Source organism: Proteus sp. fly-1013 (assembly GCF_040140245.1).
GTDB classification, from domain to species: Bacteria; Pseudomonadota; Gammaproteobacteria; order Enterobacterales; family Enterobacteriaceae; genus Proteus; species Proteus mirabilis_B.
In genome coordinates this window covers 1-57,671 of sequence record NZ_JBEEWD010000001.1, presented here as the reverse complement: position 1 = coordinate 57,671, position 57,671 = coordinate 1, and the positions used below count along the sequence as shown (strand labels likewise).

At 38.7% G+C, this 57,671-nt stretch carries 53 protein-coding genes (1 of these 53 running past the window's edge); 44 read left to right on the top strand and 9 right to left on the bottom strand.

From position 1 onward, the window contains the following. From miaB to ABN236_RS00240, 6 genes are all read left to right on the top strand, one after another. Positions 1–914, top strand: the 3' portion of a protein-coding gene (gene miaB, locus ABN236_RS00265; RefSeq protein ID WP_088493439.1) for a tRNA (N6-isopentenyl adenosine(37)-C2)-methylthiotransferase MiaB. It extends 517 nt beyond the left edge of the window; the window shows 914 of its 1,431 coding nt (coding positions 518–1,431); the start codon falls outside the window, past its left edge; the stop codon is at positions 912–914. A gap of 28 nt (positions 915–942) precedes the next feature. After that, positions 943–2,004 carry a PhoH family protein gene (locus ABN236_RS00260; protein WP_036912056.1) on the top strand — a complete coding sequence of 354 codons (1,062 nt, stop codon included), beginning with the start codon at positions 943–945 and terminating at the stop codon, positions 2,002–2,004. Then, the gene (ybeY, locus tag ABN236_RS00255) at positions 1,997–2,464 is read left to right on the top strand and encodes an rRNA maturation RNase YbeY (RefSeq protein WP_349473136.1); all 468 of its coding nucleotides are present in this window, start codon (positions 1,997–1,999) and stop codon (positions 2,462–2,464) included. Before ABN236_RS00260 ends, ybeY begins: the two co-directional genes overlap by 8 nt. Positions 2,465–2,535: 71 nt before the next feature. Beyond that, the gene (corC, locus tag ABN236_RS00250; protein WP_023581153.1) at positions 2,536–3,417 is read left to right on the top strand and encodes a CNNM family magnesium/cobalt transport protein CorC; all 882 of its coding nucleotides are present in this window, start codon (positions 2,536–2,538) and stop codon (positions 3,415–3,417) included. Positions 3,418–3,424: 7 nt separating this feature from the next. Next, positions 3,425–4,948 (top strand): apolipoprotein N-acyltransferase, encoded by a 1,524-nt coding sequence (gene lnt / locus ABN236_RS00245; RefSeq protein WP_088493441.1) that lies wholly within the window; start codon positions 3,425–3,427, stop codon positions 4,946–4,948. Between the two features lie 71 nt (positions 4,949–5,019). Then, the gene (locus ABN236_RS00240; protein ID WP_349473135.1) at positions 5,020–5,706 is read left to right on the top strand and encodes a hypothetical protein; all 687 of its coding nucleotides are present in this window, start codon (positions 5,020–5,022) and stop codon (positions 5,704–5,706) included. Positions 5,707–5,714: 8 nt separating this feature from the next. Here ABN236_RS00240 and ABN236_RS00235 read toward each other — a convergent pair whose 3' ends face one another. From ABN236_RS00235 to ABN236_RS00220, 4 genes are all read right to left on the bottom strand, one after another. After that, entirely contained in the window at positions 5,715–6,218 is a 504-nt protein-coding gene (locus tag ABN236_RS00235) for a protein disulfide oxidoreductase (RefSeq protein WP_270756655.1), read from the bottom strand. After that, a complete protein-coding gene (locus ABN236_RS00230) occupies positions 6,218–6,949 on the bottom strand; it encodes a DsbA family protein (protein ID WP_023581150.1) in 732 nt (243 codons plus the stop codon). Before ABN236_RS00230 ends, ABN236_RS00235 begins: the two co-directional genes overlap by 1 nt. After that, entirely contained in the window at positions 6,949–8,988 is a 2,040-nt protein-coding gene (locus ABN236_RS00225; protein ID WP_349473134.1) for a protein-disulfide reductase DsbD family protein, read from the bottom strand. The genes ABN236_RS00230 and ABN236_RS00225 overlap by 1 nt, the downstream gene beginning before the upstream one ends. 84 nt (positions 8,989–9,072) lie before the next feature. Next, complete coding sequence (locus ABN236_RS00220) at positions 9,073–9,462, bottom strand: metal resistance protein (protein WP_088493445.1); 390 nt, start codon at positions 9,460–9,462, stop codon at positions 9,073–9,075. 365 nt (positions 9,463–9,827) lie between these two features. Between ABN236_RS00220 and ABN236_RS00215 the strand changes: the two genes are divergently transcribed. From ABN236_RS00215 to nadD, 8 genes are all read left to right on the top strand, one after another. Then, on the top strand, positions 9,828–10,721 hold the full coding sequence (locus tag ABN236_RS00215) for an amino acid ABC transporter substrate-binding protein (protein ID WP_165125263.1): 894 nt from the start codon (positions 9,828–9,830) through the stop codon (positions 10,719–10,721). A 115-nt stretch (positions 10,722–10,836) separates the two neighbouring features. Next, on the top strand, positions 10,837–11,577 hold the full coding sequence (locus ABN236_RS00210) for an amino acid ABC transporter permease (RefSeq protein WP_069370058.1): 741 nt from the start codon (positions 10,837–10,839) through the stop codon (positions 11,575–11,577). Next, positions 11,577–12,251 (top strand): glutamate/aspartate ABC transporter permease GltK, encoded by a 675-nt coding sequence (gene gltK / locus ABN236_RS00205; protein ID WP_006537724.1) that lies wholly within the window; start codon positions 11,577–11,579, stop codon positions 12,249–12,251. Before ABN236_RS00210 ends, gltK begins: the two co-directional genes overlap by 1 nt. Continuing rightward, positions 12,252–12,977, top strand: coding sequence for an amino acid ABC transporter ATP-binding protein (locus ABN236_RS00200; RefSeq protein WP_088493447.1), 726 nt, complete (start codon positions 12,252–12,254; stop codon positions 12,975–12,977). Between the two features lie 327 nt (positions 12,978–13,304). Continuing rightward, positions 13,305–15,887 carry a leucine--tRNA ligase gene (gene leuS, locus ABN236_RS00195; protein ID WP_194952036.1) on the top strand — a complete coding sequence of 861 codons (2,583 nt, stop codon included), beginning with the start codon at positions 13,305–13,307 and terminating at the stop codon, positions 15,885–15,887. 12 nt (positions 15,888–15,899) lie between these two features. Then, positions 15,900–16,448 carry an LPS assembly lipoprotein LptE gene (gene lptE / locus ABN236_RS00190; RefSeq protein ID WP_088493449.1) on the top strand — a complete coding sequence of 183 codons (549 nt, stop codon included), beginning with the start codon at positions 15,900–15,902 and terminating at the stop codon, positions 16,446–16,448. Then, positions 16,445–17,479 (top strand): DNA polymerase III subunit delta, encoded by a 1,035-nt coding sequence (gene holA, locus ABN236_RS00185; RefSeq protein ID WP_349473133.1) that lies wholly within the window; start codon positions 16,445–16,447, stop codon positions 17,477–17,479. Before lptE ends, holA begins: the two co-directional genes overlap by 4 nt. Beyond that, a complete protein-coding gene (gene nadD / locus ABN236_RS00180) occupies positions 17,472–18,143 on the top strand; it encodes a nicotinate-nucleotide adenylyltransferase (RefSeq protein WP_349473132.1) in 672 nt (223 codons plus the stop codon). The genes holA and nadD overlap by 8 nt, the downstream gene beginning before the upstream one ends. Positions 18,144–18,149: 6 nt before the next feature. Here the strand turns inward: nadD and ABN236_RS00175 are convergent, their stop codons facing one another. Continuing rightward, positions 18,150–18,896: a YbgA family protein gene (locus tag ABN236_RS00175; protein ID WP_349473131.1), complete on the bottom strand. Its 747-nt coding sequence runs from the start codon at positions 18,894–18,896 to the stop codon at positions 18,150–18,152. A gap of 390 nt (positions 18,897–19,286) precedes the next feature. Here ABN236_RS00175 and rsfS point away from each other — a divergent pair, with 390 nt between their 5' ends. The 10 genes from rsfS to crcB all read left to right on the top strand — a co-directional run bounded on the left by rsfS (position 19,287) and on the right by crcB (position 28,201). Then, positions 19,287–19,613, top strand: coding sequence for a ribosome silencing factor (rsfS, locus tag ABN236_RS00170; RefSeq protein WP_006537732.1), 327 nt, complete (start codon positions 19,287–19,289; stop codon positions 19,611–19,613). A gap of 2 nt (positions 19,614–19,615) precedes the next feature. Then, a complete protein-coding gene (rlmH, locus tag ABN236_RS00165; protein ID WP_004246050.1) occupies positions 19,616–20,086 on the top strand; it encodes a 23S rRNA (pseudouridine(1915)-N(3))-methyltransferase RlmH in 471 nt (156 codons plus the stop codon). Between the two features lie 38 nt (positions 20,087–20,124). Next, positions 20,125–22,020 (top strand): peptidoglycan DD-transpeptidase MrdA, encoded by a 1,896-nt coding sequence (gene mrdA / locus ABN236_RS00160; RefSeq protein WP_088493454.1) that lies wholly within the window; start codon positions 20,125–20,127, stop codon positions 22,018–22,020. 5 nt (positions 22,021–22,025) lie between these two features. Beyond that, entirely contained in the window at positions 22,026–23,138 is a 1,113-nt protein-coding gene (gene mrdB / locus ABN236_RS00155; RefSeq protein WP_349473130.1) for a peptidoglycan glycosyltransferase MrdB, read from the top strand. Between the two features lie 10 nt (positions 23,139–23,148). Beyond that, a complete protein-coding gene (rlpA, locus tag ABN236_RS00150) occupies positions 23,149–24,144 on the top strand; it encodes an endolytic peptidoglycan transglycosylase RlpA (RefSeq protein ID WP_349473129.1) in 996 nt (331 codons plus the stop codon). 121 nt (positions 24,145–24,265) lie between these two features. After that, the gene (gene dacA / locus ABN236_RS00145; protein ID WP_349473128.1) at positions 24,266–25,477 is read left to right on the top strand and encodes a D-alanyl-D-alanine carboxypeptidase DacA; all 1,212 of its coding nucleotides are present in this window, start codon (positions 24,266–24,268) and stop codon (positions 25,475–25,477) included. A 200-nt stretch (positions 25,478–25,677) separates the two neighbouring features. Continuing rightward, a complete protein-coding gene (ybeD, locus tag ABN236_RS00140) occupies positions 25,678–25,941 on the top strand; it encodes a DUF493 family protein YbeD (RefSeq protein WP_036912266.1) in 264 nt (87 codons plus the stop codon). Positions 25,942–26,101: 160 nt separating this feature from the next. Continuing rightward, positions 26,102–26,746 (top strand): lipoyl(octanoyl) transferase LipB, encoded by a 645-nt coding sequence (lipB, locus tag ABN236_RS00135; protein ID WP_088493458.1) that lies wholly within the window; start codon positions 26,102–26,104, stop codon positions 26,744–26,746. A 101-nt stretch (positions 26,747–26,847) separates the two neighbouring features. After that, positions 26,848–27,813, top strand: a complete 966-nt coding sequence (lipA, locus tag ABN236_RS00130) for a lipoyl synthase (protein ID WP_075671558.1) — start codon at positions 26,848–26,850, stop codon at positions 27,811–27,813. 13 nt (positions 27,814–27,826) lie between these two features. Next, positions 27,827–28,201 (top strand): fluoride efflux transporter CrcB, encoded by a 375-nt coding sequence (gene crcB, locus ABN236_RS00125; RefSeq protein ID WP_023581134.1) that lies wholly within the window; start codon positions 27,827–27,829, stop codon positions 28,199–28,201. 213 nt (positions 28,202–28,414) lie between these two features. On the opposite strand, the gene cspE is transcribed toward crcB, so the two are convergent. Next, the gene (gene cspE / locus ABN236_RS00120) at positions 28,415–28,624 is read right to left on the bottom strand and encodes a transcription antiterminator/RNA stability regulator CspE (protein WP_023581133.1); all 210 of its coding nucleotides are present in this window, start codon (positions 28,622–28,624) and stop codon (positions 28,415–28,417) included. A 197-nt stretch (positions 28,625–28,821) separates the two neighbouring features. Next, positions 28,822–29,295, bottom strand: coding sequence for a methylated-DNA--[protein]-cysteine S-methyltransferase (locus tag ABN236_RS00115; protein ID WP_088493460.1), 474 nt, complete (start codon positions 29,293–29,295; stop codon positions 28,822–28,824). 283 nt (positions 29,296–29,578) lie between these two features. Between ABN236_RS00115 and ABN236_RS00110 the strand changes: the two genes are divergently transcribed. The 8 genes from ABN236_RS00110 (at position 29,579) to ABN236_RS00075 (ending at position 38,127) form a co-directional block, all read left to right on the top strand. Beyond that, on the top strand, positions 29,579–29,803 hold the full coding sequence (locus ABN236_RS00110; RefSeq protein WP_075671554.1) for a glutaredoxin family protein: 225 nt from the start codon (positions 29,579–29,581) through the stop codon (positions 29,801–29,803). 11 nt (positions 29,804–29,814) lie between these two features. Then, positions 29,815–30,234 (top strand): class Ib ribonucleoside-diphosphate reductase assembly flavoprotein NrdI, encoded by a 420-nt coding sequence (gene nrdI / locus ABN236_RS00105; RefSeq protein WP_088493461.1) that lies wholly within the window; start codon positions 29,815–29,817, stop codon positions 30,232–30,234. A gap of 5 nt (positions 30,235–30,239) precedes the next feature. Continuing rightward, positions 30,240–32,366: a class 1b ribonucleoside-diphosphate reductase subunit alpha gene (nrdE, locus tag ABN236_RS00100; RefSeq protein ID WP_349473127.1), complete on the top strand. Its 2,127-nt coding sequence runs from the start codon at positions 30,240–30,242 to the stop codon at positions 32,364–32,366. Positions 32,367–32,390: 24 nt separating this feature from the next. Continuing rightward, positions 32,391–33,359: a class 1b ribonucleoside-diphosphate reductase subunit beta gene (nrdF, locus tag ABN236_RS00095; protein WP_088493463.1), complete on the top strand. Its 969-nt coding sequence runs from the start codon at positions 32,391–32,393 to the stop codon at positions 33,357–33,359. 623 nt (positions 33,360–33,982) lie between these two features. Continuing rightward, complete coding sequence (gene proV, locus ABN236_RS00090; RefSeq protein ID WP_349473126.1) at positions 33,983–35,182, top strand: glycine betaine/L-proline ABC transporter ATP-binding protein ProV; 1,200 nt, start codon at positions 33,983–33,985, stop codon at positions 35,180–35,182. Then, positions 35,175–36,374, top strand: coding sequence for a glycine betaine/L-proline ABC transporter permease ProW (proW, locus tag ABN236_RS00085; RefSeq protein WP_349473125.1), 1,200 nt, complete (start codon positions 35,175–35,177; stop codon positions 36,372–36,374). The genes proV and proW overlap by 8 nt, the downstream gene beginning before the upstream one ends. A gap of 121 nt (positions 36,375–36,495) precedes the next feature. Further along, a complete protein-coding gene (gene proX, locus ABN236_RS00080; RefSeq protein WP_088493466.1) occupies positions 36,496–37,491 on the top strand; it encodes a glycine betaine/L-proline ABC transporter substrate-binding protein ProX in 996 nt (331 codons plus the stop codon). Positions 37,492–37,776: 285 nt separating this feature from the next. After that, a complete protein-coding gene (locus tag ABN236_RS00075) occupies positions 37,777–38,127 on the top strand; it encodes a ribonuclease G (RefSeq protein ID WP_088493467.1) in 351 nt (116 codons plus the stop codon). An 83-nt stretch (positions 38,128–38,210) separates the two neighbouring features. On the opposite strand, the gene ABN236_RS00070 is transcribed toward ABN236_RS00075, so the two are convergent. Next, positions 38,211–40,544 carry a TonB-dependent hemoglobin/transferrin/lactoferrin family receptor gene (locus tag ABN236_RS00070; RefSeq protein WP_349473124.1) on the bottom strand — a complete coding sequence of 778 codons (2,334 nt, stop codon included), beginning with the start codon at positions 40,542–40,544 and terminating at the stop codon, positions 38,211–38,213. Between the two features lie 549 nt (positions 40,545–41,093). Here ABN236_RS00070 and ABN236_RS00065 point away from each other — a divergent pair. The 8 genes from ABN236_RS00065 to emrB all read left to right on the top strand — a co-directional run bounded on the left by ABN236_RS00065 (position 41,094) and on the right by emrB (position 50,648). Then, entirely contained in the window at positions 41,094–41,729 is a 636-nt protein-coding gene (locus tag ABN236_RS00065) for a CDP-alcohol phosphatidyltransferase family protein (RefSeq protein WP_088493468.1), read from the top strand. Further along, positions 41,726–43,495: a bifunctional alpha/beta hydrolase/class I SAM-dependent methyltransferase gene (locus tag ABN236_RS00060; RefSeq protein WP_349473123.1), complete on the top strand. Its 1,770-nt coding sequence runs from the start codon at positions 41,726–41,728 to the stop codon at positions 43,493–43,495. The genes ABN236_RS00065 and ABN236_RS00060 overlap by 4 nt, the downstream gene beginning before the upstream one ends. 104 nt (positions 43,496–43,599) lie before the next feature. Further along, on the top strand, positions 43,600–44,931 hold the full coding sequence (locus ABN236_RS00055) for a phosphatase PAP2/dual specificity phosphatase family protein (RefSeq protein ID WP_349473122.1): 1,332 nt from the start codon (positions 43,600–43,602) through the stop codon (positions 44,929–44,931). A gap of 10 nt (positions 44,932–44,941) precedes the next feature. Then, entirely contained in the window at positions 44,942–45,349 is a 408-nt protein-coding gene (locus tag ABN236_RS00050; protein WP_349473121.1) for a hypothetical protein, read from the top strand. Between the two features lie 166 nt (positions 45,350–45,515). After that, complete coding sequence (locus tag ABN236_RS00045) at positions 45,516–46,724, top strand: MFS transporter (protein WP_311755091.1); 1,209 nt, start codon at positions 45,516–45,518, stop codon at positions 46,722–46,724. 492 nt (positions 46,725–47,216) lie between these two features. Continuing rightward, positions 47,217–47,744 (top strand): transcriptional repressor MprA, encoded by a 528-nt coding sequence (gene mprA, locus ABN236_RS00040; protein ID WP_023581117.1) that lies wholly within the window; start codon positions 47,217–47,219, stop codon positions 47,742–47,744. 192 nt (positions 47,745–47,936) lie between these two features. Next, positions 47,937–49,115, top strand: coding sequence for a multidrug efflux MFS transporter periplasmic adaptor subunit EmrA (emrA, locus tag ABN236_RS00035; protein WP_102949398.1), 1,179 nt, complete (start codon positions 47,937–47,939; stop codon positions 49,113–49,115). A 15-nt stretch (positions 49,116–49,130) separates the two neighbouring features. Beyond that, the gene (gene emrB, locus ABN236_RS00030) at positions 49,131–50,648 is read left to right on the top strand and encodes a multidrug efflux MFS transporter permease subunit EmrB (protein ID WP_088493474.1); all 1,518 of its coding nucleotides are present in this window, start codon (positions 49,131–49,133) and stop codon (positions 50,646–50,648) included. 103 nt (positions 50,649–50,751) lie between these two features. Here emrB and ABN236_RS00025 read toward each other — a convergent pair whose 3' ends face one another. After that, positions 50,752–51,915 (bottom strand): tRNA/rRNA methyltransferase, encoded by a 1,164-nt coding sequence (locus ABN236_RS00025; RefSeq protein WP_088493475.1) that lies wholly within the window; start codon positions 51,913–51,915, stop codon positions 50,752–50,754. A 231-nt stretch (positions 51,916–52,146) separates the two neighbouring features. Here ABN236_RS00025 and ABN236_RS00020 point away from each other — a divergent pair, with 231 nt between their 5' ends. The 4 genes from ABN236_RS00020 to ABN236_RS00005 all read left to right on the top strand — a co-directional run bounded on the left by ABN236_RS00020 (position 52,147) and on the right by ABN236_RS00005 (position 57,570). Further along, entirely contained in the window at positions 52,147–52,848 is a 702-nt protein-coding gene (locus ABN236_RS00020) for a tRNA-uridine aminocarboxypropyltransferase (RefSeq protein ID WP_088495955.1), read from the top strand. Positions 52,849–52,876: 28 nt separating this feature from the next. Next, the gene (locus ABN236_RS00015) at positions 52,877–55,546 is read left to right on the top strand and encodes a bifunctional acetate--CoA ligase family protein/GNAT family N-acetyltransferase (protein ID WP_349473120.1); all 2,670 of its coding nucleotides are present in this window, start codon (positions 52,877–52,879) and stop codon (positions 55,544–55,546) included. Positions 55,547–55,724: 178 nt separating this feature from the next. Beyond that, entirely contained in the window at positions 55,725–57,083 is a 1,359-nt protein-coding gene (pssA, locus tag ABN236_RS00010; RefSeq protein WP_088493477.1) for a CDP-diacylglycerol--serine O-phosphatidyltransferase, read from the top strand. Positions 57,084–57,222: 139 nt separating this feature from the next. After that, the gene (locus ABN236_RS00005) at positions 57,223–57,570 is read left to right on the top strand and encodes a YfiM family lipoprotein (protein WP_349473119.1); all 348 of its coding nucleotides are present in this window, start codon (positions 57,223–57,225) and stop codon (positions 57,568–57,570) included. Positions 57,571–57,671 lie beyond the last annotated feature (101 nt).

The following is a 57,671-nucleotide window of genomic DNA, read 5'->3' as shown; positions in this document are numbered from 1 at the left end:
GTGAAGAAGTTAGCCGTCCTTGTGATGATGTGCTATTTGAAATTGCTCAATTAGCGGCACAAGGTGTGCGCGAAGTAAACTTGTTAGGTCAAAACGTTAACGCCTATCGTGGTGCCACTTTTGATGGTCAAATCTGTAGTTTTGCTGAATTAATTCGCTTAGTCGCTGCAATTGATGGCATTGACCGCGTTCGCTTTACGACCAGCCACCCTATCGAATTTACTGACGATATTGTTGCCGTTTATGAAGATACACCAGAATTAGTCAGCTATTTACACTTGCCAGTGCAAAGTGGTTCTGACCGTATTCTAACATTAATGAAGCGTAACCATACTGCACTTGAATATAAGAGCATCATTCGCAAACTACGCAAAGCACGTCCTGGTATTCTGATAAGTTCAGACTTTATCATTGGTTTCCCGGGGGAAACTCAAGACGACTTTGAAAAAACCATGCAATTAATTGCAGATGTTAATTTCGATATGAGCTTTAGTTTCATCTATTCAGCACGTCCGGGCACACCAGCTGCTGATTTACCGGATGATGTCAGTGAAGATGAGAAGAAACAGCGTTTATATCTGCTACAACAGCGCATCAATCAGCAAGCGATGAACTTTAGCCGTGCAATGTTAAACACTGTACAGCGTATTCTAGTAGAAGGTCCTTCACGTAAAAATGTGATGGAGCTTTCTGGCCGTACTGAGAATAACCGTGTGGTTAACTTTGAAGGTACACCGGATATGATTGGTAAATTCGTTGATGTTGAGATTGTTGACGTTTATGCCAACTCACTACGTGGTAAAGTCATTAGAACGGAAGATCAAATGGATTTACGTATTCACGAATCTCCAGAATCCGTCATTGCACGTACACGTAAAGAAGATGAATTAGGGGTAGGTGTTTACCAACCTTAATTGATCAGATTTAATAAAAGGATAATCAGTGACAGTAATAGCACATGCACAGGTAGCGACCCAAGAAATCTTCTTAGAGCCAGCTGACAATGCCCGTTTAATGAGCCTATGTGGTCCATTTGACGATAATATTAAGCAACTTGAGCGCCGTTTAGGTATCGAGATTAATCATCGTGATAACCGTTTTAAACTCACGGGAAAATCATTGTGTGTCAATGCAGCCGCAGGTATTTTACGTCGCCTGTATGTGGAAACCTCGCCAATTAAAGGCGTGATCCCCGATATCGACCCTGAACAAATTCACCTAGCAATCAAAGAAAGCCGTGTGCTTGAGCAAAGTGATGAGCATGTTCCTGAATTTGGGAAATCGACCAATATTCGAACTAAGCGAGGTGTGATAAAACCTCGTACACCAAATCAGGCACAATATATTGCCAATATCCAGACCCATGATATTACTTTTGGTATTGGTCCTGCCGGTACAGGGAAAACTTATCTGGCTGTTGCTGCCGCTGTTGATGCTCTAGAACGTCAAGAAGTACGTCGTATTTTATTAACGCGTCCTGCGGTTGAAGCCGGTGAAAAACTGGGCTTTTTACCGGGCGATTTAAGTCAAAAAGTCGATCCCTATTTACGACCACTTTATGATGCGTTATTTGAGATGTTAGGTTTTGAAAAAGTTGAGAAACTAATAGAGCGTAATGTCATTGAAGTCGCGCCTCTCGCCTATATGCGTGGGCGCACATTAAATGACGCCTTTATCATTCTTGATGAAAGCCAAAACACCACCATCGAACAGATGAAAATGTTCTTAACGCGTATTGGCTTTAACTCTAAAGCGGTTGTTACTGGGGATATTACCCAGATTGACCTGCCAAGAGGCAATAAATCAGGCTTACGTCATGCCATTGAAGTTTTATCTGATGTCAATGACTTAAGTTTTAACTTTTTCCACAGTGAAGACGTTGTTCGCCATCCTGTGGTTGCCAAAATTGTTATCGCCTATGAAGCTTGGGAAACGGAAGATCAAAAACGCCGCCAAGCTATCAAAGCAGAAAAAGAGAAGCTTCAGAGAGAAAATCATGAGTGAAGTTATCCTTGATTTACAAGTAGCAAGTGAAGATACGCAAGGGCTTCCTACTGAAGCCCAATTTATGACATGGTTAGAAGCGGTATTACCGCAGTTTCAACCTGTAAGTGAAGTGACTATTCGCGTTGTTGATGAAGCAGAAAGTCACGAACTGAATCTCACTTATCGTGGAAAAGACAGACCGACTAACGTGCTTTCTTTTCCCTTTGAGGCGCCGCCTGAAATTGAATTGCCTCTATTAGGTGATTTGATTATTTGCCGTCAAGTAGTAGAAAAAGAGGCGGTTGAACAGAGTAAGACTGTTGAAGAGCATTGGGCACACATGGTTATTCATGGATGTCTGCATCTTTTGGGCTATGATCATATTGAAGATGATGAAGCCGAAGAAATGGAAGGTTTAGAGACAGAAATCTTACAAAATTTAGGTTATGCAGATCCCTATTTGATTGAAAAAGAGTAACAGTTCTCTTATTTTTATGATAAATACTATATCTAATTAACCATTCAATGAGGAAAAATAGTTAAAACGCCATGAGCGACGACCAATCTTCGAGTAACGATAACCCTGGTCCTAAGAAAGGGTTTCTCACACTGCTTAATCAGTGGTTCCACGGTGAACCTAAAAACCGTGATGATCTGATGGAGCTTATCCGCGATTCTGAACAGAAAGAATTAATTGATCCTGACACCCGCGACATGCTTGAAGGGGTAATGGATATTGCTGAACAACGCGTTCGGGACATTATGATCCCTCGCTCTCAAATCGTCACACTAAAACGCAATCAAACTCTTGATGAATGTTTAGATGTGATTATTGACTCAGCACATTCCCGTTTCCCAGTCATTAGCGAAGACAAAGATCATATTGAAGGCTTATTAATGGCGAAAGATCTACTGCCATTTATGCGTACTGACGCAGAGCCATTTAGTATGGATAAAGTCTTACGCTCTGCTGTCGTTGTGCCTGAAAGCAAACGGGTTGATCGCCTATTAAAAGAGTTCCGCTCTCAACGCTATCATATGGCGATAGTGATCGATGAATTCGGAGGCGTATCTGGGCTCGTCACAATTGAGGATATTCTTGAGCTTATCGTAGGCGAAATTGAAGATGAGTATGATGATGAGGATGACATTGATATTCGTCCGTTAAGTCGTCACGCTTACTCAGTTCGAGCTTTAACCCAGATAGAAGATTTCAATGAAGCGTTCGGTACACATTTCAGCGATGAAGAAGTTGATACAATTGGCGGTTTAGTTATGCAAGCCTTTGGTCACCTTCCTGCTCGTGGTGAAACTATTACCATTGATAATTACCAATTTAAAGTTGTTATGGCAGATAGCCGTAAGATCATTCAGGTTTATGTGCATATCCCCGATGATGCGCCAATTCCTGAACTAGGTAATGATGCATAGGATATCAATGAATAAGATCTCTTTCTTAAACCGCCAGTGGGTTCGCGCCCTTCTGGCGGTTTTTTTCGGTGCCATTGGCACATTAGCATTTTCCCCATTTGATTTTTGGCCTGCGGCGTTAATTTCACTACTCGGCTTATTACTGATAATCACTCACCGCACAACTCGCCAAGGTGCATTCCTTGGTTTTGCTTGGGGATTTGGGTTATTTGGTAGCGGTGTAAATTGGGTTTACGTCAGTATCGCTGATTTTGGTGGTATGCCGTTTGCGATAAATATCTTTTTAGTGATTTTATTAGCACTCTATTTATCACTCTACACACTCTTATTTGCAGGATCACTGAATAAGTTTTTTCCAAAACCAACACTCTGGCGGTTTGTATTTGCAGCCCCTGCACTATGGCAAATTACCGAATTTTTAAGAGGTTGGGTATTATCAGGCTTTCCATGGTTACAGTTTGGTTATAGCCAGATTGATGGCCCATTAAAAGGTATTGCACCTATTTTTGGTGTCACCATGATAACGCTGCTTTTAACCGTTATTAGTGGATTAATTGCATTTACAATCTATCGTAAATCAATTTACAGCCTTGTGGTTGCACTGCTTTTATTAATATTACCTATTAGCTTTAAATCCTATCAGTGGTATCAACCTTTGCCTGATGAAACGCAAGAAATTGCATTAATCCAAGGTAATATCGCACAATCTTTAAAATGGGAACCGGGTACATTAGAAAGCACATTAAAAACCTATCTCACCTTGAGTCGCCCTTTTATTGGTAATGCAAATCTCATTATTTGGCCTGAATCTGCGATCCCTGATGTTGAAATTCAACAGCAAAACTTTTTAGCAGAATTAGATAAACAATTAAGAGAGCAAGATACCCATTTAATGACAGGGATTATTGATGCTCGACCGACATTAGAAGGTTATCGTTTCTATAATAGTGTTATCACATTAGGTGAACACTATGCTTATCAATATCCAGCAACAGATCGCTATAATAAGCATCACCTTGTTCCTTTTGGCGAATATGTACCATTAGAATCACTCTTACGCCCACTTGCGCCTTTCTTTAATTTGCCGATGTCATCATTAAGCCAAGGTGAATATGTACAACCTCAGCTTACTGTTAATGATGCTAAAATAACCGCGGCTATTTGCTACGAAATTATTTTAGGTGAGCAAGTTCGCGCTAATTTCAAACCTGATACACGGTTCTTATTAACGATTTCTAATGATGCGTGGTTTGGTAATTCAATTGGCCCTTGGCAACATTTCCAAATGGCAAGAATGCGTTCTCTAGAGTTAGGAAGACCATTATTACGCTCGACAAATAACGGTATCACCGCATTTATTGCTGCCAATGGTGATGTAATCTCTCAACTTCCTCAATTTGAAGAAGGCGCTTTAGCGGAAAAAATCACACCAACAACTGGGTTAACCCCTTATTACAAATGGGGCAATACACCATTGTGGATATTGGTTGGATTATTTTTTACCATCGCATTTATTAAACGCCGTAATTAAGATGAATAAAGCCCAACCCTATTAAGTTAATATTAATTAGGTTGGGCTTTTTCTAATAAGAGAGCTTTTTTATGGAAAATTATCCTGAACATATTCTTGATGTCATTTGGCAAAGAGCTAAAGAAATATCAGCAGATAATGAAACAAAGGGCTTTCGTACGGATAAAGAAAATAAATGGCTCCAACGCCAAATGTTCAATCAACAAGAACATGAATTTGGCTGGGTATTATCAAAACAACCAGAGTCAATTAGCCAACTTATTGAAGATAAAACCATTGTACCTGTGCATTGGAAAACAGCGGTTACCGATCAACAAAAACAAGAGGCCGAGTCTAAACGCGTTAATGTCACTCCACTTGAACCACCAGCTCTATCCCAATTAATTCAGTCATCTGTAAATATTCAATCTTATTGGCAATATGCACATAAAATTTCCAGCGATAACGAAGAAAAAGGTTTTCGTAAAGATCATTATGGTTATGTTATTCAGCAAAATGCGTTTGGGGATAAACAGCATCAATATGGCTGGACATTAGCTCAATTAACCTCCGCTAATAGGAATAACCAAACCGTTATTCCTATTAATATTGTGCCAATACATATTAATACTGCAAAACGCATTGCCAATGAAAAGGCATTAATTGCCCAAAATACCGAAGAAGCAAAAATTGAACGCAGACGTAAAAATATTATTTATGAAATAATCTATTTTATTGTCAGCTTACCCGGTACCCTTTTTTCTTTACTAAAATTCTGATGGCTGATTTAGATAGAAGCCCACCATAAACGTAGTTTTAATCCCCACGAAGATGACCAACCACTGGTAAAACCGACCATTTCACCTTTATAAACAATAACAAATGAAGGTGTTGCACTAATTTCCCACTGTTGAGAAATATCCCCTCGACTATCATTTATTACAGGAAAAACCAGTCCTTTAGATTGAATACCGCGCTCTAACTTCGCGTTATCACCAGAACGGATCGCAACAGATGTCACGTTATAACCATCTTGCGCTAACGAATTTACTGCGGGTGTTGTTAGTTTACAAACTCCACACCAAGTTGCCCAAAAATAGATTAACAAGGGCTTTTCAGCACTCAATTCAGCCAATGAAACAACTTTATTATCAACAGTATAAAGTTCAGGTAAATTCGTTAAGGAGGGTGGCGTAGGTTGTCGCCACCAATCCATTGCAAAAGAAGCTATAACGAAAATGACAACCAGAACAATCAGTTCTTTACTCCACTTTCGTAAGCGACTACGCATTATTTTTTCACTTTAGCCAGTTGCTCTTTTACAATCACTTCTAACTGAGCGTAATCAACGGCACCCGGGATAACCATATCGCCAACAACAGTTGCAGGTGTACCTTGAATACCTAATTTACGAGAAAGATCTAAGTTATTTTGTAACGCTTTTAAGCTTTCATCCGTTAATTTCACTTTGCTTGTATTGGTTGTTTTCATTGCATCATCAATACTTGCATTATCTAGCATTGTTTTCTTCTGCATTAAACGTTGGTGTAATGCTAAGAATGCTTTTGGATCTTCTTTCCAAACTGAAAGTACAGCTTGAGAAGCTTTTGCAGAACTTTCACCTTTAAATGGCAAAGGCTTAATCACCACGGCAACTTCAGGATAATCTTTTGTGATTTGTTCTAATAATGGATCGAAGCGTTTGCAGTAAGGGCAGTTATAATCAGTAAAAGAAACCAACACTAACTTAGCGTCTTTTGCACCAATTCGAGGACTTGCTGCATCGTTATATAATGCGTCGTGCTCTGCATTTAATGCAGTACGGAATTGAGCTTGTTGCTCATCTGCTTTTTGTGCTTGTAATGCAGTGATAGCTTCTTCCAGAATTTCTGGATTTTTGATCAACGTATCACGAACCAGCGCGCGAACTTCTTTTTCCTGATCAGCACTTAATGCCGCAGCTTGCACATTTGCACCAAAAAGTAACGAAGAGATAACCAGTGCAGAAAGTGTTTTTTTCATTATTGGGCTCCTTTAGCCTCTGAAAGAACTGTCAATGTTGAATCTTTATTTAAAATAGGAGGTAAAACCACGCCATCTTTATGGCAAGGTCCATAAACTTGGTTAAAAGGTACTGCAACTTGACCACGTTGTTTTAAAAACTGAGTGATTTTATCAGAGGGTTTAGTCCAATCCCCTCTTAATGCGACAACATCTGGCGCTGAAAGTGCAGCCTGGATCTCTTCTCGCAATAATACATTGTATTTGTTTGCTTTGCAGGTTACACACCAATCTGCTGTTACATCAACAAATACGCGTTTATTGTCTGCTAATGCTTGGTGTATCGCTTCTTCTGATAAAGGTTGCCAATTTATCGAATCTTGACCTGCGAGTGTTTGGCTTGCTGGTTGTTCCACAAATAAGTAAGTACCCGTACCTAAAAAGAGAGCAATAACGGCTGAAATAAATACCGTTTTTTTGCCATAATGCCGCGCTATCGCAAACAATAACAGCAGAGTAATGGCAATAAAAATAGCCATAACGATTGGCAATCCTAGATGCGGAATAAGTAATGTAATTAGCCAAATACTGGACAATAACATCATAAAACCTAAAACCACTCTTAGGCGATTCATCCATTTGCCCGGTTTTGGTAGCGCTTTAGCGATAGATGGGAATATAGCCACTAAGATCCAAGGCAAACTCATTCCAATCCCTAGAGCGGTAAAAATAAGCCAGAGTTCATTTAGTGGCGCAATAAGTGCATAAGCAACCGCTGTTCCTAAAAATGGTGCTGAGCAAGGTGTTGCGAGTAACGTCGCAAATGCACCTTCCCAAAAGTGTCGGCTATATCCTTGTCCACCTGCTGTTGCCATTTTAGTATTTATATTGCTACTTAAACGCAGTTCAAATAATCCAAAGAGATTCGCAGTAAAAATAGCAGTAACTAACACCATAAAACCAATAAACCAAGGACTTTGGAATTGAATTCCCCAGCCTAAGGCTTCTTGGCTATAACGTAAGCCTGTCATAAACAGAGCTAGCGCCCAAAATGAAACTAAGATGCCTAGAACAGAAACAGAAAATTGCTTGCGAATAACCCCTTTATCGCGATTTTCAAGATGTAGAATTGATCCCATTTTCATCGCAAGTACAGGTAATACACAAGGCATCAAATTCAGAATTAAGCCACCTAATAGCGCAAAAGCAAGAATACTCCAAAGCCCAACACCTGAATTGGAAGTAGGAGCAATCTCCGCTCCGCCATGCCCTATCGTGTCATTAACTTGGCGAGAAAAATCTTGGTCAGTAATAACAAAAGAAAGCACCTTACCTGAGATATCGCCAGCAGCATCTCCCCAATCATCAGTCACATCAACGGTGACAAATAAGTTTTTATCTTGATGGTTTAATTTTGGAATACCATAAAGCATACCTTCAGGGGGATCGAGGTAAATATTAGGTTTAACCCAAGCACCTTGCTCTTTTTGTAAAGAGATAGTGAGTTGGCTATTGTTATAACCAGAAGAAACTGATGATACTAATCCTGTTCCAACAGGAATTTTTGCCATTGCCTGATTATATTGCCATTCAAAATCAGCAGGCACAGGTTCAGTAAGATCCAAATCTAAAGTGTAGTCAGTCAAAATACAGACATTACTACATGTCGATAAAGTTAAAACTCCCGTTAAACGATCAGACTGAACAGAGGATAGTTCAATAGGAAAAACAACTTGTTTGTCATAGCCTTGAGTGTGAATACCCGCCACATCAAAAGCTGAAGGTGATGGCCAATGCCAAGTTATTGCACTTACATCTTGCGACCAATTAATTTCAGGGGCAACACCGCCTTCTCCAGGAGAACGCCAATACGTTTTCCATCCAGACTCAAGCTGTACCTCAAGTAAAACTTTCACGTCACCTGCTGGGGACTTTTGTGCTGTCGCCCTAACTTGTGCATGAGAATTATCAGGCATGGTTAGCCAGCCTGTATCTGCTGCTTGAGAGGTAGATAAAGTAAATAGCGTTAATATCAACGCCATAACAAAAGAACGAAACATAACAACTCCCTAAAAATTCCTACAACGCTACACATAGAGCCACGCCCAAAATAGACGCGCAATCTTTTAGCTAAAAGGAAATTTCTAATCCCTCAAAATACAATAATGAAGGTGAAGTCTGATTGGAGGAGGTGGATGATGATGTTTTTTCTGATTACGCTGACGCGACACATAGATGGCAGCCATGCTTAACAATAGCAATACTGCCCATGAATGGAAAAATGGCTCTATTGTTAATGGAGGAACAGATAATAATGATTTGGCGCTCAATTCACAGGTAGACAGTGAATAAGTGTGCTCTGTTGCGCTATTCTCATCGGCAATCGGTGTTGATAGTGGGTATTGTGTTTGAGAGACAGCCGTTGCTAAGCGCTCACTAATGATGTGGGCACCTAATGAACGCTGAACAATACAACACAAGATCAGCAAAACTGTTATCACCACTAGCCAGCGACCTGACCGCCAATTACTCATAGATGTTCCTCATCAATATGACCCGCTATCTTAACGGTAATCCACAGACAAACAACTCCTTAAGACAAACTTTACAAATCCCTACTGAGTTTATTTTTCGTATTATCTCCATTTTTCATCTTTAACCTTTATTTCTATAAGGTTTCTACTACAATAATTTTAAATATTGAAAACAACTTCCAAAAAAATAATCAACTACATTTGATTTCATTCTTTTATTGGGAGATACCTCTCGTATTTCACAAATTGCACTTCCCAACAGTATGTTATTTGTTCTATCTATTAACATTATCAAAACAAATTAAAACAAAAAAGCAACACAAAGCAAAACATAAATATCACTTATCACCACGACAGGAGTTATTATGCGCATGCGTAAACTAGCATTATCATTAATGATCTTAGGGGCTGCAGGAGCTGTGCAGGCAGAAGAACTCACTGGAACCTTAAAGAAAATCAATGACAACGATATTATCATCGTTGGACACAGAGAATCCTCTGTTCCTTTCTCTTACTATGATAATCAACAAAAAGTGGTTGGCTATTCTCAAGACTATTCCAACCTCATTGTACAGGCTGTGAAAGACAAAATAGGCAAACCAAACTTACAAGTTCGCCTCATTCCTATTACTTCTCAGAATCGTATTCCATTATTACAAAATGGCACATTTGATTTTGAGTGTGGCTCAACAACCAACAATGAAGCTCGTCAGCAACAAGCTAGTTTCTCTAATACTATTTTCATCGTAGGTACACGTTTACTGGCGAAAAAAGACAGTGGAATTAAAGATTTCGCTGACCTGTCCGGTAAAAACGTTGTTGTAACATCAGGAACAACATCTGAAATGTTACTCAACAAGTTAAATGATGAGAAAAAGATGAATATGCGCATTATCAGCGCAAAAGATCATGGAGACTCATTCCGTACACTTGAATCAGGTCGTGCTGTTGCCTTTATGATGGATGATGCATTACTGGCTGGTGAACGTGCGAAAGCGAAAAAACCGGGTGAGTGGGAAATTGTAGGAACCCCACAATCTGAAGAAGCATATGGTTGTATGTTGCGTAAAGATGACGCTCAATTCAAAGCGTTAATTGATGAAACTATCGCTAAAGCACAAAAATCAGGTGAAGCAGAAAAATCGTTCAGTCGCTGGTTTAATGCACCAATCCCACCTAAAAATCTTAACTTAGAATTCACCATCTCTGATGAAATGAAAGCATTATTTGCATCACCAAATGATAAAGCATTGAACTAAAAACACATAAGCAGTTGATGCAAAATAAATAATTATAAAGTATCTGTTGGACAGACAGATCAGTGAAGTTTGGGGCAGTCGTTCCCTGCCCCTCTTTTTCACCGGAGGTGAAATCATGTCGATTGATTGGGATTGGGGGATATTCTTCCAAGAAGCCCCATTCGGAAACACCACATACTTAGGATGGCTGATTTCTGGCTTCCAAGTCACCATTGCCTTATCTCTATGCGCTTGGGTTATCGCTTTTCTTGTCGGTTCTTTATTCGGAATTTTACGCACAGTACCTAATCGGTGGCTTTCAAGCTTAGGCACTGTTTATGTTGAGTTATTCCGTAACGTACCACTTATTGTTCAATTCTTTACGTGGTATCTCGTCATTCCTGAATTATTGCCCCAATCTATTGGCGACTGGTTTAAAATGGACTTAGCGCCAAATGTGCAATTTTTTGTCTCATCAGCACTCTGCTTAGGTTTGTTTACCGCAGCGCGTATGTGTGAGCAAGTTAGAGCCGCAATAAACTCATTACCTCGTGGTCAAAAAGCCGCAGGCTTAGCATTGGGCTTAACTTTACCCCAAACCTATCGTTATGTTTTATTACCTAATGCATACCGCGTCATTATTCCACCAATGACATCCGAAATGCTCAATCTCGTAAAAAACTCAGCGATTGCTTCTACTATCGGACTTATTGATATGGCGGCACAAGCGAATAAACTGCTCGACTATTCAGCAAAAGCGTATGAATCATTCACAGCAATCACACTTGCCTATGTATTTATCAATGTCATCATTATGCTAATAATGCATTGGCTTGAAAAACGCGTTCGCTTACCCGGCACAACGGGAGGTCAATAATGTACGAATTTGACTGGAGTTCTGTTGTTCCAAGCCTACCATTTTTAGTCGATGGAATGGCAATCACGCTAAAAATTACTATTACCGCTATTGTAGTCGGTATTTTATGGGGAACGGTGCTTGCTGTTATGCGCCTATCTACCTTTAAACCTATTAGCTGGTTTGCAGCCGCTTATGTTAATACCTTCCGTTCTATCCCATTAGTCATGGTATTACTGTGGTTTTATTTAATTGTGCCTAACATATTACAAAATGTTCTAGGACTTTCACCGAAAAGTGATATCCGTTTAATTTCAGCAATGATAGCGTTCTCTTTATTTGAAGCGGCTTATTACTCTGAAATTATAAGAGCAGGCATTCAAAGTGTTAGCAAAGGGCAATTTTCAGCCTCACTCGCGTTAGGTATGACCAAGTCACAAACAATGCGTTTAGTGATCTTACCTCAAGCCTTTCGAGCCATGATCCCGCTTTTACTGACTCAAGGAATTGTATTATTCCAAGATACCTCCTTAGTTTACGTTTTAAGTCTTACTGACTTTTTCAGAACAGCGGCAAATATTGGAGAGCGAGATGGTACACAAGTTGAGATGATCCTCTTTGCTGGTTTTGTTTATTTTGTCATTAGCTTCGCCGCTTCGATGTTAGTGAACTTTCTTAAAAAAAGGACTACCTAGATGATTTCCCTAAAAGACGTATCCAAATGGTATGGTCAGTTCCAAGTACTGACTGAATGTTCCACTGAAGTTAAAAAGGGGGAAGTTGTTGTTGTCTGTGGGCCTTCTGGATCAGGTAAATCAACACTGATCAAAACAGTGAATGGCTTAGAGCCTATACAACAAGGCGAGATCCTTGTTAATGAAATCAAAGTAAATGATAAACATACTGATCTTGCTAAATTACGAGCAAAAGTGGGTATGGTATTCCAACATTTTGAACTCTTCCCTCACCTCTCTATTATTGAAAATCTTACCTTGGCACAAGTTAAAGTGCTTAATAGAGAGAAAGCTACCGCAAAAGAGAAAGGATTAAAGCTATTAGAACGAGTGGGATTAGCAAGTCATGCTAACAAATACCCTGCTCAACTTTCAGGTGGTCAACAACAACGAGTCGCCATTGCTCGCGCATTATGTATGGACCCGATTGCAATGTTGTTTGATGAACCCACATCAGCACTTGATCCTGAAATGATTAATGAAGTACTTGATGTAATGGTAGAACTGGCAAATGAGGGTATGACGATGATGGTAGTAACCCATGAAATGGGTTTTGCTAAAAAAGTTGCCGACCGTATTATTTTTATGGATGAAGGTCGAATTGTAGAAGATAGACCTAAAAATGACTTTTTTGATAATCCAAAATCAGCGCGAGCAAAAGATTTCCTCGCTAAAATTCTGCACTAATCCCCACATCCCTTCTGCTGACGTGCTTTTTTTAGCACGTCAGCCCAAAATAATAATTTCGATTAACCTCGCAATTAAATATCAAGCAATCTTCTTTTCTCGCAACATCACTATTATTTTTTCACAAAATACGCATTTATTGTCTTTTTGCTTTAACTCTTTCCAAGATATCTCGCAATTGTCTTGAAAAAGTTATGCAAACAGTGGCTTTCATTGAGATCAATAGTTGTGGCTATTAGACAAAATCAGCTATGCTATGCAAGTCTTAATTTCATAATAGCGGTTACCCTCCGGTAGCCATTAATTCACCATAGGATTATCGGTGCCATGCAAGAACAATATCGTCCCGAAGATATAGAGCAAACTATCCAGGAACACTGGGAAAAGAACAATACATTTAAAGTGACAGAAGATAATAACAAAGAAAAATATTACTGCCTGTCAATGCTACCTTATCCTTCTGGCCGACTTCACATGGGACACGTCCGTAACTACACCATTGGTGACGTGATTTCCCGTTATCAACGTATGCTAGGTAAAAACGTCTTACAACCTATTGGTTGGGATGCGTTCGGTTTACCAGCAGAAGGTGCCGCAGTAAAAAATAAAACAGCTCCAGCACCATGGACTTACGAAAACATCAATTACATGAAAAACCAGTTAAAAAAACTGGGTTTTGGTTACGATTGGGATCGTGAAGTCACTACTTGTACTCCAGAATATTATCGCTGGGAACAGTGGTTCTTTACTAAGTTATATGAAAAAGGCTTAGTTTATAAAAAGACCTCTGCTGTTAACTGGTGCCCACACGACTTAACCGTTTTAGCCAACGAACAAGTTATTGATGGCTGTTGCTGGCGTTGTGATACCCCTGTTGAACGTAAAGAAATTCCACAGTGGTTTATCAAAATTACCGAGTATGCTGAAGAGCTGTTAAACGATTTAGATACGTTAGATGAGTGGCCTGAACAAGTTAAGACCATGCAACGTAACTGGATTGGTCGCTCAGAAGGTGTCGAAATTAAATTTGATGTTGCTGACAGCGACGACACCATGACTGTTTATACAACGCGTCCAGATACATTTATGGGAGTCACTTATGTTGCAGTTGCAGCAGGTCACCCATTAGCGCAAAAAGCTGCTCAAAATAACCCTGAAGTTCAACACTTCATTGATGAATGCCGTAATATGAAAATGGCAGAAGCCGATATGGCAACAATGGAGAAAAAAGGGATTGCAACAGGTCTTTATGCTATTCATCCATTAACTAAAGAGAAAGTCGCTATTTGGGTGGCTAACTTTGTATTAATGGAATACGGCACAGGTGCTGTAATGGCAGTTCCAGGTCACGATGAACGTGACTGGGAATTTGCAACCAAATACAACTTACCAATCAAGGCTGTTATTGCAGATGCTGAAGGTAATCAACCTGACTTATCTGAAGGTGCATTAACCGAGAAAAATAGCCTGATTAACTCTGGTGAATTCTCTGGGTTAGACAACCAAGCTGGCTTTAACGCAATTGCAGATAAACTGGCGCAAATGGGTGTTGGTGAGCGTAAAGTTAACTACCGTTTACGTGACTGGGGTGTTTCTCGTCAACGTTACTGGGGTGCGCCAATTCCAATGGCAACCTTAGAAGATGGTACTGTTGTTCCTGTTCCTGAAGATCAACTACCCGTGATCCTGCCAGAAGATGTAACAATGGATGGGATCACTAGCCCAATCAAAGCAGATCCTGAGTGGGCAAAAACTACGATCAATGGCCAGCCAGCGCTGCGTGAAACGGATACTTTTGACACCTTTATGGAATCTTCTTGGTATTACGCTCGTTATACCTGCCCAGATTACGATAAAGGCATGTTAGATCCGAAAGCAGCTAACTATTGGTTACCTGTTGACTGGTATATTGGTGGTATTGAACACGCCATCATGCACTTAATGTATTTCCGCTTCTTCCATAAACTGATGCGTGATGCAGGTTTAGTGAACTCTGATGAACCGGCAAAACGCTTACTGTGCCAAGGCATGGTATTAGCTGATGCGTTCTATCACACGGGTGAAGATGGTGCTCGTCATTGGGTATCTCCTGCTGAAGCTATCGTTGAACGTGATGAGAAAAACCGCATCATAAAAGCGACTGACAGTGAAGGTCATGAACTGACTTATGCTGGCATGAGCAAAATGTCTAAATCTAAAAATAACGGTATCGACCCACAAACGATGGTTGAACGTTATGGTGCAGATACCGTTCGTTTATTTATGATGTTTGCTGCTCCACCAGAGTTAACACTGGAATGGCAGGAATCTAGCGTCGAAGGTGCAAACCGCTTCTTACGTCGTTTATGGCGTTTAGTCCACGAACATTCTCAAAAAGGAGCGACACAGTCTCTTGATCTTTCTGCACTGACAGAAGAACAAAAAGATTTACGTCGTGACTTACATAAAACGATCGCGAAAGTATCTGATGACGTAGGTCGTCGTTTAGCCTTTAACACAGCGATTGCAGCCATTATGGAGTTAATGAATAAATTAACTCGTGCAACACAAGAAACAGAACAAGATCGCGCTTTAATGCAAGAAGCATTAGAAGCCATTGTTCGTATGCTTTCTCCAATCATCCCTCATGCTTGTTTTGTTATGTGGCAAGCATTAGGTGGAAAAGAGGACGTTGATGTTGCACCATGGCCTGTTGCTGATGAAGAAGCAATGGTCGATGACACCAAACTGATCATCGTTCAAGTGAATGGTAAAGTGCGTGGTCGAGTCACTGTTCCGGCTAATTCAGAAAAAGAATATGTTCAGGAAATGGCGACAAAAGAGTACAGTGTTGCTAAATACTTGGAAGATGTGACTGTTCGTAAAGTCATCTATGTTCCAGGAAAATTACTGAACATCGTTGTTGGCTGATAAGGAGGCCTAGTGCGATATCTACTTTCGCTATTTTTCGGTTTAGCGGTGTTAATCACCGCTGGCTGTGGTTTTCACCTTCAAGGTAAAACTCAGGTTCCAGCAGAATTAAAAACGCTTTATCTTAGCTCTGGTGACCCTTATGGCCCATTATCTCGTGTAATGCGTCAGCAACTTAGATTGAGTGGTGTTCAGCTTGTTGAAAATCCAACAGCAAATATCCCTATTCTTAAAATTGTCGGCTCATCTGAAAGTAAAGAGACCGTTTCTGTGTATCAAGACGGTAAATCAGCAGAACGTCAGTTAACATTTGTGCTTGATGCACAAGTGATTATGCCTGATGGTACGATTTACCCAATTTCATCACAGGTTTCACGCCCATTCTTCGATAACCCATTAGAAGCATTAGCGAAAGATGCTGAAAATGACATTATCAAGCAAGAGATGCGTGAACAAGCGACAGCAATATTAGTGCGTAAATTATTGGTTGTTCACAATGCTGAACGCCAAAAAGCCGCACAAGCTGAGCAGGCAAAACAGATAATCTCACCCGCCAAATGATCCGCTTATATCCAGAACAACTGAATGCGCAGCTCCAAGAGGGGCTGCGCCAAAGTTACCTACTCTGGGGTAACGAACCTCTGTTACTCCAAGAGTCTCAAGATGCTATTCAATCCGCTGCTAAATCCCAAGGATTTGTCGAGCATTATCAATTTACCCTTGATAATAATACGGACTGGAATGAAATTTACTCGCTTTGTCAATCGCTAAGCCTTTTTTCTCAAAGACAATCTCTTTTACTGCATTTGCCTGAAAATGGCCCCAATGCAGCGATGTCAGAGAAACTTACTCGCCTATCGCAAGAATTACATCAAGACTTATTGTTGATTTTACGTGGCAATAAACTCACAAAAGCACAAGAAAATAGTGAATGGTTTAAAACATTAAGCCAACACGGAACCTATATTTCTTGTCTAACACCTGAACTTGATAAATTACCTAATTGGGTTGCGCGGCGAGCAAAACAAAAAGGGTTAGCGCTGGATGAACAAGGTAATCAATTACTTTGCTACTGTTATGAAGGGAATTTATTGGCACTAGCACAAGCCATTGAGCGTCTTTCTCTGTTGTACCCTGACGGTAAGCTAACGCTCCCAAGAGTAGAAGCGGCGGTCAATGATGCGTCACATTTTACCCCTTATCACTGGGTTGATGCATTACTTGCAGGGAAAACACAACGTGCATGGCATATCTTGCAACAACTCAAAAGAGAAGACTCTGAACCTGTTATTTTACTCAGAACTTTACAACGTGAGTTAATGCAGTTGATTACGCTACATCGAGAATCTAAAACGGCTTCGTTAAAAACAATTTTCGATAAGCATCGAGTTTGGCAAAACCGACGCCCAATATTCACAGCAGCACTACAACGTTTATCTGAACATCAATTGCTGACAGCCATACGATTACTCGCAACAATTGAAATTACGATTAAGCAAGATTATGGACAGACAGTTTGGCCCTCTCTTAATGCTCTGGGCTTATTACTTTGTGGAAAAGCATTGCCAGAAGGATTTGTAAGTCATGCCTAAAACCAATCACTCAACACCTTTAATTAACCAAGCTATTGCTTTATATGGTGGTACATTTGATCCTATTCATTATGGGCATTTGCGTCCTGTTGAAGCCCTTTCCGGATTAATTGGTTTAAAAGAAGTGATTTGGTTACCTAACAATATTCCTCCTCATCGCCCTCAACCAGAGGCGTCTTCTCAACAACGTCTTGATATGGTACGTCTTGCTCTTGAGCCATATTCTTCATTTAAAGTCGATACTCGTGAACTTGAGAAGCCAACACCTTCTTATACTATTGAGACGTTAAAAGACTTCAGAAAAGAAATCGGCGATAAGCAACCTTTGGCTTTTATAATTGGTCAAGACTCATTGCTATCAATTAATACATGGCATCAGTGGGATCAACTATTGAACGTATGCCATTTACTAGTTTGTGCCCGTCCTGGTTATCAAACACATTTTGGCTCAGCGCAAATGCAAGCATGGCTGACCAAACATCAAACTCATCAGCAAGAAGATATTCATTGTTTACCTGCGGGTAAAATATTCCTCGCTGACACACCACTTTATAATATTTCAGCGACTGATATTCGAGCTCGCCATAAAGCAGGATTAGATTGTCACGATTTACTACCAAGTTCTGTTGAAGACTATATTCGCCAGCAACAACTCTATAAATAATTAAGACTAAAGTTGCTCTCTTAAATAATTAAAAGCGAGCGGATAAGGCGAAAAATAGCGTTGATGGCTCAAATATTCATCAGGATAAACAGCTAACCAATATTTGAGTAAATCATAAGGTTTAGATAAAGGCACAATACCTTGACGATATTGTAAAATTGTCTGTGTCATTTCTTGTTTTTGTTGTGAACTTAGATTTCGCTTAAAATACCCAGCCATATGCATTAACGCATTAGTTTGCCCTTCTCTATTTGCTGCAACACTAAATGCTTTCATTAGCTTTTCCTGATATTTCGATGCAACATCTTCAAGGGGAATGGTATCAGAAAAATTAGCAATATCATGCCCCAACTCTCGATAAGCTGCTTGTGAATAAGCCATAATTAAATATTTGTATCGACTATGAAATTTAACTAAAGCCCCTTTAGTTAATGACTGATTAACCTGTTGTTGGTAATCAAACAGTGTGAAAAATTGGGTAAGAAAATGGTCAAGAGCAATAGGCTGTAAAAATTGATCAATATTTAATTGAGGTAAAGTAAAATTCGGAGGTGAGGAAAGGCTGTCTCCTCTTTTTCCAACATAACCATAAAGCGGCAACAGATTATCCCTATTTTGAGCCTCTATCTGCATAATACCTATCTTTTCCGCCTGAACAGTATCGCAAAGCAATGCTAACTTCTCTTGCAATTGGTGATTAGTGTTACTCACAATTTCTGAAGATAACCCGAGATAATTTTCTTTTCTTTCCATTCTTTTTCTCTCTAACTAAAAAGTATGAGTATTAGTCTGTATAATCTAAACTTAACAAAGTGAAAACACGCTAATTAGGTGTTTCATGAGCATTGACAGACGAGGTTTAGCTGTTATTCTCACCCACTGCTCCCTTAAGGGAACTGTAAGGTAAAACTGTCGTCTAAACGGAAAAGTTCTTATCTGCCTTCTTTTTGTTATTTATTATGACGCAGTTAATGGGCATATATGAATTTTTCTAAATCAAACGTCGAAAAACAAGAAAATGAGGTTTATGTTCTTGTTATTGCTAACTAGAATTAATCATCCAGTAAAATAGATTTATTGGTATAAATTCCTTTAAAATAGCGCTTATTATTTTTTCGACTGAATCAACCCATTAGATTAAAGGTGATCCTTTTGCAAGGTTCTGAATTACAGCAATTTATTATTGATAAACTTGAAGATTCTAAAGCTCAAGACATTATTGCATTAGATGTCCGTGGAAAATCAAGTGTAACTGATTACATGATCATTTGTACGGGTACATCAAGCAGACACCTCATGTCAGTTGCAGATAATCTCGTTGATGATTGCCGCGAAGCGGGATTACAACCTTTAGGTGTTGAAGGACAAGGCGTTTCTGACTGGATTGTCGTTGATCTTGGCGAAGCCATGGTACACGTTATGCAAGAAGATAGTCGCCGTATGTACGAACTTGAAAAACTCTGGAGCTGAGTTTGAAATTACAGCTCATTGCCGTTGGTACAAAAATGCCGGACTGGATACAGACCGGCTTTATGGATTATCTTAATCGATTCCCCAAAGACATGCCTTTAGAACTTATCGAGATCCCCGCAGGCAAGCGAGGAAAGAATGCGGATATTAAACGTATTCTCGAAAAAGAAGGTGAACAGATGTTAGCTGCAGTAGGTAAAGGAAATCGTATCGTCACTCTCGATATTCCTGGCGCTCGCTGGGATACGCCAAAACTTGCAGAACAGCTTGATCGATGGAAGCTCGATGGTAGAAATGTCAGCTTACTCATTGGTGGCCCGGAAGGATTAGCACCCGCTTGTAAAGCTGCAGCTGAACAAAGCTGGTCTTTATCTCCTTTAACAATGCCACATCCCCTTGTTCGTGTCGTGGTTGCAGAAAGCCTTTATCGAGCATGGAGCATTACCACAAACCATCCTTATCATCGTGAATAATCAATAAATTGGCGGGTCAGTAAGTGAAGTCAAATGGGATGAAAAGAAAAAAACGTACCCCGTTTCGAGATTATACTGCGGAATCAAAGCTATTTATCCGTCGTGTGATTGTCGCATTTTCAGTAATTATTATATTGAGTGGTGTTTTGGTTTTTAACCTCAATCACTTACAGATCGCTCGCCATGATGATTATCAGACACGTTCAAATGATAACCGAATTAAATTAGTACCGATTGCTCCTAGCAGAGGTATTATTTACGATCGCAAAGGCATCCCTCTTGCGCTTAATCGTACTATCTACCAATTAGAAGTTGTGCCTGAAAAAGTAGCAAACTTACAAGAAACGCTGGAAAGTTTAAGGGATGTTGTTGACTTAACTGACGAAGATATTGCGGCATTTGAAAAAGAGCGCAAGCGCTCACGTCGATTTAGCTCTATCGCCTTAAAAACAACATTAAGCCAAGTACAAGTCGCGCGTTTCGCTATCAACCAATATCGCTATCCCGGCTTAGAAATCAAAGGCTATCAACGCCGTTATTATCCTTATGGCTCAGCATTAACGCATGTGATTGGTTACGTCGCAAAAATTAATGATAAAGATGTTGAACGTCTAGATAAAGAAGGTTTATCACCTAACTATGCTGCAACTCATGATATCGGTAAGTTAGGCATCGAACGTTATTATGAGTCTACTTTACACGGCACAACAGGCTATGAAGAGGTTGAAGTTAATAGCCGTGGTCGAGTTATTCGTCAATTACACGAACAGCCGCCACAAGCAGGTAAAGATATTTATCTTACCATCGACCTTGAACTGCAAACTTACATTGAAACATTGCTCACTACAAGCCGAGCCGCGGTTGTAGTAACCGATCCTCGCAATGGTGAAATTTTAGCACTGGTATCAAACCCTAGTTACGATCCTAACTTATTTGTCGGTGGAATATCGAACACAGAATATCAAGGGTTACTAAATAACCCAGATAGACCGCTGATCAACCGAACAACTCAAGGTCTTTACCCACCAGCATCAACCGTGAAACCCTTTATGTCTGTTGCGGCATTAAGCGAAGGTGTGATCACAGCCAATACAACCATTCATGATCCCGGCTGGTGGCAACTTCCTGGCTCAGAAAAACGTTATCGAGACTGGAAACGTTGGGGACATGGAAAACTTAATGTCACAAAATCTATCGTAGAATCAGCGGATACCTTCTTCTACCAAGTTGCTTATGATATGGGAATTGATCGTATATCAACTTGGATGGGTCGCTTTGGCTATGGCGAATATACAGGTATTGATCTCTCTGAAGAGCGCAATGGCATCATGCCAACACGTGAGTGGAAACAGCAACGTTATAAAAAACCTTGGTATCAAGGTGACACGATCCCAGTAGGTATTGGACAAGGTTATTGGACAGCAACGCCAATTCAAATGGCGAAAGCTTTAATGACATTGATTAATGACGGTCAAGTTAAAACTCCTCACCTACTTTACGGTACAAAACTAGGCAATGAAATGCTGCCTTATGTTGATACTGAAACTCGCCAAATTGGCGATATCCACTCAGGTTATTGGGAACTCGCAAAATACGGTATGTATGGTGTGGCTAACTTCCCAAATGGTACAGGTCGCCGAAGTTTTGCTGATGCACCTTATAAAGCAGCAGCAAAATCGGGAACGGCACAGGTGTTTAGTTACGAAACCTACAATGCGAGCCAATTGGCAGAACATCTTCGTGATCACAAGTTGATGATTGCCTTTGCGCCTTATGATAATCCAACTGTAGCTATCTCTATTATCTTAGAAAATGGTGGTGCAGGCCCTTCTGTCGGTGATATTACAAGACAAATCCTTGACCACATTCTCCTTGGTGATAACAACACTGTATTGCCAGCGTCTCCACCAGCACCGCGTGGTTCAGAGGAATAATACTCATGACTGAAAATAATAAGAAAAAATCCTTCTGGACACGGATACATATCGATCCATTATTCTTACTTTGTATTATTGCTTTATTAGGATACAGCGCATTTATTATGTGGAGTGCCAGCGGGCAAGATCCAGAAATGATGCAACGTAAGTTAGGACAGATTACTATGGGTTTCATGATTATGATAGTCATGGCGCAAATCCCACCAAGAGTCTATGAAAGCTGGGCTCCTCATCTCTATTTCTTCTGTATTATTTTACTTATTCTTGTTGATGTCTTTGGGCAAATCAGTAAAGGAGCACAACGTTGGCTAGATTTAGGTATTGTGCGTTTTCAGCCTTCAGAAATTGCTAAAATAGCCGTGCCTTTAATGGTCGCTCGATTTATGAATCGCGATGTGTGCCCTCCTACATTACGTAATACGGCCATTGCTCTGGTACTTATTTTTGTGCCAACTTTATTAGTCGCCGCACAGCCAGATTTAGGAACATCTATTCTTGTTGCTGCTTCTGGATTATTCGTCCTTTTCCTTGCAGGAATGAGCTGGCGACTTATCACTGTGGCTATTATTCTTGTTGCCGCCTTTATCCCCATACTCTGGTTTTTCCTCATGCATGATTACCAGCAAGCACGAGTAATGATGCTTCTCGACCCTGAATCAGACCCGCTTGGGGCAGGATATCATATCATCCAATCTAAAATTGCCATTGGTTCTGGTGGATTACATGGAAAAGGATGGTTACAAGGCACTCAATCTCAATTAGAATTCTTACCAGAGCGCCATACAGACTTTATTTTTGCTGTATTGGCGGAAGAACTCGGATTAATTGGTGTTTTGATACTACTGACTCTTTATATACTCTTAATCGCGCGAGGCCTTTACCTTGCAACGAAAGCACAAAATACATTTGGTAGAGTAATGATTGGCGGATTAATGCTAATTTTCTTTGTCTATGTCTTTGTCAACATAGGAATGGTGAGTGGCATTCTTCCTGTTGTCGGTGTTCCGTTACCGTTGATGAGTTATGGAGGCTCGGCCCTGATTGTCTTAATGGCAGGGTTTGGTATCGTGATGTCGATTCATACACACCGAAAACTACTATCGAAAAGTTTATAATGAGGTTTTTATGCGTCTGCAATGGGTTTTGATCGGTATCAGTGCATTGCTACTGTCGGGGTGTGTTGTTGATAAAACGAATACCAATAAACCGCCAGCACCATTACCCAATGTGCCAGCTCAACGTGTTCTCGGTGCAGAGCCACGTTACGAGCCTTATCATCCTACGGCAAATCAAGATTATCGAAAAAATGGGGTGGTTTACCGTATTGTGACTGATCCTGCAAACTTTAGTGAGCGAGGAGAAGCGATTGTCTATGATAGTTTAGCGATGAGTCGTTTAACTACCATTGGTGAACGCGTTAATCCTTATGAGTTTGCTGTTGCTCATCCTACATTACCGATCCCAAGCTATGCAAAAATCACAAACTTGCTCAATGGGCGCACAATGGTTGTACGTATTAACGACCGTGGCCCTTACGTCAATGGAAAACAGATCCAAGTCACTCCAGCGGTTTCTGATAGCTTACGTTTAATGCCGACAACACCCTTGCTTATTGAAGGAATTGTTGTTGACCAAAGTGGCCATATGAGCGGTATCGGTACACATGGTGCGCAAATAGAGAAGAAAACGACCGCATTACCAGAGCGTCCTAATTTTAATGCTCAACCAGCAACACCTGCGCCATTAACGACATCAACACCTATCAACAACAATATGCCTGTTGAACCATCGGCTCCTGTGCAAGTAAAAGCACCTACTCCAGTTCCGGCACCAGTTCCAACGCCGGCTCCGGCAAAGGCAGAAGCACCCAAACCCGTTTTATCCTCAAATTCCATAGCACGAGGCTTTTATGTCCAAGTTGGTGCTCTCAGTAACGAAAATAATGCACAATTTTGGCTCAATGATTTATCGTCGTTATTTAACACTCAAGGTGTAATCAACAAGACAGATGGATTATATAAAGTACAACTCGGCCCTTATTCATCTAAAGATCAAGCCGAAACGATAAAAAACAAGCTAAAACAAGTTAAAGATATTACTGGGTTTATTATTACCCAATAAAGGATAATTTACGTAAAATCCTTTTTATATCAGCAAATTCAAGCGTAGAATCGTCTGGATTTGCTGATATTTTATTTATCAGTCCCTATTTTTCCCTGAATTTTCGGATTAAACAAACAGAATGAAACAAATACTCCCAGCAAAATTACTAAGAACAAGCCTATTAAGCGCCACTTTCGCTTTACTCACAGTAAGCCATCAAGGTATTGCGGAAGATTCCCTAAAAACAATGATACCGTCTGTTCCTAGTATCGAAGCCGAATCTTATATTCTTATTGATTATAATTCTGGGAAAGTACTGGCTGAAATGAATGCCGACGTTCGTCGTGATCCTGCAAGTTTAACCAAAATGATGACCAGCTATGTTATCGGTCAATCCATTCGTGCTGGTAAAATCTCTAATAGCGATATCGTACCGATTGGTGAAGAAGCGTGGGCGACGGGTAATCCTGTTTTTCGCGGCTCATCTTTAATGTTCTTAAAACCGGGTGATCAAGTTACTGTTGCACAGTTAACCCGTGGTATTAACTTACAATCAGGGAATGATGCTTGTGTCGCAATGGCCTCTTATGTTGCAGGAAGCCAAGATACATTTGTGACCATGATGAACGACTACGTTAAACGTCTTGGTTTAAAAAACACACAGTTCCAAACCGTTCATGGTCTTGATGCTCCGGGACAATATAGCTCGGCTCGCGATATGGCACTAATTGGTGCTGCATTAATTCGCGATGTGCCTGATGAATACGCCATCTATAAAGAAAAAGAGTACACCTACAACAATATCCGCCAAACAAACCGAAATGGTTTGTTGTGGGATACCAGTTTAAATGTTGATGGTATTAAAACAGGCCATACTGCATCAGCAGGTTATAACCTTGTTGCGTCTGCAACTGAAGGCGATATGCGTTTAATTTCTGCAGTTATGGGTGGTCACTCATCTAAAGGTCGTGATGCCGAAAGTAAAAAGCTACTTACTTGGGGGTTTCGTTTCTTTGAAACCGTAAAACCATTACAAGTGGGTAAAGAATTTGCTGCTGAGCCTATCTGGTATGGCGAGACAGATAAAGTACAATTAGGGGTAGATAAAGATGTTTATTTAACTATTCCTCGTGGTCGTTTAAAAGATTTAAAAGCAAGCTATATTCTTGATAATGTAGAATTACATGCACCAGTAACTAAAAACCAAGTTGTAGGAACAATTAATTTTCAACTTGATGGTCAAGTTATCGAACAGCGTCCGCTAGTTGTGATGAATGAAGTAAAAGAAGGTGGTTTCTTTAGCCGTATTATTGACTATATCAAATTATTATTCTCACACTGGTTTGGCTAAGGCTTGAAAAAGGTAAATGTGACCACATATAACTTTTATACAGATATTGGCAGAAACACATTTACCATTCCCATATTTACCCTAATTACCAGTATCGCATTCCTTATTATGTAAGGAATGCGCTTTTTATTTGCTAAGATTAGGTGTAGAAATAAATTATTAAAACAACAGCACCTGTTGTCTTAAGGAATTACATTATGATGAAAACAAAATTAAATGAACTGTTAGAGTTTCCATGTTCTTTCACTTATAAAGTGATGGGCCATGCAAAACCAGAATTAGTGGATCAAGTTGTTGAAGTTATTCAACGCCATGCGCCTGGTGATTACACACCATCGGTTAAACCGAGTAGCAAAGGTAATTACCACTCTGTTTCTATTACCATCAACGCAACTCATATTGATCAAGTAGAAACGTTGTATAAAGAATTAGGTGAACTTGAACTAGTACGTATGGTTCTGTAATCTCTTCTTTTAGCTAATGACTTTTTAAAAGCGCCTTTCATAAAGGCGCTTTTTCTTATTCTGCATTTCCTCATTTTTCACCCTACCTCGGAAAAAAAACATCTCAATCTGGTAGTTCATTTACTGGAGCGTTATACTGCTCTTCACAATTACGCTACAAATGAAGATTTTCACGGTGCAAGACAAGACAATCATTATTCGCCAATTAGGTGTGAAACCCTATTTACCGGTTTCTGATTCTATGCATCAGTTTACGGAAAAACGGGAAAGTCACACACCTGATGAAATATGGCTCGTTCAACATGAACAGGTTTTTACCCAAGGCCAAGCAGGTAAAGCTGAACACTTATTAAATACGGGAACTATCCCGGTTATTCAATCCGATCGTGGTGGTCAAGTAACTTATCATGGCCCCGGTCAACAAGTGATGTATGTTTTAATTGATTTAAAACGCAATCATGTAGGTGTTCGTCAATTAGTTACCGCTCTTGAAAACACCGTTATAGACACGCTAGCAGAGTTTAATGTAGAAGCTTATGCTCGCGCTGATGCGCCCGGCGTTTACGTAAAAGGTGATAAAATTTGCTCTTTAGGATTACGCATTCGTAAAGGTTGTTCCTTTCACGGACTTGCGCTCAATATCGATATGGATTTATCCCCTTTTGCACGAATAAATCCTTGCGGTTATTCTGATCTAAAAATGACGCAGTTAATTGATTTTGCACCGAATACGACAACGACACAGGTAGCACCGTTATTAGTTAAGCATTTTTGTACACAACTAGGATTTCAACCACAGCAATAAAAATGCTATAATTTTTTTAACATTTGTCATATTTTTTTAAAACCCTGATTACCTCAGTCACATCGTGTTAATCACTCTAGATAACTGGAACTGGCACAATTATGAGTAAACCTATTCAGATGGAACGCGGAGTTAAATATCGCGACGCCGATAAAATGGCACTTATTCCTGTTAAAACAGTCGCTACAGAACGTGAACAACTGCTACGCAAACCTGATTGGATGAAAATAAAGCTACCCGCTGACTCAAGTAAAATTCAGGGTATCAAAGCAGCAATGCGTAAAAATGGCCTTCATTCCGTCTGTGAAGAAGCCTCTTGCCCTAACCTTGCTGAGTGTTTTAACCACGGAACGGCAACCTTTATGATCTTGGGTGCAATTTGTACACGCCGTTGCCCATTCTGCGATGTCGCTCATGGCCGTCCTAATGCTCCCGATCCTCAAGAGCCAGAAAAACTTGCTCAAACTATTAAAGATATGGGTTTACGCTACGTCGTAATTACGTCCGTAGACCGTGATGATCTACGTGATGGTGGTGCTCAACATTTCGCGGATTGTATTGCTGCAATTCGTGCAAAAAACCCAACGATCCGTATTGAAACATTAGTTCCTGATTTCCGTGGCCGTATGGATAAAGCGCTTGAGATCCTCACTGACACGCCACCAGATGTCTTTAACCATAACTTAGAGAATGTTCCTCGCGTTTATCGTCAAGTACGACCAGGTGCTAACTATCAATGGTCGCTGACATTGTTAGAGCGTTTTAAGCAAGCTCACCCTGATATTCCAACAAAATCAGGTTTGATGGTCGGTCTTGGGGAAACCAACGAAGAAATTATTGACGTTATGCGTGATCTGCGTAAACATGGGGTAACGATGCTGACATTAGGGCAATATTTACAGCCAAGCCGTCACCATCTTCCTGTTCAACGCTACGTCAGTCCTGACGAGTTTGAATATATGAAAGAGCAAGCACTTGCGATGGGCTTTACCCATGCAGCTTGTGGGCCGTTTGTTCGCTCGTCTTATCATGCTGATCTTCAAGCTCAGGGGATTGAGGTTAAATAACAATTAATCTCTCATGCTTAATATTGCAATTGCTGTATTTATAGGTGGTGGTTTAGGTAGCGTATTACGCTGGCTAATTAGCTACCGCCTAAATTCTATTTTTCCTCATTTTGCCACAGGCACCTTTATTGCTAACTGTATCGGTGCTTTTATTATTGCCTTTGGTATCGCTTGGTTTAGCAAAGCACCACATATTGATCCTATTTGGAAAATTATGCTAACTACGGGCTTTTGTGGCGGTTTGACAACGTTTTCAACCTTTTCTGTCGAAGTTGTCGCACTCTTAACTGAGGGGAAGATAGGATGGGCATTAAGTACGATGGGCGCTAACTTGGCAGGTTCATTTTTAATGACCGCTTTTGCGTTTTGGTTACTACGCGAGATGTAATGCTTGGAATATAAAAACCTGTTATAAAACGGGTTTTGCTTTAGATACATAAAAACCCGTTATTCAACGGGCTTTGCTCTAGATACATAAAAGCCCGTTATTCAACGGGCTTTGCTCTAGATACATAAAAACCCGTTATTCAACGGGTTTTGCTCTAGATACATAAAAACCCGTTATTCAACGGGTTTTTACTTGTCTCAAAGAAGTCGTTAATTAGATAGCGACAACGTTTGCAGCAGATGGCCCTTTCGCGCCGTCAGTAACTTCAAACTCTACTTTTTGACCTTCAGCAAGGGTTTTAAAGCCTTCTGATGTAATAGCGGAAAAGTGTACAAATACATCTTTGCTGCCATCTTCTGGAGTGATAAAACCAAAACCTTTAGTTTCGTTAAACCACTTAACGTTACCTTTTAATTTAGACATCAAGTTTACCTTTAAAATAGAAAATAAACGCAAGCGTTTTGCGTTGGCTATAGTAAAACAAAAATGATGATTCCCTGTCCACAGTCTAGATCACGAAACTCACATTTTTTTTCTGCCAAATGATTAATATTCAGACAAATCCCATGCCTTAACACATAGTTCACTTAAGAAACAATACTTAATACTTACAATCTGAACTATTCATCGACTTCTACCTTTTCATATTGAAGCAGCCAACGCTTAATATCTAATCCACCGGTATAGCCGACTAACTTACCGTTATGACCAATAACTCGATGACAAGGAATAATTAAAGATATTGGGTTGCGTGAGTTTGCCATTCCTACCGCTCTGCAATAATTGACCGAACCTAATGTAAGCGCCAATTTTTTATAACTCCAAATTTCACCATAAGGGATGGTTTGTAATGTTTTCCAAACACGGCTTTGAAATTCCGTTCCTTCTGGCGCTAATGGCACCGAAAATGTCGTGCGTTTACCTGCAAAATACTCTTTTAATTGTTTTATACATTGGTTAATAACAGGGCTCGAACTTACGGCAGCCTCTTTGTCATTCACAAAATAGAGACTCGTGATCCCTTTTTCATTTGCAGTGATAGAGATATAAGGTTTTGGGAAGCCTTTAGGTGCATCGAGATAGTCTTGGTACATAATGTTTTCTCTGCTGATTTGTCTTTAGCAATCAGATTAAATCATGCTTGATTGATAAAGCAATCATCTAATTACTCGTATATCTAATAAAAATTGATCAATCGAGCGATCTAAAAATAAAATTAGTTCACTAACTGTTTAATTTTAATGATAATCATTATCAAAAATGAAAATCACCATATATTGTGTGGTTGAAAATAAATAACTCTATATATAGTATTTAAGTACTTCTCATTATGGATGTGAAAACAGACGCATCCATATTTTTATAAGGGTTATTTTTATGTCTGTTATCCTCTATACCAAACCGAATTGCGTTCAATGCAGTGCCACAGAACGCGCTTTAAAACAGAAAAACATTCCGTTTGTTGCAGTCGATCTCACCAAAGATACACAAGCTCTCGCCCGTATCGTTTCTATGGGATATCGCCAAGTACCTGTTGTGGTTCATGGTGAACAGCATTGGTCAGGTTTCTGTCCTGATAAAATCAGACAGATCACGCTCTAAAGGAGCATCTCATGCAAACTGCACCTTTGATCTATTTTTCAAGTCGCTCTGAAAACTGCCATCGCTTTGTACAAAAGCTCAATTTAAATGCGACCAGAATTATTGAAGATGAAACATTGCTTGCAACACAACCCTTTGTGTTGCTTTGCCCAACTTATGGTGGTGGTGGTACTAAAGGTGCAGTTCCTAAAGCAGTTATTCAGTTTTTAAATATTCCTGAAAACCGCCAATTAATACGTGGAGTCATTGCTTCTGGAAATACTAACTTTGGTGCAGCTTACGGATTAGCTGGCGATATTATTGCACAAAAATGCCAAATCCCTTTTTTGTATCGATTTGAATTATTAGGTACGCCAGAAGATGTGAATCGCGTAAAAACAGGTTTAAGTACATTTTGGTCAAGTCTTACTGACCAATGCGTCACGAGATAATTAACATGACACAATCAACAGAACAACTGGATTACCATGCATTGAATGCCATGCTAAATCTCTATGATGAGCAAGGTAATATTCAGTTTGATAAAGATAAATTAGCGACACACCATTTTTTTCGTCAACATGTCAATCAAAACACAGTATTTTTTCATGATCTAAAAGAAAAACTCGAGTTCTTAGTACAACAACACTATTACGAAGCGCAAGTGTTAGAACAGTATGAATTTGCCTTTATCAAACAGCTATTCAAACATGCTTATAGTAAAAAATTTCGCTTTCAATCTTTCCTTGGTGCTTTTAAGTACTACACCAGTTATACCTTAAAAACCTTTGATGGAGAGCGCTATCTTGAACGCTATGAAGATCGCGTTTGTATGGTGGCTCTCACGCTTGCACAAGGCGATACTGATCTTGCTATTCATCTTGTAGATGAAATTATTAGTGGTCGTTTTCAACCCGCTACACCGACTTTTTTAAATTGCGGAAAACAACAACGCGGTGAATTGGTTTCCTGCTTTTTATTGCGTATAGAAGATAATATGGAATCTATCGGTCGATCGGTAAATTCCGCGTTACAGCTTTCTAAACGTGGCGGTGGTGTTGCATTTTTGCTCACTAATTTACGTGAAGCAGGTGCACCGATTAAACGTATAGAAAATCAATCTTCTGGCGTTGTTCCTGTTATGAAAATGCTTGAAGATGCTTTTTCTTATGCTAATCAGTTAGGTGCAAGACAAGGGGCTGGCGCTGTTTATCTTCATGCTCATCATCCAGATATTTACCATTTTCTTGATACAAAAAGAGAAAATGCAGATGAAAAAGTGCGAATAAAAACGCTCTCTTTAGGCGTTGTTATCCCTGATATCACGTTTGAATTAGCGAAACGCAATGAAGATATGTATCTCTTCTCACCTTATGATGTAGAGCGTGTTTATGGCGTACCTATGTCGGAAATCAGTGTGAGTGAAAAATACAGTGAGATGGTGAATAACGCGCAAATTCGTAAGAAGAAAATTAAAGCGAGGGAGTTTTTCCAAACACTTGCCGAAATTCAATTTGAGTCTGGCTATCCTTATATCATGTTTGAAGATGCGGTAAATCGTGCCAATCCTATCGCTGGTAGAATTAATATGAGCAATCTTTGCTCTGAAATTTTACAAGTAAACAGCGCCAGTGAGTATCACCCAGACTTAAGCTATTGCCATATTGGTCATGACATCAGTTGTAACTTAGGTTCTATGAATATTGCTATGGCAATGGATTCACCTAATTTTGCACATACCGTCAGCACGGCAATTAGAGCATTAAGCAATGTCTCTGAAATGACGAAAATTGAGTCCGTTCCTTCTATTGAAAAAGGTAATCTCGCTTCTCATGCCATTGGTTTAGGACAAATGAATTTACATGGCTACTTAGCGCGTGAAGGGATTTATTACGGCTCTGAAGAAGCATTAGATTTCACTAATATCTATTTTTATACCGTCACTTACTATGCGTTGTTAGCTTCAAATCAATTAGCCATTGAAAAAAAACAGCAGTTTAAAGGCTTTGAAAATTCGAAATACGCAACGGGTGAATATTTTAATAAATATGTATCACAACAATGGTTGCCTAAAACACAAAAAGTCCACCAGCTATTTAGTCAATCTAATGTTCATATTCCAACACAGGAAGATTGGCAGGCTCTCAAGCAATCTATTATGACGCATGGGATCTATAACCAAAATTTACAGGCGATACCACCAACAGGATCTATTTCCTATATCAACCACTCTACATCGAGTATTCATCCTATTGCCGCACCAATAGAAATTAGAAAAGAAGGTAAGATTGGGCGAGTTTATTACCCTGCTCCCTTTATGACCAATGAAAACCGTCAGTATTATCAAGATGCATATGAAATTGGGGCTGAGAAAATTATTGATACCTATGCTGAGGCTTCTCAACATATCGACCAAGGTTTATCGCTCACATTATTCTTTTCTGATGAAGCAACAACTCGTGATATTAACAAAGCGCAAATATATGCATGGCGTAAAGGTATTAAAACCTTGTATTACATTCGTATCCGACAATCTGCATTAGCAGGTACTGAAATCAAAGGCTGTGTTTCGTGCGCACTTTAATAATAACAATAAGGAGAACATAGCATGTCATCACCTTTATTAAGTCACGTTAATGCGATTAATTGGAATCGCATTGAAGATGAAAAAGATTTAGAAGTTTGGAATCGCTTAACCATGAATTTTTGGTTACCTGAAAAAATTCCACTCTCTAATGATATTCCTTCATGGAACACCCTGAACCAAGCTGAAAAACAACTCACAATCCGTGTTTTTACAGGGTTAACTTTGCTTGATACGATCCAAAATACCGTAGGCGCACCGACTTTGATGCCTGATGCACTCACGCCTCATGAAGAAGCCGTGTTATCTAATATCTGTTTTATGGAAGCGGTTCATGCTCGCTCTTACAGCTCGATATTTTCTACACTCTGTTTAACAACCGATGTCGATGAAGCATACCGTTGGAGTGAGGAAAATCCTTACTTACAAAAGAAAGCAGAAATTATTTTGCGTTATTATCAAGATGAAGATCCTTTAAAGAAAAAAATCGCCAGCGTCTTTTTAGAATCCTTTTTATTTTATTCAGGATTCTATTTACCAATGTATTGGTCAAGCCGAGGAAAATTAACCAATACAGCCGATTTAATTCGTCTTATTATTCGAGATGAAGCCGTTCATGGTTATTATATTGGCTATAAATTTCAAAATCAGTTATTAAATAAATCCGAATTAGAGAAGCAAGATATTAAAGATTTTGCTTTCTCATTATTATTAGATTTATATGACAATGAAGTGAAATATACCGAAGATCTTTACGACACGGTAGGTTGGACAGAAGATGTCAAAAAATTTCTTCATTATAATGCAAATAAAGCATTAATGAATTTAGGGTATGAAGCTTTATTCCCTGATGAAATAACTGATGTAAGCCCTGCTATTCTTTCTTCATTATCACCAGATGCAAATGAAAATCACGATTTCTTCTCTGGTTCAGGTTCATCTTATGTTATTGGAAAAACCATTAACACTGAAGATGACGATTGGGATTTTTAAGGTTTATTAACCTAATTGAAGGTAAAAGAAACCACACAATACATTCAATTTAATTATGTATTCCATATAAATCATAATACACTGAAAAATATAGATTATTTTTTGGTGTATTTTTATTTGTTCACTAAACAATCTAATTGATTGATTTTTGCCGTTCAATATTGTCAAAAAATCAATTTTTTTCGAATTATTCCAGCCTATTTCTAGTATATAAACCTTATCATAAGATATTAAACATTAATTTACCTAATGAATTACGATTTTTTTTCATTTAATTTCTCTCTCTATTTCCCTTCTATTTTGATATTGAGTCTTCATTTTTATTGAGATCCTAATCAAATTTGCAATATCTCTAAAAATAAAGTTATTTCAGTCAGTTAGCGGTAAATATATCTTTTAATAAATTTTATTTATTTCACTTTATTTAATTATTAATCATATTAAAAATAAAGAAAATACAGCTAAATTATTTAATTAATTATAATTAACATAGGGTTGTCAGACTCAATCATTGTGGTAGGGTATTTCCCTTACTAAAAATCTTATTTAGGAAAAATAACAACACTTATTAATTAATATCTAATTTATTCCTTTCAATATTTAAATAGGAAACTATATATTGCATGGCAATTAAACTCGAAGTAAAAAATCTCTACAAGGTATTTGGCGAGCACCCTAAACGCGCTTTTGAATTATTAAGATCTGGTATGAATAAAGATCAGATTTTTGATAAAACAGGGCTTACAGTGGGCGTTCAAAATGCAAATCTGGCAATTGAAGAAGGCGAAATATTTGTCATCATGGGATTATCTGGTTCAGGTAAATCCACTCTAGTCCGCCTTCTCAATCGTCTGATCTCTCCAACAAAGGGAGAGGTGCTTATTGATGGTGAAAATATTGCCACTATGTCGGATAAAGAATTACGACAAGTGCGCCGTAAAAAAATCAGTATGGTGTTTCAGTCATTCGCATTAATGCCCCATATGAACGTGCTTGATAACACTGCATTTGGAATGGATCTCGCGGGATTAAGCAAAGATGAGCGTTATAAAAAAGCGATGGATGCCTTAGAGCAAGTCAACTTGGGCAGTTACGCAAACTCTTGGCCTGATGAGCTTTCTGGTGGGATGCGTCAACGTATCGGTCTTGCGCGTGCACTTGCTAATGATCCCGATATTTTATTGATGGATGAAGCCTTTTCAGCACTCGATCCATTAATTCGTACAGAAATGCAGGATGAGTTATTAAGCTTACAAGGTGATAAACAGCGCACCATTGTGTTTATCTCCCATGATCTGGATGAAGCTATGCGTATTGGCGACCGAATTGCCATTATGCAAGGTGGCGTTGTTGTTCAAACGGGTACACCAGATGAAATACTTAACAATCCAGCAAATGATTATGTGCGTACATTTTTCCGTGGTGTTGATATTAGCCACGTATTTAGTGCAAAAGATATAGCCAAACGTCGCCCTGAAACCTTACTGCATGTTGCGCCCGGTTTTGGTCCTCGATCTGCCTTAAAAGTACTCGAAGATGAAGATAGAAACTTTGGCTATCTCATTGAACGAGGAAGAAAATTTATTGGCATCGTTTCTGTCACATCTCTTGAAGAGGCGCTGAAAAATAAACAACCTATTGAGTCAGCTATTTTATCTGAGCCTTGTGCCATTAATGGTGATACACCGTTAAACGAGCTGATTTCAACTGTTGCACAATCTCCCTGTGCAATTCCTGTTATTGATGAAAAAAACCGTTATATCGGCTTAATTTCTAAAGGAATGTTACTACAAGCACTGGATAAGGAGACGCCAAATGAGTAATACAACAGATAAAGATGTGGCTTTGGATACAAATATCCAAGAAACCACAACAAACAAAACGGCACCAGAGACAACCAATAACGTAAATGATGATCCTTGGGCAACAACTGATACCACTACAACAGAAAGTGATCCTTGGAGTAGTGCCGACAGTTCATCAACAGATGCTGATCCTTGGGGTGCTGGCAGTGGTACTGAAAATATTGATACCTCATCCTCTGGCAGTGATTGGTTAGATGCAACACCAACAGATGTAGCACCCGATTCATTCAATCTAATGGATCCGTTTCATAATACGCTGATCCCCTTAGATTCATGGGTTACTGATGCGATTGACTGGATTGTGTTGCACTTTCGCCCTGTTTTCCAAGGTATCCGTGTACCGGTTGATTTGGTCTTAAGTGGTTTTGAAAATTCCTTAACTTCAATGCCAGCACCTATCGCCATTATTCTGTTTTCTCTGATTGCATGGCAGCTTTCAGGCAAAGTCATGGGTGTCACTTCTTTTATCTCATTAATATTAATTGGGGCGATTGGTGCTTGGTCTGAAGCCATGGTTACCCTTGCATTGGTACTAACCTCGTTACTGTTTTGTCTTATTATCGGGCTTCCATTAGGAATATGGCTGGCTAACAGTGATAGAGCATCCAAAATTGTTCGACCTTTACTCGATGCGATGCAGACAACACCTGCGTTTGTCTACTTAGTTCCTATCGTCATGTTATTTGGTATTGGTAACGTACCCGGCGTTGTGGTCACTATTATTTTTGCCTTACCTCCAATTGTGAGATTGACCATTTTAGGGATCAAACAAGTCCCTGAAGATTTAATCGAAGCAGCACAATCATTTGGTGCAAATCCTCGTCAAATGCTGTTTAAAGTACAATTACCTCTCGCCATGCCAACGATTATGGCAGGTGTAAACCAAACGCTGATGTTAGCGCTTTCAATGGTTGTTATTGCATCAATGATTGCCGTTGGTGGATTAGGTCAAATGGTATTACGCGGTATAGGTCGCCTTGACATGGGACTGGCTGCCGTAGGGGGTGCAGGTATTGTTATTCTTGCCATTATCCTTGACCGATTAACACAATCTTTAGGTCAAAACAGCCGTCATAAAGGCAATCGATGCTGGTATATGACAGGACCTATCGGTTTAATTTGCCGACTCTTTGGCAAAAAAGCATCGTAATAAATATTTTTACTATTAATTAAAAATCAATAAAGAACATCACGTTCAATCAATATAAGAAATAGAGGCGACAGTTCGCTGTCGCTATTTATCTCTTACCATAACAACAGAAGGAAAAACTATGCGTAATCCAGTTCTCTGGGCAACAGTATTGTCCGCCACACTGATAAGCACCCAGTTATCCGCTGCTGATTTACCTGGAAAAGGGATTTCGGTTCAACCCGTGCAAAGTACGATTTCTGAAGAAACATTTCAAACTTTAATCGTTAATAAAGCACTAGAACAATTAGGTTACACCGTTCAGCCAATTAAAGAAGTTGACTATAACGTTGCTTATTCCTCTATCGCCAATGGTGATGCCACTTTTATGGCAGTCAGTTGGGTTCCTCTTCATAATTCACAATATGCAGCGGCAGGAGGTGATAATACCTTTTATCGTAAAGGGGATTATGTCGTTAATGCCGCTCAAGGTTACTTGATTGATAAGAAAACAGCAGAGAAATATAACATTACGAATATTGAGCAATTAAAAGATCCTAAAATTGCCAAATTATTTGATGCCAATGGTGATGGTAAAGCCGATTTAACGGGTTGTAATCCGGGATGGGGTTGTGAAGAAGCGATTAACAATCACTTAAAAGCCTATGGATTAGAAAAATCTGTTACACATAACCAAGGTAACTATGCGGCAATGATGGCAGATACCATTACTCGCTATAAAGAAGGCAAACCCATTTTTTATTACACATGGACACCTTACTGGATAAGTGATGTATTAAAACCGGGTAAAGATGTTGTTTGGTTACAAGTGCCTTTCTCTTCATTACCGGGTGATGATAAAACCGATACCACATTAGCAAATGGTAAAAACTATGGCTTCCCGCCAAGTACCATGCATATTGCAGCAAATAAAAAATGGGCTGAAGAAAATCCCGCTGCGGCAAAACTCTTTGAAGTTATGAAAGTGTCTGTTGCCGATATTAATGCGCAAAACTTACGTATGCATAATGGTCAAAAATCACAGGCAGATATTGAACGTCATGCTAATGCGTGGATCAAAGCACATCAAAAAACCTTTGATGGTTGGATTGAACAAGCTCAAGCTGCTGCAAAATAATCAATAAATAATCTTCATTTAAGATTGTCACAAAACAGGTCACATTATTGTGGCCTGTTTTTATTTATAAAAAACTAAATTTACATGTAATTAGATAAAATAAGTTTATATAAAAATTAAAAGTCATCTTAATACTATTTTATTATTAAGATTATTCTTTTTATTAATGGCAGAGACATACCCACCTTTCATTCTCTCATTTCTTCAATTATGATTATCCTTTTCTCCAGTTGCCATTTTGGCATTCTCATTTTTATATTTATTATTTTAGATAAGGAATAAACTGTGTCTTACACTAACAAGCCCGTACCTGAAGAAATTAAACGTTGGAACTGGGGTGCTTTCATGTTTAATATTATTTGGGGTTTTGGTAATAAATCCTATCTTCCATTATTAGCGCTTGTTCCTTTACTTAATCTTGTTTGGATTTTTGTCTGTGGTATTAAAGGGAATGAGTGGGCTTGGAAAAGTGGTGATTATGATTCTGTTGAAACCTTTATGAAAGTGCAAGAAACATGGAACAGAGCTGGCTTTGTTTACTTTATTATTAGTATTGTTATGGCTGTTCTTTTCTTTATTTTCTTCTTCACGACTATGATGGCGATGATTGCAACTTCTGCATCACATGGTTATTAATGCAATATATCGAATATTGAATTCTTAATGATAATAAACCCCATAATATCTATGGGGTTTATCTGTTTTTATTTTCAGTAATATTAGAAACGTTTTACCACAGTAAATCGATAATCACGTCCTACACCCGAAACTGATTCACCTAAATAAGGGTAATAATCACGGTTAAATAAATTTGCGACCGTAAAACGAACTTCTGTATTATCTATAAAAGAGGGTTCCCAATTCGCAAATAAACCGTGAATTGCATAACCTTTACTTTTTGGTAGTGACCAATATCCAGCATCAGGATCGGCATCCATTGGTGAACGGCGTTGAGCACCAATAAAATCACCTGTCCATCCCATATTGACATTAATACTGGGTACTTTTACGCCAAGAGTGGCATGTAAAGCGTCAGGTTGTATCTCAGCAATCCATGTTTTTTGACCAAACCACGGGTCACGCGGTGATTGGTCACGTTTTCCTTTCATTGTTGAATATGCTAAACGGCCGAATACATTAGGGCTATTATAAAAGGCTTCGATTTCCAGCCCTTGGATATGGTAGCCCGGTAAATTACGGTAATTACCAATCGAAGGTGGACAATTTCCATTATGTCCATCCACCTTTTGACTTTCACAATAGACACCACGGCGACGGAAAATTTCGTCTTTACCACGAGTATCAAACAGTGTTGTTCTTAATTGCAGTTGGTCTTCTTGCTGAATAACACTTTCAAAATCCGCAATTGCACCAATTCGTGCAGCCCTTACAGTTTCTTTGTCTAGATGACGACTCGTTCCTGTTAAGCTAGAAATACTTCCTTGTACTTCATACTGCTCATCAATCAATGGAGCACGCCATGTATAGGTTAAATCACCAAAGAATCTGAAATTCTGATTCATTTTCCATAATAAACCTAAATGAGGTGTTGCCCCGCTATAAGTCACATCAGAGTAATCATGACCATAATAGGGATCTGGATCTTGATAGGTAATAGCCCGACTTCCCTTGCCTTGATTTTTAACGATATCGTAGCGAACGCCCGGTGTTATCGTCAGATTTCTATAACTCATCGAATCTTGAAGATAAAAACTGGTTGTCGTTTGCGTACCTTCTGGCATATAAGGAGGCGCATAATATCCATAGTTATAATTTGGATTTTTAGCTTTATCGCGAGTAAACATTAAGACATCACGATCATTACGATGCCAACGTGTTCCTACTAATATCTTATGCTCTAAAGCGCCTTGCATAACGGTGCTTTCATTTTTAATTTCAATTTGATGATTTCGATAATCTACCCAGCTTTGATTACCCATACTGCCACTAAAATAGGAGCTAGCAGTCTCTGGGCGACTATCATTTTGTTTGGTTTTTGAATAACCGTAGGTAAGCGTTAGATTAATTAAATCAGAATCAATTGGCTGAAGATTCCATTTCACACTGAAGGTGTCATCTTTTTGATCACGATAAACTAATTTGCGTTTCATCGCCGCATCAAAACCATATTTATCCACTTCAGCTTGGCTAGGTTTAGCTAATTCATCACGTTTAGCCGCCCAAGGCGTCCAACCATCACTTTCTGATCGTGATGCTGATAACGTTAATGTTTGTGCTTCAGTTAAATAGATATTAGTTTTAATTAAAAAAGAATCTTGATCTGATTGTGAATAGCCAAATTTAGTCCCATCAGGGCGACGCAGATCGTCACTTTCACGACGGTTAAAATAGAACAATCCGTCTGCTTGTCCATCCAGTAATTTACCGTATACCGCACCACTATAACGGTTTTGTCTATCGTTGGTATGGTGACCATATTTTAAAAACATCCCAATATTCTGATCGGGTAGTAATAAGTCATCGGGATCTTTGGTTTCAATTCTCACCGAACCACCAAAACCGCCATTTCCTTGAGTAATATTATGAGGCCCTTTATCAACATCTATACGACGGATTAATTCAGGATCAATAAAAATTGAACCTTGGCGATATTTCTCAAAGGTTTTAGGCGTACCATCAAGGGTAATTTTAATATCTTCAGGATTACCCATCCCCCAGATATTTAATGTTTGACCGCCTGGTCTTGGTGAACCCGATGATGAAATTCCGGGTAATTTATCCACCAGCTCTGCAATATTATTAGGCTGAATTCTATCGATATCTTTTAATGTCAGAACGGTACTTCCCGCATCAACACTCGAGTTGAGTTCACCTGATACATAGATAGGTTCAATAATAATCTTTTCACGCGATTTTAGTTGTGCAGGACTTTCCGACTTTGTAGATGTCGTTATTTCTGGTTTTACACTTTCAGTTGCATAGCTATTTAACGAAGTGAGTGAAGTCAATAATAATGCTATCGCTGATGACGAAAATGAAAATATCCCAATTCCCTGACGATAAGCATCATTTTTTGCTAAGAAATGGATCATAATAGTAGTATCTTTTTGTATGGTTATTAGTTTGATAAATGATTAGAGCTGTAACTAACAGCGCCAATTATGATAATGATAATAATTATCATTATCTAGTTTTTTTGCACTTATCACTCAATACAGATAACTACACTATCGATACACTCTTGTTAGATTTAAATTTTATCTAAAATAATATTTATAATAAATTAAACTAATTTCATTAGTTATTATAAGGTATTTAATATCTCTTATTTTTATTTTCCTCATTTAATTTACTAATTATAATTACGTACATATTACTAAAGAAAATTTAATGATTTTTAAAATAAAAAGAATAGAGCAGACACGGAACAGTCTGATAATTACAGTTTTGCGGATCTTATTTTCTCTTTATTTTGAGAGCTAAATAATTATTAACTCAAGTAAATTTTAAGTCTTAGTTTTATGTTTAAATTGTAAATAAATTAAAGCATTGAAATAAAGATATTCAATGAGATAAAAATCAGCTAATAATAAAATTATAATTATGAGGTATATACGCACTTTTGAACACAAGGATGCGTCATGACAATTTATGACCTAAAACCCAAATTCCAAGCTCTATTACGCCCTTATGTAGAACAGTTATTCACAAAAGGGATCACAGCAAATCAGATCACGCTTTTTGCCTTACTGTTATCCATTGCTGTTGGTGGGTTACTTTTGCTCTATCCTTACCCTCGTTTATTTTTATTGCTCCCTTTTGTTCTCTTTTTTCGTATGGCACTTAATGCCATAGATGGCATGCTTGCACGAGAACATAATCAAAAAAGTGCGCTTGGAGCGATATTAAATGAAGCCAGCGATGTTATTTCAGACATTGCACTCTATCTACCCTTTGCTTTTATTTTTCCACAAGCCTATTGGTGGATCATGCTGGCACTCTTTTTAATGATAATGACTGAGTTCTTAGGTGTGCTTGCCCAAACTATACATGCTTCTCGTCGTTATGATGGCCCGATGGGAAAAAGTGATAGAGCCTTTATTTTCGGTGCAATCGCCTTTTTTATCGGATTATTCCCCTCACTGACATTATCAGAAAACACGCATTATCTTTTTATTATTATTAATTTATTACTTTTGTTGACTTGTTATCACCGAATTCATCGCGCACTAAAAGAAGCAACGATGACAGATAAAGATAAGGATACATCGTTATGAATCAACAACCGCAATATCAAACTCAAAGGAATATGATTGAGTCTGAATTTACCACCAGCGATAAAACACCTTTGTATTATCGCCATTGGCCTGCTCAAATTACCACTGAACCAAAAGCAATTATTTTATTTCACCGAGGTCATGAACACTCAGGTCGTGTTTCTCATCTAGTGGATGAGTTAGATCTTCCTGACTTTTCAATGTTTGCTTGGGATGCTCGTGGACATGGTAAAAATGAAGGCGCTCGCGGTTATAGCCCATCAATGGGAACTTCAATAAAAGATATAGACGAATTCGTTCATTACATTTCATCCAACTATAATATTCCAATGGAGAATATTCTGGTTGTTGGTCAAAGTGTAGGTGCCGTTTTAGTTACCGGTTGGGTACATGATTATGCCCCTAAGATCCGCGGCATGGTGTTGGCTTCTCCTGCATTTAAAGTGAAGTTATATGTTCCTTTTGCACGCACAGGCCTTGCCTTGATGCAAAAAATTCGTGGGCTTTTCTATGTCAATTCATACGTAAAAGCAAAATACTTAACCCATGACCAAAGCCGCATCGATTCTTTTAATCAAGACTCGCTGATCACTCGCCCTATTGCCGTCAATATTTTATTAGAGCTTTATAAAACGGCTGATCGCGTTGTTGAAGATGCAAGTGCAATTACTTTACCAACACAGTTATTTATTTCAGGCAATGATCATGTGGTTCACGCCAAACCTCAACATCTTTTCTATGAACGTTTAAACACATCTATCAAAGAAAAGCATGTATTACCGGGCTTTTATCACGATACTTTAGGTGAGAAAGACAGAGTTATTCCTATCAATAAAATGCGCAGTTTTATTGAAACCTTATTTGCACAACCACCTTATCAACATGATTACCAATATGAAGATACTTGGAGTCATAGTGCAGATGTTTATCGCGCATTACAAACGCCACTTCCTAAATATTGTCCAAAAAGACTTTATTACAAAGTACTTAGTCGCTCTATGAGCACTTTAGGTAAAGCATCTGAAGGTGTTGCTCTGGGTTATGATAAAGGTTTTGATTCCGGATCGACGCTGGATTATGTCTACCGTAATCAGCCTCAAGGGAAAGGATTATTTGGTCGTATTGTCGATAGACAATATTTAAATAGCATTGGTTGGCAAGGTATTCGCCAACGTAAAATCAATATTGAAAATACAATCCGCTACGCAATTCGCCAATTAATACAAAATAATATGCCGGTGCATATTATGGATATCGCAGCAGGACAAGGGCGCTATCTTTTTGATGCAATTAACGATTATGGTAAGGTCGATTCAATTTTAATGCGTGATTATAGCGCCATTAACGTTGAACAAGGCAACATTGCGATTAAAGAGCGCCACTTAGAAGATAAAGTACGTTTTGAAGAAGGTAACGCCTTTGATGCAGAAAGCTTGAGTGCTGTTTCTCCGTCACCAACTTTAGGTATTGTCAGCGGACTTTATGAATTATTCCCTGAAAATCATCTGCTAAAAGAGTCTTTAAAAGGACTATCGCAAACCATCCCAAGTGGCGGTTTATTGATTTATACCTGCCAACCTTGGCACCCTCAGCTTGAAATGATTGCGCGTGTATTACCTAGTCACCAAAACGGACAACCTTGGATCATGCGTTGCCGTAGTCAAGGTGAAATGGATGCTTTAGTCAATGAAGCAGGTTTTGAAAAGTTAGATCAACAAATTGATCATTGGGGTATTTTTAGTGTATCGATAGCAAAACGTCGCTAACGGAATGCGCCATAAATAATCAAACTATCGCTATATAGCAACACATAGCGATAGTTTTAAGTCATTGTAAAAATATAAACATAAATAAAGAAAGGAATTTTAGTATGGGTGGAACCCAACACACTCAAATAACATCATCAAGAAAAAGTATCTGGCTTGCTGGTATTGTATGGCTGTTGTTTCTTGCCCCATTTTTCTATTTAACTTATATGCAAGTTAACACTTATACTTCCACTTTATCTGATGTTCCTTCTTTTGTTTATTCCTGGGAAAAAGCGATCCCCTTTTTACCTTGGACAATTATTCCTTATTGGAGTGTGAATATTGCCTATGGTATTTCACTGATTATTTGTACAACGTTAAGAGAACAATTTATACATGGACTACGTTTAATTGTTGCCTCTCTTATTGCTTGTACTGGTTTTTTATTATTCCCTTTAAAATTTAGTTTTATTCGCCCAAAAACAGAAGGGTTTTCTGGTTGGTTATTTACCCAATTAGAAGGTTTCGATTTACCTTATAACCAAGCCCCTTCTTTGCACATAATCTTATTGTGGATACTTTGGTTACGTTTTCACGCACATACTCCAAAATCATGGCAATGGTTTTTAAATTTATGGTCATTGCTTATTGCTGTTTCTGTACTGACAACGTGGCAACATCACTTTATCGATATTATTACGGGTTTTGGTGTCGGCGTGCTTATTTGTTATTTATTACCAATAAACTCTCGTTGGAAATGGCATTTTACTGGCAGTAAACGCAGTTTACGTATTGGTAAAAACTATGCGTTATCAGCAATGGTGTTTTATCTGTTATCTTTTGGCTTACAAGGTTTCTTTTGGATTTTTCTCTGGCCTGCAATCACATTAACTTTTGTGACTTTAGGTTATTTAGGCGCAGGAGCCTCTATTTTTCAAAAAAATGCACAGGGTGAAATTCCCCTTTCCGCGCAGATAATCCTATTACCATATCGCTTTTTTGCTTGGTGTACTTATCGCTATTATTTAACACGTTGCCAAACACCCAGTTTAGTGGCTGAAGGTATTTTATTAGGCGGACGCCCTCTTTATAAATTAAAAGCGAACGCCGTCTTTGATTTAACCTGTGAGTGGCCAAGAAACAAATTTAGCCAAAATCAGCTTTATTTAGCGCAACCTCAAATCGATTTATTACCATTATCTCCTGATGATATCAGCAAAGCCATGTTGTCTATGGAACAGCTTAGCCAAGTAGGAACTGTTTATATTCATTGCAAATTAGGCTATTCGCGCAGTGCAACCATTGTAGTTGCATGGTTAGTTTACAGTGGCACAGTAGATACTTTGGAAGACGCAATAAAACAGGTGTATCAAGTTCGTCCTCAAGTGATTTTAAATCCAGAAACACAAGAAGCATTACAAATTTGGTATTCGCATTTCCAACAAAATAGATGACGAGATAACGATGCTGACAACAAAAACCAGCGGTAAAGTGATTGTGTCTTTAACACAAAGTTGGCGCTATTTACTGCTTTTATCACTATTACCTTATATAAGTACATCGCCTGTATTTAGCCTTCATTTTCATAATAAACTGGCTTTCTTCGTAGCTTCTATTTTATTTTTATTTACGCAATATCCCCTTTTTCGTTTATGGCTTGATAGTCATTTTTTTCAAGCACTTTATCGCTATCAAGATGATGTTAGCTTTGATGAAAGTCTCTCTATATTATTCCCTAAACGCCCCAAAAAACAGACGATAGAAGCTCGCTGGCTAGGGACTAAGCGCCTATTTTCTTTTGCCGTGATTGGTGTTTCAGTTCAATGGATATGGTGTCTGGCTATGCTCTTTTTTACACTTTTTAGTTATTAATAAGCTAAGGTTAACGTTTATTTATCATATAAAACAATATGTTATAAGAATAAAATCTAAGTGTTTATATCAAATTAATTGAACATCTCTATCACAGTAATTCTTTTCTCAAAAAAATGACTCATGTTACTATCATTTACCTTATAAATGATTTGTTATGAGTATTATGGAAAACACCGCACCACAAACATCGCTAAGCAAAGGCCTTATTTTACTTATGGCGGTTGCCACAGGTATGGTTGTTGCCAGTAACTACTACGCACAACCGCTACTAGATTCAATCGCAAACTACTTCCACATATCTGCGACGTTGGCTGGATTTATTGTTACCACCGCGCAATTAAGTTATGCCGTAGGGTTAATGTTATTAGTGCCTCTTGGCGATATTTTTGAACGTCGCTCACTGATTATTACCATGACATTAATTTCAGCGAGTGGCCTATTAATTACCGCTATGGCATCCAATATTTGGGTAATGTTAATAGGAACGGCGCTCTCAGGGATGTTCTCCGTTGTGGCTCAAATTCTTGTTCCTTTTGCTGCAACCCTTGCCGCACCTCATCAACGAGGCAAAGCAGTCGGCACGATTATGAGTGGTCTTTTACTCGGAATTTTACTGGCAAGAACTGCATCTGGGTTAATGGCGTCATTTACTAATTGGCAGGGTATTTTCTGGGTAGCCAGTATTTTTCTGGCGATTTTAGCTATCACTTTATGGCGCTGTTTACCTACTTATAAAAGTGAAACAAACTTAAATTATTTCCAATTGCTAGGTTCTATTTTCAAATTATTTGCAACAACTCCTGTCTTAAGAACTCGTTCATTAGTTGGCGCACTTATTTTTGCTCACTTTGGTTTATTGTGGACCTCAATGGCTTTTTTATTGGCTTCTGATCCTTTTAATTATTCTGACGCCGTTATTGGTTTATTTGGTCTTGTGGGTGCCGCAGGTGCATTAATGGCGGGTAAAGCTGGCGTATTAGTGGATAAAGGAAAAGGCAAGAAAACCACCACTGTAGGATTAATCATCCTCTTTCTTTCTTGGGGTTTTATCATTATTGCGCCTTATTATCACTGGATTGGGCTCATCAGCTTTATTATTGGCGTTGTCCTGCTAGACTTAGCTGTTCAGGGTGTTCATGTCACTAATCAGAGCACCATATACCGTATTTTACCTGATGCTAGAAATCGCCTAACTGCCGCTTATATGACAAGCTATTTTATTGGTGGTGCATTAGGATCTTTACTATCAGGCTATGCTTATCATCAATATGGATGGACTGGTGTTTCCATCGCTGGATTAGTCATCGGCGTTATCGGTCTTATTGTTTGGTTTTTAGGTTATAAAAATGATCCAATAATCCACGCTGAATAATTTTTAGACCCAAGGATGGGTTACATTATTTCTTCAATCCCACTCTAATCAGAATAAAATGTGAATGTTTTAACAGCGTGATTACTATTAATGTATATCATCATCCCATTCTTTATTAAGAAAATTATATCAATCTCATCAATAAAGCACTATATAAATAATTTCACTTCGGTATTATCTGCATAACAACCATTGGCAGTGATAATAAATTTATTACGTGTTTTATCGTAAAAAATGATCCCTTTTTTCGCAAATAGACTACTATTCATTGTCAGATAAGTGATAAATTGATTTTATTAACTTATTGTAAAGAGATAAGTACCTATTCTTTTTTTTGTGTTATCATTCAGAAAATTTATGAATCAGGTAACATAATCAAAAAAACATAGTGACTATAAATAATAAAAATTGCTAAATTGTGTGTTTAATATACCATTTAACATGTTGATAACAGCATTATCCTAATTTTCGAAACTAACAAGGTGTCTAAAAATGGAAAGCTCATTTACGCCAACAGAAGAATTACTAAACACTCGCGCTACACAACAGAAATCGCTTAACAAAGATATTCCTTATCAAGAAATTTTGTTAACTCGCCTTTCTATGCATGTTCAAAGCAAACTTCTTGAAAGTCGTAATAATATGTTGAAGTCTCAGGGTATTAACGAGACATTATTTATGGCACTAATGATTTTAGATACGACAGAAAATCGTAGTATTCAACCATCAGAATTAAGTGCAGCTTTAGGCTCTTCAAGAACAAACGCAACACGTATTGCTGATGAGCTTGAAAAGCAAGGTTGGATTGAACGTCGTGAAAGTCATAATGACCGCCGTTGTTTACATCTCCATTTAACTGATGCAGGTGAAGAGTTTTTAAATAGCTTATTACCACCGCAACATCAGTGTTTAAAACAAATCTGGTCTGTATTAGATCAATCAGAACAAAGACAGCTTGAAACGCTAATGCGTAAGTTATTATTACAATTAGATACTTTGGCTGAAAAAGGTTGTGAATAAGTAGCATAATAAATAGTTTTATTGATCTAATCCTATTTACGCCATAAATCGGCAAACATACTTACCCATTAGCATTTATAATTTACCTTCACGCTAATAATTATTCTAAGATTGACTTTATAATTATGTTTCCAGTTTTAATACTGGAAACATATCTAATGATGTTTTTCTGGTTTTATGGAGATCTTCTAAATGAGTGTTAATGAGGAAACTACCCCCCCTCAGGCTCCCATTCGCAATAAAAAACGAACTCGCCGAAACGTTCTACTGTTGCTAACTATCCTATTTATTGTTGCTGGTGCAGCTTACACAGCTTATTGGTTTATGGTGTTAAGACATCATGAAACAACAGATAACGCTTATGTGACTGGCAATCAAATCATGGTGATGCCACAGATTTCTGGTTCTGTTACCACTGTTTATGTGGATAACACCGATTTTGTAAAAGCAGGTGAACCCTTAGTTTTATTAGATTCAAGTGATGAAAAACTCGCATTAGAAAAAGCAAAAACAGCATTAGCTAATAGTGTTCGTCAAATGCATCAGCAAATCATCAATGGTCGTCAATTAAAAGCAAATATCGTTTTACGCGAAACTGAGCTCACTAAATTACAAAATGATCTTCGCCGCCGTGAAGTTTTAGGTGAACGCAATGTCATTGGTAAAGAAGAACTTCAACACGCCAGAGAAGCTGTTTCTACCGCAAGAGCGGCTTTAGAAGTTGCAAGAGAGCAATATAATGCTAATCAAGCCATTATCTTAAATACACCAATTGCAAAACAACCTTCTGTCTTACAAGCATCAACTGATGTTCGTAATGCATGGCTTGCCTTAGAACGTACTAAAATTTTAAGCCCAACAGATGGCTATGTTTCACGTCGTAGCGTTCAAGTTGGTGCTCAAGTCTCACCGGGTAAACCTTTAATGGCCGTTGTTCCTGTAACAGGTATGTGGATTGATGCCAACTTTAAAGAAACCCAACTCGCGAATATGCGAATTGGTCAACCTGCAAAGATAACAACTGACTTTTACGGTAAAAAGGTCATTTATCACGGCACCGTGTTAGGTTTAGATATGGGAACAGGTAGTGCTTTCTCATTATTACCTGCGCAAAATGCCAGTGGTAACTGGATAAAAGTGGTTCAACGCTTACCCGTTCGTATTTCATTAGATGAAAAAGAGTTAGCAGAAAAACCTCTGCGTATTGGTCTTTCTTCTGAAGTGACTGTCGATACGATTAACCTTGATGGAAAAGTATTATCACACAGCGAACGCCAAGCACCTGCTTATCATACTGATGCTTTAACAATTGATATGTCAGAGATTAATAAACTGATCAATGAAATCATTGAACAAAATGCAGGACAATAAAGGCGAGGTGTAAAGGTGATCAAAGAGCCATTACAAGGAGGAAGACTTGCCTTAATGACCATCGCCCTTGCGTTGGCAACCTTTATGCAAGTTCTCGATTCTACAATCGCTAACGTAGCCATTCCAACTATTGCAGGAAACTTAGGTGCCTCTAACTCACAGGGGACTTGGGTTATTACCTCATTTGGTGTGGCAAATGCTATTTCTATCCCAATTACAGGTTGGTTAGCAAAACGCATTGGTGAAGTTCGACTCTTTATGTGGTCAACAGCACTTTTTGCGTTAACGTCTTGGCTTTGTGGTATTTCACAAAGCCTTGAAATGCTTATTTTCTTTCGTGTGCTTCAAGGTTTAGTTGCAGGGCCACTAATTCCTTTATCACAAAGTTTGTTATTGAATAACTATCCACCTGCCAAACGAAATATGGCGCTTGCGCTATGGTCAGTAACCATTGTTGTAGCACCTATTTTAGGACCTATTTTAGGTGGCTACATCAGCGATAACTATCATTGGGGATGGATATTCTTTATTAACGTTCCATTTGGTGTGTTGATTATTATGTGTATATCAAACACCTTAGCTGGACGCGAAACAAAAACTGAAATTAAACCAATAGATACTATCGGCCTTGTTTTACTTGTCGTGGGTATTGGTGCGTTACAAATCATGCTCGATCAGGGTAAAGAGCTCGATTGGTTTAATTCGACAGAAATTATAGTCCTCACTATTGTTGCCGTAGTTGCGCTTAGCTTCTTAATTGTTTGGGAGTTAACGGACGATCATCCAGTGATAGACCTTTCACTCTTTAAGAGTCGAAACTTTACCATTGGTTGTGTCACGCTCAGCCTCGCTTATATGATCTATTTTGGTACCATTGTTTTACTACCACTGCTTTTACAAGAAGTCTTTGGTTATACAGCAACATGGGCTGGATTAGCATCAGCGTCAGTAGGTTTATTACCTTTAATTATCACACCGATTATAGGTAAGTTTGGTGGTAAAGTGGATTTACGCTATATCATCAGCTTTAGCTTTATTATGTTTTCTGTGTGTTTTTATTGGCGAGCTTATACCTTCGAGCCAGGAATGGATTTTGCCACTGTGGCATGGCCTCAATTCTGGCAAGGTTTAGCGGTTGCGTGTTTCTTTATGCCATTAACGACAATGACATTATCTGGATTACCCCCAGAAAAAATGGCATCAGCCTCAAGTCTTTCAAACTTTTTAAGAACATTGGCAGGAGCAATTGGTGCATCGTTAACCACAACAATTTGGACACAAAGAGAATCACTTCACCATGAAACCTTTGTAGAAAAAATTAATCCACTCGATCCTGATTCGCAAATGGCGTACCAACAAATGAATGATCTTGGTTTTTCAAATGAACAAGCGTCTGCATATTTAGCGAAAACTATTACAGAACAAGGATTAATTATTTCAGCCAATGAGATTTTTTGGTTAGCAGCCGGTATTTTCCTTATCATGATGATCGTGGTTTGGTTTGCTAAACCGCCTTTCTCACCAGGAAAATAATGCAATTAGCATAGCTGTATAAATAAAAATCCCGCTTAAATCATAATGACTAAGCGGGATTTTTTGTACTCTGCTTTAAAAAAGAAAATATTTTTTAAAGTAATTAGCCTTGGTGCTGTCGCCACCATTCAGCTAATAACACACCAGAAGCCACAGAGACGTTTAAGCTTTCAACGTGACCTGTACCACCGATGTAAATGCTCATATCACCTTGATTTAAAGTGCTTTCACTTAAGCCATCTTTCTCTTGACCTAAGATAAGAACCATTTTCGCCGGTAATTGTGCTTTTGATAATGGCACGCTGCCTTTATGGCTTGATGTTGCCACCAGCGTATAACCCGCTTTTTTAAATTTATCTAAAGTTTCAGCAAAATTATCAGCATCAATACCTTGGATATATTCTGCACCACCTTCTGCGGTACGAACAGCAGCACCAGATTCTAATACAGCAGAATCAGGAGAAATAACCCCTTTCACACCAAAGTGCGCACAGCTACGCATAATTGCACCTACGTTATGTGGATTACCCACATCTTCAAGTGCTAATACGCAATCATGTTCAGGTGCATCTTTCAGATAAGTTTCTGCATCATGACCCATACGTTTTTTAATTAAGAAGCACACGCCACCGTGGTGATCGGTACGAGCGGCTTTCACCATCTCTTCTTCTTCAACAACGTGATAAGCTTTACGGTTTGCTGCCATCCATTTCAATGCATCACGAAAACGTGGTGTCACATCTTGTAAAAACCAAGCACGAACAATCGCATCAGGACGATTTTTAAACATTGCTTGGCAGGCATTTTCACCATAAATACGCGTTTCTTCTAAACGCTGGCGACGTAGCTGTTCAGGATCGATTTGGCTCTTACCTGTAATGCCATCGTGCTCTTTAATTGCCTCTTCACCAGCTGGGCGAGAAACCGTTTTCCACGGAGAAAAACTTCCGCCTTCGCTATCGCGAGAAGGTTTTGATTCATTACGTGATGCGCCACGCCCTGAAGGCTTACCTGCACCGCGGTCATCACGACGAGAAAATTTGTTATCACCACGTCTGTTATCGCGATTTTTATCATCGCGGTTGTCACCACGTCTATTATCACGATTTTTGTCGTCACGGTTGTCACCGCGTTTGTTATCACGGCTATCACCACGACCATTTTCAGGACGGCGGGATGGTTTTTTAGGTTTATTATCGGCATTGTCCTCACTACGGACATACATCACTTTTACTTTGCCGTTTTTACCTTCATAAGAATCGTTCATTTGTCTCTCCAACTGCAATAGGGGCGCAGATTACATGATAGTTTAGCAACTGTCACCGAGAGAATCACGCACAGGAATCGATAAACTAATCAGGATCAATTGATAATTAACTTCATCTCATAGATAGCTAATATATCAGTATGATTTTTATGATAAAAACACACTGAATAGTTTGTTTGTTTTGAACATGATAATATTCGATTCTTTTTTATGAGTATTGGTCAATCTGTTATGCATGACAATGCAGTCTCTCGACTTCGTCAATATCGACTTTCGATTTCAACTCGCCCTTTTAAAGCGCGTGGTTTTCGTACAAAACGTTGCTCTTTTTGCTTATTACCTGAAAAACAGTGCCTTTGTGACACGATTATCAATCAACCAGCAAAAAGCCAATTTTGTTTATTGATGTATGATACTGAAGTGATGAAGCCAAGTAATACAGGAAAATTAATTGCCGATGTATTACCAGATACGCAGGCATTTTTATGGTCTAGAACCGAGCCTGAACAGGCTTTGCTTGATCTAATCAATACACCTGATAGACAAGCTTATGTTGTCTTCCCTGAAAGCTATGCATCAAATGAACGTGTTGTATACAACCAACTTCCAACCAATAGCAAACCGCCTTTGTTTATCCTCCTCGATGGTACTTGGAGTGAAGCTCGCAAGATGTTTCGCAAAAGCCCTTATCTCGATTCATTGCCTCTTTTTTCTTTAAATGAAGCAATTAAATGTGAGTATGTGCTTCGCCAAGCAGCAAGAGAAGACCAACATTGTACCGCAGAAGTTGCGGCTTCTATTTTAGAAAATGTCGGCGATATTCAAGCCTCACAACAACTTTTTTCTCATTTTAGTTACTTTCGTCAACAATATTTACTTGGAAAACCAGACCGGAGTCAGGCAAAAGAAGATCAAATCAGCTACATTGAATAGCAGTTGATAATGAAACTCTGGAGTGGATATGAGCCAACGAGGTCTTGAAGCACTATTACGTCCTAAATCTATTGCGGTGATTGGTGCCTCTGAAAAATTAGGTCGAGCAGGAACCACCATGATGAAAAATTTGCTCAGTGGTGGATTTAATGGTCCAGTGTTTCCGATTAATCCCGCTCGTGGCTCTGTCTCTGGTGTTTTTACTTATCCCTCTATTGATAAATTACCTCAAGTACCTGATCTCGCGATTATTTGTACACACCATCGTCGCAACCTTGAACTACTGAAACAATTAGGTGAGTCTGGTTGCAAAGCCGTAATTGTACTTTCTGCACAACCTGAACAATTTCAGCCAATAAAATTACTTTGCCAGCAATATCATATCCGTTTACTTGGCCCAAATAGTTTGGGGCTTTTAGCACCATGGCAAGGTTTAAATGCCAGCTTTTCACCTCTTCCAGTTAAAAAAGGAAAGCTCGCTTTTATTTCGCAATCAGCGGCTGTCGCCAATACGATTTTAGATTGGGCTTATTATCGCAATATTGGCTTTTCCTATTTTATTGCGTTAGGTGACAATCAAGATATCCAAGTCGATGATTTATTGGATTTTCTAGCAAGAGACAGTAAAACCAGTGCAATTTTATTGCATCTTGAGCATATAAAAGATGCTCGGCGTTTTATGTCAGCATCTCGTAGTGCTTCGCGCAACAAACCGATTCTGGTGATAAAAAGTGGTCGTACCCAAAAAGCTCAACTGCTATTGGGAGATACACCGAGTTATGACGTAGCCTATGATGCAGCTTTTCAACGTGCAGGTTTACTACGAGTACAAGATACCCATGAAATGTTTTCTGCCGTTGAAACACTTAGCTATATGACGCCTTTAAAAGGCGAAAGATTGATGATTATAAGTAATGGCTCGGCACCTGCTGCAATGGCCGTTGATGAGCTATTTTTGCATTCAGGAAAGCTTGCACAACTTACGGATGAAACAAAACAAAAGCTACAAAGTATTATTCAAGAAGAAAATGCCATTCGTAATCCGCTAAATTTAGGTGATGATACAACGGTTGATCGTTATATTTTGGCATTGAATTGTTTGTTAGATAGCCATGATCATGATGCATTACTTCTTATTCACACACCTAGTGCCATAGCCCCTAGCATTGAAACGGCACAACGAGTTATAGAAGCCATCAATAAACACCCTCGACGTAAATGGCTTACCGTTTTCACTAACTGGGGCGGAGAATATTCATCTCAACAATCGCGTAAATTATTTAGTGAAGCTGGAATTCCAACCTATCGAACACCTGAAGGTGCTGTCACCGCATTTATGCATATGGTGGAATATCGTCGAAATCAGAAACAGCTAAAAGAAACACCAGCATTGCCTTTAGATGTCAAAATGAATACGCAACAAGCGCACCATTGCATTGAAGAGGCATTAAAAAATAAGCAATATCGATTAGACACACACCAAGTTCAGCCAATTATGGAAGCTTACGGTTTTAATACACTTCCTACTTGGATTGCTCATAATGCACAAGAAGCTGTCAATATTGCTGAAAGGATTGGTTATCCTGTTGCACTAAAATTGCGTTCTCCTGATATCCCTCATAAGTCCGAAGTACAAGGTGTTATGCTTTATCTTCGAGACAGCACAGAAGTATCATCAGCAGCACATGCCATTATAGAGCGCGTTACAGAACTCTACCCTCAAGCACAAATTCAGGGTTTATTGGTACAAAGTATGGCAAATCGCGCTGGCTCTCAAGAACTACGCGTCGCCATAGAGCAAGATCCTATTTTTGGCCCATTAATTGTGTTGGGTGAAGGGGGGGTTGAGTGGCAAATAGAAACTAAAGCAGCTGTTGCTCTGCCACCACTCAATATGGCACTTGCCCGTTATCTGGTTATTAATGCGATAAAAAGCGGAAAGATACAGCCAAGAAGTGCTTTACAACCTCTAAATATATTAAGCCTAAGTCATTTTTTAGTGCAGGTTTCTCACTTACTTTTAGATTGCCCACAAATTGTCAGATTAGATATTCATCCCCTATTAGCTTCAGGTAATGATTTTACATTACTCGATGTCGCGATGGAGTTAGCGCCACTACAAGGCGATCCTCATCAGAGACTCTCTATTCGCCCTTATCCCAATGAATTAGAAGAAACCTTTTTCCTAAGAGATAACAATCCTTGCTTTATCCGCCCTATCTTGCCAGAAGATGAACCGTTACTGAAAACGTTTATAAACCAAGTAACAAAAGAAGATCTTTATTATCGCTATTTTAGTGAGATCAGTGAGTTTACACATGACGATCTCGCGAATATGACGCAAATAGACTACGATCGAGAAATGGCTTTTGTCGCGATCCGCAATCGAGAAGAAAGGCCTGAAATCATTGGTGTTGCCCGTGCAATGGCAGATCCCGATAATCAGCATGCAGAATTTGCTATTCTTGTGCGTTCTGATTTAAAAGGAAATACTCTAGGTCATCAACTTATGACTAAACTTATCAACTATACTAGAGAACATGGCATTAAACGTTTAACCGCGATTACAATGCCTGAAAATCGCAACATGATAAGTTTAGCGAAAAAACTGGGATTTTCTGTTGAAGTACAATTTGATGAAGGAATAGTCAATCTTGATTTACAGCTTGGACCTTCAAAAGATAACCCAACGCTATAATCATTAGCGAAAGTTTCTTTATGTGATTGTTCACGCATCCTTTGATAAATTAGCTATATATGATGATTTTATGCGTACATCCCATATAACTAATGTTATGATCAGAAGATCGGTTAAAGAAAATCTACATGGACGATGGCTCCATCTGCCATCATAAACAAGAGAATTAAGCACTGTGATGTTGTCTAAACTAAAACTTGCTAAGCATCAACAACACCTTGCACAACTGCCTAAATTAGCTCAGTCAGTTGCTGATGTTGAAACGCTTTATCAGACGTCCGCGTTTCGCAGCACCTTATTGAAATACATTGCTCAAGCAAAAAAAGAGATCTTTATTACAGCTCTTTACCTAGAGCACGATGAGGCTGGTGAAGAGATCCTTGATGCGCTTTACACCGCAAAACAACAACGTCCTGAATTATCCATTACCGTTATTGTTGACTGGCACCGTGCTCAACGTGGGCGTATTGGTGTCTCTGCTGATGCAACAAATGCAGATTGGTACTACCATGTTGCACAGCAACACCCTGATATCGAGATCCCTATTTACGGTATTCCCGTAAACACTCGCGAAGCATTAGGTGTATTACACCTTAAAGGCTTTATCTTTGATGATACGATTATCTATAGTGGTGCAAGTATTAATAATGTTTACTTGCACAAGCTTGATAAATATCGTTATGACAGATATCACATTATCCAAAATAGCGAATTAGCTTCCACAATGAAGCAATTTATCGTGTCTGATCTTTTGCAATCAGAAGCGATTCAACGACTGGATATCAAAGATAGAGTTCGTTGTGCCGAAATTAAAAATTGTATTCGTCAATTTCGTTTCAATTTACGTACTCGTGATGGCTATGATATTAAAGCCAATGCTTCTAACAACGAGCTAGCAGTAACACCTTTAATGGGTTTAGGTAAGAAAAATATCTTAAATAAGACAATTTCTCACCTTATGGCTTCTACTGAAGAGAAACTTGTTATTTGTACACCTTATTTTAATTTACCTGCAATCCTTGTACGCCAAATCAGTCATTTATTAAGAAATGGCAAGCAAGTTGAAATTATTATTGGTGATAAAACAGCAAATGACTTCTATATTCCACCAGAAGAACCATTTAAAATTATTGGTGCTCTACCTTATCTCTATGAAATGAATTTGCGTAAATTTACCCAACGTTTCCAACGATTTATTGATAGCAACCAATTAACAGTAAGACTTTGGAAAGATAGCGATAATACATATCACTTAAAAGGTATGTGGGTAGATGATAGCTGGCAATTAATTACTGGTAATAATCTTAATCCACGTGCATGGGGATTAGATTTAGAGAATGCCATATTAATTCATGATCCTAAACATGAATTACATGAGCAACGACACAAAGAGTTAGAATGCATTCGCCAACATACTATTGTCGTGAAACATTACCAAGATCTAGAAAGTATTAAGCTTTATCCTCTAAAAGTGAAGAAATTAATTAAGCGATTACGCCGTATTCGTGTTGATAGATTAATCAGCCGCATACTTTAATTGACGCTTCATTTGATAAGCCTTGCTAAATTACAGCAAGGCTTTTTTGTTTAATAAAATTATTTTCTCAAATCATCCCTTATCTTTAATAATCTTCTATATTAAAAACATTGTTATCAGTGAAAAGGCTTTTATTTTTATGAAACTAAAGCTCAAGTGTCACTCTCTGATTATTTTATTCTCAATAATGACTTTAAATGGTTGCCAGTCATTTCATTTTGCTAATGATAATTGGAAAGGCAAAGATAAAGCTCAGCATTTCTTATTTTCAATGGCAGCATCCGCGGGTGCAAATGCGTATGCAGATCATCAAAATTATGGTCATAGAGAGGGATTATTAATAGGGCTCTCATTTTCGATTAGTTTAGGTGCAGCGAAAGAGCTTTATGATAGTCGTCCAGAAGGCACTGGCTGGAGTTGGCATGATTTTGCTTACGATGTAGCAGGAGCAGTTGCGGGTTCATTACTTTATCAGCAATTAAAATAGTTTTTTATTCAGAGTACCTAAACTTCCAAACGCAAAAAAGCCAACCCATTGGGTTGGCTTTCTCGTCTTATTTAATGCCTGGCAGTTCCCTACTCTCACAT

Excerpts from the sequence above, each read along its gene's own strand:
- ABN236_RS00210 (WP_069370058.1), top strand. The coding sequence starts at position 10,837 with ATGTCGATTGATTGGGATTGGGGGATATTCTTCCAAGAAGCCCCATTC.
- ABN236_RS00110 (WP_075671554.1), top strand. The coding sequence starts at position 29,579 with ATGTCTGTTATCCTCTATACCAAACCGAATTGCGTTCAATGCAGTGCC.
- mrdB (WP_349473130.1), top strand. The coding sequence starts at position 22,026 with ATGACTGAAAATAATAAGAAAAAATCCTTCTGGACACGGATACATATC.
- lipB (WP_088493458.1), top strand. The coding sequence starts at position 26,102 with ATGAAGATTTTCACGGTGCAAGACAAGACAATCATTATTCGCCAATTA.
- ABN236_RS00115 (WP_088493460.1), bottom strand. The coding sequence starts at position 29,295 with ATGTACCAAGACTATCTCGATGCACCTAAAGGCTTCCCAAAACCTTAT.
- ABN236_RS00045 (WP_311755091.1), top strand. The coding sequence starts at position 45,516 with ATGGAAAACACCGCACCACAAACATCGCTAAGCAAAGGCCTTATTTTA.
- proV (WP_349473126.1), top strand. The coding sequence starts at position 33,983 with ATGGCAATTAAACTCGAAGTAAAAAATCTCTACAAGGTATTTGGCGAG.
- ABN236_RS00230 (WP_023581150.1), bottom strand. The coding sequence starts at position 6,949 with ATGAAAAAAACACTTTCTGCACTGGTTATCTCTTCGTTACTTTTTGGT.
- nrdI (WP_088493461.1), top strand. The coding sequence starts at position 29,815 with ATGCAAACTGCACCTTTGATCTATTTTTCAAGTCGCTCTGAAAACTGC.
- mprA (WP_023581117.1), top strand. The coding sequence starts at position 47,217 with ATGGAAAGCTCATTTACGCCAACAGAAGAATTACTAAACACTCGCGCT.
- holA (WP_349473133.1), top strand. The coding sequence starts at position 16,445 with ATGATCCGCTTATATCCAGAACAACTGAATGCGCAGCTCCAAGAGGGG.
- ABN236_RS00070 (WP_349473124.1), bottom strand. The coding sequence starts at position 40,544 with ATGATCCATTTCTTAGCAAAAAATGATGCTTATCGTCAGGGAATTGGG.
- rlpA (WP_349473129.1), top strand. The coding sequence starts at position 23,149 with ATGCGTCTGCAATGGGTTTTGATCGGTATCAGTGCATTGCTACTGTCG.
- ABN236_RS00235 (WP_270756655.1), bottom strand. The coding sequence starts at position 6,218 with ATGCGTAGTCGCTTACGAAAGTGGAGTAAAGAACTGATTGTTCTGGTT.
- lnt (WP_088493441.1), top strand. The coding sequence starts at position 3,425 with ATGAATAAGATCTCTTTCTTAAACCGCCAGTGGGTTCGCGCCCTTCTG.
- proW (WP_349473125.1), top strand. The coding sequence starts at position 35,175 with ATGAGTAATACAACAGATAAAGATGTGGCTTTGGATACAAATATCCAA.
- ABN236_RS00050 (WP_349473121.1), top strand. The coding sequence starts at position 44,942 with ATGCTGACAACAAAAACCAGCGGTAAAGTGATTGTGTCTTTAACACAA.
- gltK (WP_006537724.1), top strand. The coding sequence starts at position 11,577 with ATGTACGAATTTGACTGGAGTTCTGTTGTTCCAAGCCTACCATTTTTA.
- leuS (WP_194952036.1), top strand. The coding sequence starts at position 13,305 with ATGCAAGAACAATATCGTCCCGAAGATATAGAGCAAACTATCCAGGAA.
- ABN236_RS00060 (WP_349473123.1), top strand. The coding sequence starts at position 41,726 with ATGAATCAACAACCGCAATATCAAACTCAAAGGAATATGATTGAGTCT.
- ABN236_RS00175 (WP_349473131.1), bottom strand. The coding sequence starts at position 18,896 with ATGGAAAGAAAAGAAAATTATCTCGGGTTATCTTCAGAAATTGTGAGT.
- nrdE (WP_349473127.1), top strand. The coding sequence starts at position 30,240 with ATGACACAATCAACAGAACAACTGGATTACCATGCATTGAATGCCATG.
- proX (WP_088493466.1), top strand. The coding sequence starts at position 36,496 with ATGCGTAATCCAGTTCTCTGGGCAACAGTATTGTCCGCCACACTGATA.
- nadD (WP_349473132.1), top strand. The coding sequence starts at position 17,472 with ATGCCTAAAACCAATCACTCAACACCTTTAATTAACCAAGCTATTGCT.
- ABN236_RS00225 (WP_349473134.1), bottom strand. The coding sequence starts at position 8,988 with ATGTTTCGTTCTTTTGTTATGGCGTTGATATTAACGCTATTTACTTTA.
- ABN236_RS00240 (WP_349473135.1), top strand. The coding sequence starts at position 5,020 with ATGGAAAATTATCCTGAACATATTCTTGATGTCATTTGGCAAAGAGCT.
- ABN236_RS00200 (WP_088493447.1), top strand. The coding sequence starts at position 12,252 with ATGATTTCCCTAAAAGACGTATCCAAATGGTATGGTCAGTTCCAAGTA.
- ABN236_RS00220 (WP_088493445.1), bottom strand. The coding sequence starts at position 9,462 with ATGAGTAATTGGCGGTCAGGTCGCTGGCTAGTGGTGATAACAGTTTTG.
- crcB (WP_023581134.1), top strand. The coding sequence starts at position 27,827 with ATGCTTAATATTGCAATTGCTGTATTTATAGGTGGTGGTTTAGGTAGC.
- ABN236_RS00015 (WP_349473120.1), top strand. The coding sequence starts at position 52,877 with ATGAGCCAACGAGGTCTTGAAGCACTATTACGTCCTAAATCTATTGCG.
- ABN236_RS00065 (WP_088493468.1), top strand. The coding sequence starts at position 41,094 with ATGACAATTTATGACCTAAAACCCAAATTCCAAGCTCTATTACGCCCT.
- ABN236_RS00005 (WP_349473119.1), top strand. The coding sequence starts at position 57,223 with ATGAAACTAAAGCTCAAGTGTCACTCTCTGATTATTTTATTCTCAATA.
- ybeY (WP_349473136.1), top strand. The coding sequence starts at position 1,997 with ATGAGTGAAGTTATCCTTGATTTACAAGTAGCAAGTGAAGATACGCAA.
- nrdF (WP_088493463.1), top strand. The coding sequence starts at position 32,391 with ATGTCATCACCTTTATTAAGTCACGTTAATGCGATTAATTGGAATCGC.
- ABN236_RS00215 (WP_165125263.1), top strand. The coding sequence starts at position 9,828 with ATGCGCATGCGTAAACTAGCATTATCATTAATGATCTTAGGGGCTGCA.
- pssA (WP_088493477.1), top strand. The coding sequence starts at position 55,725 with ATGTTGTCTAAACTAAAACTTGCTAAGCATCAACAACACCTTGCACAA.
- cspE (WP_023581133.1), bottom strand. The coding sequence starts at position 28,624 with ATGTCTAAATTAAAAGGTAACGTTAAGTGGTTTAACGAAACTAAAGGT.
- ybeD (WP_036912266.1), top strand. The coding sequence starts at position 25,678 with ATGAAAACAAAATTAAATGAACTGTTAGAGTTTCCATGTTCTTTCACT.
- ABN236_RS00025 (WP_088493475.1), bottom strand. The coding sequence starts at position 51,915 with ATGAACGATTCTTATGAAGGTAAAAACGGCAAAGTAAAAGTGATGTAT.
- ABN236_RS00020 (WP_088495955.1), top strand. The coding sequence starts at position 52,147 with ATGCATGACAATGCAGTCTCTCGACTTCGTCAATATCGACTTTCGATT.
- emrA (WP_102949398.1), top strand. The coding sequence starts at position 47,937 with ATGAGTGTTAATGAGGAAACTACCCCCCCTCAGGCTCCCATTCGCAAT.
- lipA (WP_075671558.1), top strand. The coding sequence starts at position 26,848 with ATGAGTAAACCTATTCAGATGGAACGCGGAGTTAAATATCGCGACGCC.
- ABN236_RS00055 (WP_349473122.1), top strand. The coding sequence starts at position 43,600 with ATGGGTGGAACCCAACACACTCAAATAACATCATCAAGAAAAAGTATC.
- dacA (WP_349473128.1), top strand. The coding sequence starts at position 24,266 with ATGAAACAAATACTCCCAGCAAAATTACTAAGAACAAGCCTATTAAGC.
- corC (WP_023581153.1), top strand. The coding sequence starts at position 2,536 with ATGAGCGACGACCAATCTTCGAGTAACGATAACCCTGGTCCTAAGAAA.
- mrdA (WP_088493454.1), top strand. The coding sequence starts at position 20,125 with ATGAAAAGAAAAAAACGTACCCCGTTTCGAGATTATACTGCGGAATCA.